Genomic DNA, 57,671 nt, shown 5'->3' with positions numbered 1-57,671 from the left:
CCCGCATAGGGAAAGAAATCGTAGGTCGTCCCAGGGAATCCGGCCGCAACGCCGAGTACGCCGCCGCCCCCGGGAGGCGGCCCGGGCGGCACGCGCTCCGGCCGCGGTTCGTTCTCGACCGTGATGGCGACGACATTTGTCCTGTCCCAGGCGAGTTGTTCCGTGATCTCGACCGCGAAGGGCAGGTTGCCGCCGTGGTGCTCCGTCACGACCGTGCCGTTGACCCACACCTTGGCGGCATAGGTAGCCGAGCCCACGCGCAGGATCACCCGCCGGCCGCGCCAACCCGAGGGCAGCCACACCTCGGTTCGGTACCAGGCGAGCCCGAGATAAGTGTGGGCATCGTCGAACAGGTCGTTCCAACTGCACGGCACGGGGATCATCCGTGGGGCGGGTAGCTTCCGGAACCAGCGCTGCGCCTCGCCTTCCCCCTGCGGGTCCATCTGGAACTGCCACAATCCGGAGAGATCGATCAGGTCGCGGGTCTCGTTCCGCTGCGGATAGAGCAGGCCTTGCCCAGGAGACGTTGAATTACGTGGCTGAGGGGAATCGGATCGGCCTTGAGCGGCCACGGAAGTGCCTGCCATCGACATGGTTCCGGCTATGGCCGAGGCCCACAAGAGGTCTCGTCGGCTTATTGAGATAGGACGAGAAGCCATCCGCTGCGGATCGCCGCCACTGCTCATGATGGTTCCTGCACAACACGATCCTCACGCAGACCATCGCTGCTGGTGCGCTTGTGAGAGACACCTGAGCGATGATGACGGTCGCTCGTGTTGCAACAACTTCTCTTCCAGGCAAATGATCCGAGACGGGGAGCAAATCGACCTCTGCGGGACCCGGCCACGGAACATCCGAAAGGGCCGGCTGCTCAGGACAGCCGCCTGACAATGGAGCCGGTCCGGTGCTGCTGCGGATCTTCGCATGCACGACAGGCCAACCCGCGTCGCGCAAGTCGGCGGCGCCTTTTCACGCACGCACTCAAGAGAGCAGCATGCGGACGGAGGTGATCGCCAGGAACACCGCGAATGCGATCTTGAGGTTGCGCGGCTTGAGCGCATGCGCCATCTGCGCGCCGACAGGGGCCATAAGATAGCTGATCGGTGCAATGATCGCCACGGCGGGAAGGCTGACGAAGCCTAGGCTGAGCGGAGGCAAGCGGGCTGTATCGAGCCCCGCGTAGACGAAGCCTGCCACTCCGGGGATCGCGATCAGCAAGCCAAGCGCAGCCGCCGTACCCACCGCCCGGTGGACCGGGAAGGAGAAGGCGGAGAGGGTTGGAACGGAAAGCGTGCCCCCGCCGATCCCCATCAGCGACGAGATCACACCAATCACCAAAGCGATCGAGCGGTTCGTCCAGGTTTTCTTCGGCAAATGGCCGGAGATCACAAGCGTCTTCGGCATCGCCATATTGATCGCGACCAGAATGGCGACGACGCCGAAGACAAGGCGCAGCCCGTCGCCCGAGATAAAATTGGCTAGCCCTCCGCCGATCAGCGCGCCGATGAAGATCGCCGGCCCCCACAGTTTCAGCAGAGCATGATCGACATTGCCGCGCCGGCCGTGAGCGCGCATCGAGGAGATGGAGGTCGGGATGATGGTCGCGAGCGACGTGCCTACAGCGAGATGGCTGGCGAAATCCGGCGAAATCTCGAACGCATGGAGGAGCCAGAACAGCACCGGGACGACGACGATGCCGCCGCCGACACCGAGCAGACCGGCCAGGATGCCGCCGGCGATTCCGGTGATAGCGAGACCGACGGCAAGCGTGACGAGGGTCACCGCGTGGTAGGCCGACGCGTCGAAAGACAGTTCCAAGGTTATGTCCTCAAGAGGTCGCAAAAAATACGGCCGGGCGCATATCGCCCGGCCGTTGTCCAAGCTGGCACTGTGCGTCAGTGACGTACCATGCCGGCATCCACGTTCAGCGTCTGGCCCGTGATCCAGCGCGCGTCGTCGGAGGCAAGGAAGGCGACGACGTCGGCAATGTGCTCCGGCTGGCCCTTGCCCTTCACCGCCTGCAGCATCTCGACAAAGCCGAAAGCCTCGTTGTGCGGGCTCGCCTTCACGCCGTCGCTCTCGATGAGACCGGGCGTCACCGCGTTCACGGTGATGTTATGCTGGCCGAGTTCGGTCGCGAGCGCACGGGTGAGGCCGATCACCCCGCCCTTCGCAGCGACGTAAGCCGCCATGTTCGGCGTTCCGGCAAAGAAGGTGTTGGACGAGATCGAGATGACCCGCCCGGGCTTCTTGTTGGCGCGCATCTGGTCGGTCGCCGCGCGGGTGACGAGGAAGGCTCCGGTCAGGTTCACGGAAATGATCTTCTGCCAATGGGCAAGATCCACGTCGTCCCAGGCAATGAAAGGCACGATGCTGGCATTGTTGACGAGGATGTCGACACCACCGGTCTTGGCCTCGATCTCCTTGAAGAGCGCCTTCACGGACGCCTCGTCCGAAACGTCCGCAGCAAGGGCAAGCGCCTTGCCGCCGATCGCCTTGGCGGCGGCCGCGCCGCCTGCTGCGTTGACATCGCTGATGATCACCGTCGCACCGTCAGCCGCGAGCCGTGCGGCGATTGCCCTGCCGATACCCTGAGCAGCTCCCGTTACGAGTGCCGTCTTTCCGGCCAGTCGATCCGTCATGATAGTCCCCTCTTGCGTGATGATGGTTCAGGCGGCGGCGTCGATGACCGCCAGCGCAGCATCGATGCCCCTGCCGACCTCGACGCGATGGCCGAGCGACCCGAGTGCGCCGCCGAGGGCCGCGATCGCAGCCAGCGCGTAGATCGGCTGCGCGGTCGGTCCCATATGGCCGATCCGGGTTAGCCTGCCGTGCGTCTCGCCGCGGCCCGACGAGAAGACGACGCCGTAGCGCTCGCGCGCGGCACGCCGCAGGGCGGTTTCATCGATCCCTTCCGGCGTGCGAACCGCTGTCGTCGTCGGCGAGGCAATGGCCTCGCTTGCGGCCCACAATTCGAGGCCCATGGCCCGAACACCTGCCCGGGTCGCCTTCGCGGTCAGGGCATGGCGGGCCCACACGGCCTCCGGGCCTTCGCCGAGATAGAGATCGAGCGCTACGTCGAGCCCGTTGATCTCCGCCACGGAAGGCGTGAACGGAAACGGCTTTTCGCGCGACCAGGCGTCTTTCCAGTCGAGGATGCTGAGCATGGAGGCGCGCGGCGCGGCCTCGTTGGCCTTCATCTTCGCCCAGGCCCGGTCGCTGACACCGAGCAGCGTCAGACCCGGGGGGCAGCCAAGGCACTTGTTCGGTCCGGTGACGTAGATGTCGGCCTTGCAGTCTTCCGGATGGGTGTTCATGCCGCCGAAAGACGAGACTGCGTCCACGATCAGATAGGCGTCATGAGCGGCGACGAGCGCACCGATTTCGTTGATCGGATTGATCGTGCCCGAAGGCGTGTCGTGATGGCAGACGGAAACGATGCTGATCTCGGGATGCTTCTTCAGCATGTCGGCGACCGATTGCGGATCGATCGCTTCATTGTAGGGCACCTCGATTTCGAGCAGGTTCGGCGAATAGCGCTTGGCCCAGTAGCCGAATCCCTTCCCGTAGACGCCGGAGGCAAGGTTCAGCACCGTGTCGCGCGGGGTGATCAGCGAGGCCGCGGCCGCTTCGAGGCCGAGCACCGGCTCGCCATGGAGGATCACCGGCCGCGTCGACAGGCGCATCGCAGTCTGCGCCTTTGCGACGACCTTCTCGTAAAAGGCCTGGAATGCCGGATCGTAGTCATAGAGGACGGTGCGTCCAAGACCGCGCAGGACATCGGGATAGGCATCGACCGGCCCCGATGTCAGCGTGATCACCGGCGCGGCAGTATCTGAATAGCGCATCTTCTTGCTCCTCCTCTCAAGCGTCCCGTTCAGCCGTAGAACCGTGTGCCGGTCTGATAGGTGAGGAAGTTCTCCATGTCGTGCGAGTAGAAGAGCTCGGCGTCATGGTCCTCCGCCAGCTTCTTCACACGCCGCATCGAGTTTACGCCTGCCACCGGGTCGACGTGGAACGAGGCCTGGCAGAGGGTCTCGAGGCTCTTCTGCGTGTAGGCGGCGTCGATGGTGAAGAGGATTGGCCGACGCTTCGCAAATTCCACCATCAGGCTGTAGTGGCCGATCGAGTGACCGGGTGTCGCGATCAGCTTCACACCGCGCGCGAGTTCGACATTGCCCTCGACGCCCTCGAAGGTCGAGTTGGCGCGGGTGGTACCTTCCAGCAACTGCGCCGTCGCTCCCCGCGCTTCGGCCGCCTCGGCGGAAAAGCTCAGGTCGGAATAGCCGAGATGCTCGAAAGGTTCTGGGTTGCAGGCCTGCGGCACTTCGGACTTGTGGCAGATCTTCTTGGCGTGCGGGAAATATTTGTTGCCGCCGCAATGATCGAAATGGAAGTGGGAGTTGAACACCACGTCGATGTCCTTGGGCTCGAGGCCAAGCAGCGCCAGCGCACCCGGAATGGTCTGGTCCTTGCTCTGGATCGGCTTCTCGAAGGGCAGCACCTTCATCACGTGGTCGTAGTCGTAACCGGTATCGATCAGGAACCGGCCCTCGGCATGCTCGATCAGGATCGAATAGACGGGGAAGCGGACCTCGCCGCCCGGCCCGCGATTCCAGAACACGTGGAAGCCGTCGAGGACCAGGGAGCCTCCATCCAGCAGGTAGACCTTGGTATCGGACATGTCGTTCTCCTCTCTCCTCGTGCCGGCTTCCCTCTGATTCACCGGCCTGTTCTGATTGTTGGTCAGCGCGCGCCGCGCACGTAAGGTATGCCGAGCGCGGCAGGCAGTTGCGAACGGCGCCCAAAGATCACCAGCATCGCCATCACGGCGAGGAAGGGGATCATCTGGATCACGTCGGTCGGGATGTTGATGCCGGCGACCTGCAGCGCCGTTGTCAGCGACAGGCACAGCCCGAAGACCAGCGCGCCGAGCAGGACCCAGAGCGGCCGCCCGCGGGCCAGCATGGCGAGCACGATCCCCAGAAAGCCGGCCCCATTGGTGATGAACGGCACGAAGATGCCCGCCCCCACATCGGCGAGATAGGCGCCGCCGAGGCCCGCCAGCACGCCCGTGCTCAGCACCGCGACCGTGCGGGTACGCACGACGTCGACCCCCGCCACATCGAGTGCGGCTGGCTTGTCGCCCGCGGCCTGCAGGTTGAGGCCGAGTTGGGTTCGGCGATAGACGTAGACCATGACGCCCACGAGCAGCACGGCGAGATAGACGAGAAGGTGATGGCGGAAGAAGGCTGGCCCAATCACCGGTATGTCTGAGAGGAGCGGAATTGCCGTGATCTCGGCGGCGGCGAGACGCGGATAGGTCCGCGAGAACTGGAAGTGGTGCAGGAGGGCCGTCAGTCCGTCAAAGCCAAGTGTCAGCCCGATGCCGATGACGATCTGGTTCAGCCCGATGCGCACGCAGAGCAGCACCATGATCGACGCCACGACCGCGCCACCCAGAGCACCCGTCAGGAATCCGAACCAGAGGGACCCCGAGTAATAGGCGCCGACGAAGCCGGTATAGGCGCCGAAGATCATCATGCCTTCGATGCCGATGTTGAGAACCCCCGCCTTCTCGGAGATCTGCTCGCCGAGGCCGGCTAGCAGGAGCGGCACGGCGGCGGTCATAGCGCCGAACAGGAGCGCGCCCAAGAACAGTTCGCTGAAGAGGTCAGACATCGCCTTACGCCTTCCGCGACTGGATGAAACGGTGGTCGATGTATTCGGCGATCGCCAGCACGATCAGGACGATCGCTACGAGCACCAGCGTGAAATGGTTCGGCACGCCAAGCCTTCGGGCGGCGCTCTCGCCGCCGATCGACAGGACTGACAGGAGCAGCACGAAAGCGATTGCCGCGAAGCCGTTGAAACGCGCAAGGAAGACCATCGGGATGACCGCAAAACCGTAGGCCGGGTTCCAGTCGGCACGGACATTGCCCTGCACTCCGAGGATGTCGACTGCACCCGCCGCACCCGCAAGACCCGCCGACAGGGCGAAGACGGCCAGCGTGAGACGCGGAACCGCAAGGCCGGAATGGACAGCCGCCCGCGGATTGGCGCCGACGATCCGCAGGCGGAGACCGAAGGATGTCCGCGTCATCACGAGATGAACCGCAACGATGGCAATGAGGCCAAGCACCAGGCCGCTGCTGATCGTCGTGTCGAAGAGACGCGGCAACCGGTCCTCGACCGGCAGGGTACGCGTCTGCGGCACGGTAGTGCCCGGATCGAGGAAGACGAGCTTGACGAGGACATTGGCGAGCGACGTGCCGAGGAATGTCATCATCAGCGTGGTGATGATCTCGTTCACGCCCTGGTAGGCGCGCAGCAGGGCAGGCACGAACGACCACGCCATGGCGACCAGCACGCTCATGAGAAACGCCAGCACCACCGCCAACCACGCCGGCATGATCGCTGCGAAATAGGGGCCTGCGGCAGCGGCCGTTACGGCGGCAAGCAGGAACTGCCCGTCGGCACCCAGATTCCAGATCCCGGCCCGGAAGGCGACGATCAGACCCGAGGCGAGGAACAGCAACGGCGCCATGCGCGTAAGCGTCTGCTGGATTCCGGAGGGCGAAAGCAGTCCGCGGTTGATCACGTATCCGTAGTAGGCGAGCGGATCGACGCCAAGCGCCAAAAGCAGCAGGCCGGCCAGCGCTAGCGCGGCGAGGACCGGGCCTACCGTAAGCACCAGGCGATGCACGACTTTCCTCATGCCCGGGCTCCTGGCAACGATGCTTCGCTCGGTCATCTCGACCGGTGCCGTGTCGACGCTCATGCGGCCAATCCGATCATCAGGCTGCCGACTTCACTCGCAGCATGAGGCCCGTTGGCGACCGTCCCGACCAGCCTGCCGCCGGACATGACGGCGATCCGGTCGCAGAGCTGCAGCAGTTCCTCGAGGTCCGTCGAGATGACCAGGGTACCCTTCCCGCTCGCCGCTGCGTCGAGGATGCGCTGGCGGGTGACCAGGGTGTTGGCGAGATCGAGGCCGTAGGTCGGCTTGTTGAAGATGACCGCCTTGGCGCCGGTCGACAGCTCGCGGGCGAGCAGCACTTTCTGGATGTTGCCGCCGGAAAGCCGGCCGATCGGCGTGCGTATGCTCGGCGTGCGCACATCGTAGTCCCGCACGAGTTCAGCGGCGCGCCTGTCGATCTCGCCGCCCTGCTCGATGCCCGCCTTCCAGAACGGAGACCGGCCGACCTGCTTCAGGAAGAAGTTGATGGAGACGGGGAAGGCTCCGACGGTACCCTCGCCCAGCCGGTCGTCGGTGAGATAGCGCAGGCCAGCATCGCGCCGCGCGCCGACGGACATTGCGTCAACGGGCCGGCCCTCCAGAAGGATCGCCCCGCTGTCGGCCGCGATCTGCCCGGCCAGCACCTCGGCAAGCTGCTTCTGTCCGTTGCCGTCTATTCCGGCGATTCCAAGCACCTCGCCGGCACGGAGCTCAAAGCTGATCTTCGAAAGCCCGGGCGAGGTCGCGCTGGGAGCGAGGCATAGGTCCCGAACCGCCAGCAGCGGCTGAGCGTCGGCGGGGAACTGCGTACCGACCCGGGTCGTGGCATCGGGATCGCTGCGGCGATTGCCGAACATGGTCTCGACGATCTCGGCCGTCAGATCGTCCTCGGAGAGCGCCGAGAAGCGCTCCGGCGCGATCTCACCGACCTTGCGACCCAGCTTCAGAATGGAGATGCGGTCGCCGAAGGCTGTGGCCTCGCGCAGCTTGTGGGTGATGAAGACGATCGCAAGCCCCCGCTTCACCAGACGGCGCATCAGGGCGCCCAGTTCGTCGATGCCGGACGGGGTCAGCATCGAGGTCGATTCGTCCAGGATCAGGACCCGGCTATTGCGCAGCAGCGCGCGGAGGATCTCGACCTGTTGCTGCTCCCCGAGCGAAAGTTCGGCGGCGGTCGCGTCGAGGTCGATGCGGATCCCGAGGGAGGAAGCGAGTTCCTCGACCTCAGCGCGCAGCGAGTCCTTGCGCGGCCGGCGCCACCAGGCGGCGCCCAGCAGAAGGTTTTCTGCGACGGTCAGAGTGGGCACCAGCATCGCGTGCTGGAAGACGGTGCCAACGCCGAGCGAGAGCGCATGGCGGGGCGAAGTTATGGCGACCGGCTGTCCGTCGATCAGGATCCGGCCCTCATCGGGCTGCTGCAGACCGGACAGCATGCCGATCAGCGTCGACTTGCCGGCTCCGTTCTCTCCGAGAAGCACGTGCACTTCGCCGGCCCGGATCGCCAGCGATACTGAGTCATTCGCCACTACCCCGGGGAAACGCTTTGTCACGCGCTCCAGAGCAATGACCGGGTGGCCGCCGGCCTCAATTGAATTGTCGACGTGCTTCACGATGTGCCCGCTAGCTGAAAAAGGGGAGGATCGGAGTGCGGCCCTCCCCTTTCGATGCTTATTCCTTCACGTCGCTCATCAGCGCGCGAACGGCGGTCGCTTCGAACACCGGCTCGACCTTGATCTTGCCGGAGATGATGTCCTCGCGGATCTTCTGAACGTCCCCCCAGACATCGTCCGGGATCTGCGGGGTCTTCAGAAGTTTGACCGAGTCGTCCTTGAGGCCGATCGCATAGCTCTTCGTGCCGAACGTGTCGGCCTTCAGGTCGGCGATCATCGCGGCGTAGACCGGCTCGATGTTCCAGACGACGGAAGACAGGAGGAATCCCTTGTCGATGGGGCTCTTGTCGCCGATGACGTCGATGAACAGCACCTTGCCGCCGTCGGCAGCCTTGGTGGTTTCGACGGCCTGGAGCATACCGAAGCTGGAGCCGTTGCCCTGGCCGAAGATGATGTCGGCGCCGGCGGCAATGACGCTTTCGGTGACGCGCTTGCCGCCCGCGGCGTCGCTGTAGGCAGCCGGCCCGATCACGGCATAGATGACTTTTACGTCGCCGTTCTCTTCCTTCACGCCCTTTGCGAATGCGGACGACTGCGAGTTCCAGGACGGAGGCTCGCCAGACACGACGATGCCGACGGTCTTGGAGCGACTCATCTTCGCCGCCAGGCGGCCGGCAAGATAGGCGCCCTCATGGCCCGACAGCGTGTAGTCGGCGATCAGGCCCTTGCTGAGCGCGCTCGGCGTATCGACGATCGCAACCGGAACATTCAGTTCCTTGGCGATCTCGGGCGCCGCGGTGTTGTAGCCGCTGGCGTGCGCGATCAGCAGGCTCGCGCCCTCTTCGGCCAGCTCGCGCAGGGTCGGACGCACATCGCCGTAACCGAGGCCCTGGGCGACGACGACCTCGACGCCAGCCGCCTTGGCTGCGGCCTTGGCCGCATCCACGCCCTGCTGGTTCCAGCCATAGTCCGTGCCTTCCTCCGGCGTCAGTATCGCGATTGATTTGACCTCCGCGGCTGACGCAGCCCCGAACATCGTTCCCGCCAGAAGAATTGCAGACAGTGCAGACAACAATTGCTTTTTCAATTCACCCTCCATTTTTCCTGTTTGTTACAGGTCCCTTACTATGATAGCTCCCCACCAGCTATTTATCGTTGTTATTGGTGGGCATGCACGTGAAAAGTCTATCCTCTCACCTCGCTGCTTTGACACTCATCTGTTGCACAGCCGCAGATGCGGTCGAGTTGCGGCACATCACCGTCGAGACGGGGACGAAAGGACTGGTCAGTACTCCGGTGTCGGTCATCAACGCCGCAGGCGAGGACCTCGTCTGCAACGCGGACTTGGCGCACTGGTACTCCGCAGAGGTTGGCCGCGCTCCAATCGGCGGCGCGGCCAAGCTGGACCTCTGGTTCAAGCCGGATTCCGGCGCGTACTTCGTGCTCAATGACAAGCAGGAGAACATGCCGGTCGAAGCTCTCTGGTGCGGCATCGCCGGACGCGCATACGAGACGCGTTTCCTGCTCCCGCTGGCCCGCCACAAGGGGGCGGAAGCCGCCGCGCGCGCGATCACCTGCACCGATGCGCAGGGCGTGCTGGCTTGTGGGTAGCAGGCCATCGCGCCGCTACTTCGCGGCCTTGGCGTCGACCAGCGCCTTCAGCTTGTCGTACTCCACCTTGACGCTCGGATCGGCGGCGACCAGGGTCGCGGAAAGGTCGGCGAAATCCTTCTCCATCTTGGCCTGCTCCTCGGCAGACAGCTGGTTCACGACGCCGCCGTTGTCGGTCCAGACCTTGTAGGTCTTCTCGACATTCGCGATGCCCCAGGGGTAGACGGCTTCTTCCGCCGCCCGGCCGGCCTCCGAGATTGCCTTCTGCACGTCCTCGGGCTGCGACTGGTACCAGTCCTCATTGACCACCGTTACCGAGACGATCTCGGCGAAGCGCAGGTCGGTGATGTTCTTGCCGATGTCGTAGTACTTGAACGACGTCAGGATCGGCATGCCGACGAGAAGACCGTCCAGGCCGCCGTTCTGAAGCGCGGGGATGACCTCGGTCAGCGCCAGCGGCAGCGGCGCGGCGCCGAGAAGCTCCATCGGCTTCACCTGCATAGGCGAGGCGAAAGTTCGGATCTTCAGGCCCTTCATCTCTTCCAGCTTGGTCACCGGCTTCATGGTGAAGACGACGGTGGGGCTGTTGTAGAGGGCGCCGATGACGCGCAGTCCCTTGTCCAGGAACATCGTCTCCATATAGGCCCGGTACTCCGGGTCATGGACCGCGTTGTGGATGTCCTGCGGGCTCTTGAACAGCCCCGGAACGTCGAAGGCCTGGAACCGCGGATCGACGTTGGTCATGAAGGAGGTCGGGGTGGTGAACGCCTCGATGGTCCCCAGCAGCACGCCTTCGGCCATGCGCGGGATCGGGCCCAACTGGCTGGCGGGGTAGATCTCGGTCTTGACCTTGTCGCCGATACGCTTCTCCAGTTCGGCGGCGAATACCTTCTGCCATTCGTGCTGGACATCGTTGATTGTCGCCGAAGCGAGCTTCATCGTCGCCTGGGCCTGCGCCGCACCGGTTACCGCGAACATCGGCAAGAGGCCGAGCGCGGTGCCGATGGCGACTGCACGAAGCATGGATCGAAACATATTGATTCCCCCCTCTTATTCTCAGAATGTCTCGCCGAACATGAGCGACAAGGCCGGCACGTAGGTGATGATCATTAGCGCTATGAGCTGAACCACAACGAAGGGCAGCACGCCGCGGTAGAGCGCATGCGCCGGCAGTCCGGTGACAGACTGCGCCACGAAGATGTTGAGGCCGAACGGAGGCGTGAACATGCCGATCGCGAGGTTCACCGTCATGACAATGCCGAAGTGGATCGGGTCGACGCCCACCGCCACGGCGATAGGCACAAGCAGCGGCGCCAGCACGAGGATCGCCGAGGTCGGATCAAGAAAGCAGCCGATAACCAGCAGGACGATGTTGACGACGAGCAGGAAGGTGAAGGCGTTCATGTCGAGCGACTGCATCCAGCCCACGATCGCCTGGGGGACGCCCTGCGTGGTCAGGAGCCAGGTCACGAGGCCGGCCGTCGCCACGATGATCAGGATTTGTGCCGAGAGCATCGCGGAGTTCGCGGCTGCACGCACGATCTGCGACCACGTCATCGAGTGATAGACGTATCGCGCCACGATCATGGCATAGAGACAGGCGAATCCACCGGCCTCGGTCGGCGAGAACCAGCCATTGTAGATCCCGCCAAGCACCATGACTGGCATCAGCAATGCCCAGACTGCATCCTTGGTCGTCGTCCAGGCCAATGCGGGATCGAAGCGGTCAGCCTTGGGAAGCTTCAGCCAAATGGCGACGCCGACGATGAACAGAGCCATCAGCAGAGCCATGAGAAGACCGGGAAGCACGCCGGCCACGAAGAGGCGCGGAATGGATTGCTCGGCCGCCAGTCCGTAGAGGATCATGGCGATCGACGGCGGTATGACGATATCGATCGCCCCGGCCGAGGCGAGCAGACCAGCCGACCGCTCCTTGCCGTAGCCGGAGCTTTCCAGCTTCGGGTAAAGCGTCTTGCCGAGCGCGGCGACCGCAGCGACGCTCGCCCCGGAAATCGCGCCGATGACTGCGGAAGCTCCCACCGTCGCGACCCCAAGGCTGCCGGGAATGCGCCCGGTCAGAGCCAGCACCCAGTTGATCAGCCGTGCAGCGATGCCGCTCGTTCCCATCAGTTCGCCGGCGAAGATGAAGAAGGGAACGGCCAGCAGAGCATAGTTGTCGAGCCCGCCGAACAGGACCTGATGCATGGCAACGGAGGGCATCGGCAGCACAAAGAATAAGGTAAGCGCGGCAGCCGCCAGGAACACCAGGAAGACCGGTGTCCCCAGGAACAGGAGGCCGATCGGCAGAATGGCCAGTGTGCCGATCATCCTGCCATCTCCGCCTGTGCGGTGGCTTCCTCGATTGTCGGATCGTCGGCGACCAAGGCGCGAATGTCGCGAACAAGGACAAACAGGGCGACCACCGCCATGGCCCCAAAGCCCAGCAGGATGGCGGCATGGGGGATGATCATCGGAATCCCGAGCGTCATGCTCGTCGTGCCAAGCCGGGCGATGCGCGCAACGAACAGCCAAGACGCGTAAACGGCGAAGAGAGAGGCACCGAGCGCGACCAGGTCGTGGATCGCGTAAAGCGCATGACGCGCCCTCCCGCGTGCGTAGGAGGGCAGCAGGTTGATGTTGATATGCTTGCGCTGGGCAAGGCTGAGGACGGCACCGCCCATGACGACATAGATCATGACGAAGACCATCACCTCGTCAGCGCCGGTGAATGCGTAGGAGAGGAGATAGCGCCCGGTTGCGTTCACGATGTTGATCGCGACAACGGCAATCAGCAGGAGGCCCAGCGCACGCTCGAGCGCAGTGGCGACGCCGGCGCGCGGGGCCGGCGCTGCTGAAACGTTCTTTGCCATTCCCCCTCCCCTCCCCATCGCGTCACTCGCGCCCTTCGAGAATACGACGAATTGCGACGAGCTTGCCCGCACGCTCGCCCTGCAGGCTCGCGATCCGTTCGGGCGTATAGGCATAAATCCCCTCGCCCGACTTGATGCCGAGCTTCGATGCCGAGGTTCTTTCCTCCACCAGAGACGCGACGTCGCCGCGATTGCAGAGGTCGGCGTTGAGGAAGGAGGACACCGAGCGGTAGATGTCGAGGCCCGCCATATCGAGGAGCGCCATCGGCCCGATCACGGCGATCTTGTAGCCGATGCCCCAGGAGACGCAGGTGTCGATGTCCTCGGGTTCGATCACACCGCGCTCGACGAGGTCGACGACCTCGCGCAGCAGCGCATAGAGCACGCGGTTCTCGACGAAGCCGGGCACGTCCTTCTTCAAAACGACCGGCAGCAGGCCGAGCGAGCGGATGAAGTCGCGGATCGTCGCCACGGTCTCGGGCGCGGTCTGCTCGCCGCCGATCACTTCGATCATCGGGATGATGTGCGGCGGATTGGACCAGTGCATCCCGACGAAGCGTCCGGGATGAGAGATGTGCGCCTGCAGACCGGTAATCGGAATGCCGGAGGTGTCGGTCGCCACGATGACGTCGGAGCCGATCAGCGGATCGATCGCGCGATAGGTGGATGCCTTGATCTCGGCATTCTCCGGCACGTTCTCGATCACCAGGCCGACCCCGTCCGCCGCCTCTTCGAGACTGTGGACGAAGCGGATCTTGCCCTCGTCGGAATCGGGGCCTTCGATCCCCAGCCGGTCGAGCACCCCGCCGGCGGTCGCCAGCATCCCCTGAGCGCGCTCGATCGCCGCCGGGGCGGTGTCATAGGCCGTCACATCGATTCCGCCCCGGGCCAGCCGGGCGGCGATGCCAGGCCCCATGGTCCCGAGGCCGATGAGGGCGACCTTGCGGATCATCAGGCTGACTTGTTCGCAGGAGCAGCGCCGGTCGCCTTCTGGAAGGCGGGGCGGGTGGACAGCGAGGCGACCCAGCGTTCGAGATTGGGCAGCGCCGGCCGGTCGATCTTGAAATCGACGCAGCGCTTGAGGACCGGGCCGCAGGCAATGTCGGCGATGGTGAGCTTGCCGAGCGCAAGGAAGTCCTTGCCGGCAAGGTGATCGTCGATGATCTTCAGCTGCGCGACGAGATCCTTGATCTGATCCTTGTAGTCGGGAGCCTGCTCCTCCGGCGTCAGCTTCGCGCCCTTGAAGGCGGCGAGATAGCCCGGATTGACCGCTGCCAGGAGGAAATCCATCCAGCGCTCGACCTGCGACTTCTCTGCGGGGAGCGAGCCGGTCAGATGGGCTGCACCGGAGCGCGCGAGATAGCGCAGGATGCTGTTCGACTCCCAGATGACGGTGTCGCCGTCGACGAGCGTCGGCACCTTGGAGGTCGGATTCAGCGCCTTGTATTCGGCGGTCTGCGTGTTCTCGAACTGCCGGCCGTAGTCCTGGCGCTCATAGGCGGCGCCCATCTCCTCCAGCATGAACAGGACTTTTTGGACATTGCCGGAGGTCTGCCGGCCGAGAAGCTTGTACATGGTCGATCTCCCTAACGTGCCTCAGCCCTTCACTTCCGAGAGCGGCTTGTAGACGATGGCATCCATTTCGATCTTGGTATTGATGACGGCCCGCGCCTCCACCGTCGTGCGGGCGAGCACCGCATCGCCGATGCCCTCGAGGAAGGCCTTGTTGTAGCGGCCGAAGTCGCGGGTATCCTGCAGGTAGGTCGTGATGCGAACGACGTCGGAGAGCGCGGCGCCTTCGTGCGCGATGACGCGCTCGATCGTCTTCAAGGTGGCCAGCGTCTCCTCCTCGATCGTGCCGTCGATCATGTTGTTGTTCTCGTCTTTCGGCACCTGTCCGGAGACGAAGATGTAGTCGCCGGCGCGCACGGCCGGATGAAACGGCAGGTTCGGATTCTTCTTGCCGATCGCATAGTGCCTGTCGGACTTCCGGGTGCTGTCAGCCATCCTTGTTCCTCAGAAGACGCTGGTTTCGATGATGTCGACGCCACGGATGCGGTCGATGAGATAGAGAATGCCGCGGTCGTCGATGGTGACGTCGTTCGAAGAGGACCGCTCGGCTCCCGCAGGCGCATCGGGGACATAATGGCCGACTTCCTTGGGCGCGAAGGGATCCGCGATGTCGACGAGACGCAAGCCCTGCGCGAACCACGCAAAGGGGATAATGCTCCCCTTGAAGCGCTCCGACGGCTGATGACAGCCCGTCATCTGCGGCTGGGGCGATCCGTCCAGGTCGATACCCGGCACCTGGAATGTCGAGATCGGCAGAGGGTTCGTCTCGTCGGTGATGTCGTAGATCCAGGTGAAAGCCGGAGCATGCGGGCGTAGCTTCGCCACGTCCTCATCCGCCACGACCATGATGTCACGCCCCTTCAGCTTCTGCGGAATGGGCAAACACGTGTGGGTGGGATGCGGAAAGGCCGGGCTCGAATTGACGTGGGCGATAGCGCGCGGGCGGCTCATGTCGGAGATGTCCAGGATGAACAGCCCGTGATGCCAATAGCTGACGTAAAGACGGTCGCCCATCCGCAGCGGATGGTGGCAGCGCGGCGTGACGTAGTCGTGCCAGGGATATTCCTCGCCGCCGCCGGTCCACTGGCCAGGAATCCACCAGCGTCCAACCTCGACCGGGTTCACAGGGTCGATGAGGTCGAGGATCATCACGATATTGCCGACATAGCCGTCGGCGGTCGGAGAGATGTAGGCATAGCGACCGTCGTAATCGTAACGGTGCACGCCCTTGCCGCCGGTCAGCCATTTCGAGATCAGCTTCGGCTCGGCCGGCTTGCTCGTATCGTAGATGGCCAGTCCACCGCCGAACTCGGCCGGCCCCTCGCTGCCGAACCGCTCGTGGTTGATGATCATCAGCCCGTCCTTGGCGCGCACCTTGTGCGAATGCCAACCCGGCGGGACATCGATGGTGGTGATCTTCCTGGGGTTGCGCGGGTCCGAGATGTCGACCAAGGTCGTGCCGCTCGGCGGACGCATGTGGCCGATGTAGAGGATGTTCCCATCCACCCAGACCTGACCGCCACCTGGGCAGTCGACATGGCCGAGAAGCTTTGTATTCGATGCTGAAACCAAGGGACCTGGACCTTGCGGCTGGAAAAATTCGGCGGCGTCCCATCCAGAGGACGGGACGCGCTAATCGCGCTTAGGCGAGGCGCAGGAGATCGCCGGCCTGGTTACGGCCCCAGCGCTTGTACAGGAGCAGCGCCCGCTGGGTCGGCGCATCAGTGGCGCCGAAGAAGATGACCGGCTCGGTCGAGGAGCCGTTCACATGCTCCACCCAGCAGCCGCCCGGCACGGCCAGTGTATCGAACTGATCCCAGTCGTAGCGCTTGCCGTCGATGATGGAGTGCCCCTTGCCCCGGAACGGCGCCAGCAGCAGGCTTGCCGTCTCGCGCTGCGGCAGCGTCTTCTCGCCAGGACGAAGCATCTGGACGTAGAAATTGATGGTGTGGAACACGGGACCGCCGGTCGTCGGATCGATGTAGTCGACCACGATGCCCTCATGGGGATCGCCGTCCCAGTCCTTGTGGGCGTCGAGTACCGCCTCCATCCGCTCCCAACGGTAGACATACATGGGCGACGACAAGCCGCCGCCGCGCTTGTGATTGACGAACCGCGGCATCAGGCCACCCTCGCCATAGATACGCTGGGAGTAGTCGGTCGGATAGCGCGCCGTCTGGACCTTCTTCTCGACTTCCTTCCCGTTCTCGATCTCGGTGTATTTGTGATCGAAGTGGACGGCGTGCAGCATCTCGACCAAGGGCAGATCGAGAACCGACAGGTTGACGGCCTGCTCGCCGCCAACGGTACCGTGGTTGTGCCAGGCGTCGTTCGGGGTCAGCACCATGTCGCCCGGGCCGAACGTCACATCCTCACCTTCGACGCCGGTGAAGTTGCCCTGCCCCGTCAGGCCGAAGCGGATTGCGCTGGGCGAATGCTTGTGCGGCGGCATGATCTCATCGGGATCGTTGAGACGATATGCCGTGTACATCGTCGAAACGGATGCGCGCTTCGGCGCCAGCCCGGGGTTGACCAGAATGAGCGAGCGCCGCTCGCTATCGTCCATTGTCACCAACTGGGCGGCTCGCTGAAGCATCGGCTCGATGTCCGTATACTTCCAGACAAAGGGGATCGCCTTCGAGGTCGCCATCAACTGCTTGATTTCGTCGTTATCGACACTGTCGGAGGTCGCCCAGAACGGAAACATGTTGCCCCGGGCGATGTCGCTGTAGAGGTCAGCGAGAGCCGCCTTCTTGTTGCTCATGCTGTTCTTCGTGGATTCCGCCACCGACATCTCAACCACCTCCCGTTAACGGATAGAACTCGTAACCAGATCCAACCGTATCAGATTGGTTCTAGCCGGCAACCGGAAAGTGCATCATCCCACCGCATTTTTTGGTTGGGCCAGAGAAAGTGCGCCATCCACTTTGCGGATATAGGAACAAGTATTTGACATTGCTTGATTATATTAGAACCGGCTTTCGCAACCCGGGTCGCGTGCTGACGTCCCAACACCGGTCAGGAGAGGGCAACCTGGATTCAACCAAAGACGTATATGGTTGACCCGACCTAGGCTGCGACCAGCACGCTCTGGCGTTCGCCAACAAGATCCGCGGCCTTCTCGGCGATCATGATGACGGCAGCATTGATGTTGCCGCAAGTCAGATCAGGCATCACCGAGGCGTCAACCACGCGCAGCGCATCGACACCGCGCACGCGCAACTGCGGATCCACCACCGAATCGGCGGCAACGCCCATCGCGCAGGTCCCGGCCGGATGGTGCACGGTGATCGACGTATTGCGGATGTGCTCGCCGATCTCCGCATCGGTGTCGCATTTGGGGCCCGGGAAGAACTCGCCACCGACAAAGGGCTGCATCGACTCCTGGGCGGCAAGGGTGCGGGCGATGCGGAAGCCGGCGCGCAGCGACTCCCAATCCTTTTCCGAAGACAGGAAGTTCTGGTGAATGAGCGGCGCAGCCATAGGATCGGACGACGCCAGAGCGATATGGCCGCGGCTTTCAGGCTGTATGGCGACGATCCGAGTCGCGAATCCGTCAGCAAAGGGCTGCTTGAACGGACGGAAATAGGGCCAGGCGGCAAGCGGCGCCGCAGTGAACAGCAGTTGAACGTCGGGCAGCGGGCGGTCGGGGCTGCTCTTCAGGAAAGCCGTGACGCCACCCGGGACATCCCCGGAAAAGCCCTTTCCTGTCAGGTAGGTACGCATGAAGTCGATACCGATCCGGTCGGCCCGCATCATGTGCAGGAAGGGACCCGGCGTCTTGCGGCGATACATCACGATGACCGAAACATGGTCCTGGAGATTGCGGCCCACTTTCGGCGCATGAACCCTGGTCTCAATGCCCATCGCCGAGAGCGCGGTTCCGTCGCCGATACCTGACAGCATCAGCAGTTGCGGCGTGTTGATGACGCCGCCGGAGAGGATGACCTCGCGCCGAGCCCGGACGGAGCCGGGGGTGCCGTCGCGGCTGAATTCGATACCTGTGGCGCGTCCACCTTCCATTTGGATGCGGGTCGCCATCGCGCGGGTGATGACCTTGAGGTTGGGGCGGCGAAGCGCCGGCCGAAGGTAAGCTCTGGCGGTTGAGTAGCGCCTGCCGTCTGCGATGGTCATCTGCAGCCGGCCAAAGCCTTCCTGCGTCTCGCCGTTATAGTCCGTCGTCTGCTGGAATCCCGCCTGGCGGCTGGCCTCCGCAAATGCCTCGATGAGCGGATCCTCATAGCGGCAGAACTGGGTACGCAGCGGGCCGTCGCCGCCGCGATAAGCGTTGGCTCCGCCCTCCCAGCGCTCCATCTTCTTGAAGTAGGGCAAGACCCTGTCATAGGACCAGTCGGTGAGGCCCGCAGCCGCCCAGCGATCGTAGTCGCCACGGTTGCCGCGCACATAGGCCATGGCGTTCGTCGACGAGCAGCCGCCCACCACCTTGCCGCGTGCGCATTCGACCCTGCGGCCGCCGACATTGGCCTCCGGCTCGCAGAAATACATCCAGTCGTGCCGGCGCTCGGTGAGGATTTTTCCCCACCCGAGCGGTATATGAATCATGGGATCCTTGTCCCAGTCGCCTGCCTCGATAAGTAGGACGGTGACACTGGGATCGGCGCTCAGCCTATTGGCGAGCACACATCCTGCGGAGCCAGCGCCGACGATCACATAGTCAAAGGTTTCGGCGGGCGTCATCTGGGCACCTAGGGCTGATCTGCACGCAGGTCGTGAGCCGCGTGACTGAACTGAAATCAACCATCGCTCGACCCATGTTGTCAACCACACTAGAACCAGATAAGTTGGTTGAGTATGTGCGAGACGCATGGTCCAGGCCGGGTTATCGCAGGCGGTGGTGGATACACGCAGACGACGAGAAGGACATCTCAATGGAATCCATCGACGCGCCTTCGAGCTTGGATGAGATCATCGAAGCCGTAAGGCAGTTTCAGGCCCGCTCGCCCCGGCTCCCCTCCGAACGCGAACTGGCCGGTGTCCTCCAGGTCAAGCGGCATCAACTCCGCAAAGCGTTGGATGCGCTGCGCAAGGCCGGCGACCTTGAGCCGGCGCGGCCCAAGCGTTCCGCACAGCCGCGCTTCGGCGAGGACCTGGTGCGGATGACCAACCCTCTTGAAGTGATGGAACTGCGCCTGCTGATGGAGCCGGGCCTTGCCCGCCTCGCCTCGCTGCGCGCGTCGGCGCTGGAAATCCAGCATATTCTCGATGCCGCCACCACGCCGGACCATGCCGAATCGGGCGAGGTCGACCTTGCCTTCCACCTCGCAATCGTCGGCGCAGCGCGAAATCATTTAGCGGGCGAGTTCTACAAGATGCTGCGGCAGGTAGGCGTCGATGCCCGCGTTCGGGTCGCCCGGGCGACGCCGCCGACGTGCCCCAGCCGCATCCAGCAGCGCGACACCGAACACCGCCGGATCGCCGATGCCATCGCGGCGCGTGATCCGGAAGCAGCGGAATCGGCCATGCGCTCGCACCTGCTTGCCGTGCAGCGCCAGATCATCGAGCGCAGCAACGCAGGCGCCTTCGCCGCCTGACCCCTTTCGCTCCGGAGTTCTCCCCTGAAACTGCACTTCGACGACCTGATCATCGGCGCCGGGAGCGCTGGTTGCGTACTCGCACGTCGCCTCAGCGAGGACGGCAGCCGCCGCGTGGGGCTCGTGGAAGCGGGTCATTGGCCGGGTGACCCGGACATCGCTGACCCGCTCAAGTGGCCGGCGTTGCAGAACCGGCCCTATGACTGGGCCTACCGTACGGTTCCACAGCCTTTCACGGCCAACCGGATCCACGGATGGTCGCGCGGCTGCATCGTCGGCGGTTCGAGTTGCCTCCACGCCATGGCGCATGTGCGCGGGCATCCCACGGATTTCGACGCCTGGCGTGAGGCGGGCGGCGAGTCATGGTCCTACGAGGCGCTTCTGCCAGCCTTCAGAAGGAGCGAGAGCTTCTCGGCCTTCACGCATTCCTGGCATGGCGCGGATGGGCCGCTGCCCGTCCATCTGCCCGACGAGGAGGTCAGCCCTGTCGTGCGCGCCTATATCGCGGCCGGCCAGGCGCTCGGCGCCCCTGCCCTGCCCGACCACAACAGCGGCGACCTCGCCGGCACGACCCCGAACTCGCTCACAATCCGTAATGGCCGGCGCGTGAGCCTCGCCGATGCGTATCTCACGCCGGACATTCTCGATCGCGAGAACCTGACTATCGTGACTGGTTGCGAGACCGAACGACTGGTGATCGAAGGCGGGCGCGTCACCGCAGTTTTGGCCGTTCTCGATGGCGAAACTGCCCACATCGAAGCAAACCGGATCATCCTCTCGGCCGGAGCGATCGGTTCGCCGCTGCTTCTCATGCGTTCAGGCATCGGCCCGCAAGAGGCGTTGAAACGCGCCGGCATCGCCTGCCGGATCGAAAGCTCCGAAGTCGGCGAAAATCTGCAGGACCATCTGCTCGGGTTGGGCAACGTCTACCGTGCGCGGCAGCCCGTCCCGGTATCGCAGTTGCAGCACTCGGAGTCGCTGATGTACCTGAACAGCGACGATTTTGGGCGCGCGGATGGGAGCCCGGACATCGTTCTGGCCTGCGTGGTCGCGCCGTCGATCGCAGATGGACTGCAGGCGCCGCCCTTTGGCTCGGCCTTCACCATCCTGTTCGGGGTGACGCATCCGCGAAGCCGCGGACGCCTGGTACCGACCGGGCCGGGGCGCAATGACCCGATCATCATCGACCCCCGCTATCTCGAGCACGAGTACGACCGCGCGACTTTTCGCAAGGCATTCCGCGCGGCCCGCGCAGTCGGGCATCACCCGGCTCTCGATGCCTGGCGTGCGGAAGAGGTTCAGCCGGGAAGTGCGGTCCAGAGTGAACGCGATATCGACGACTTCATCGCGCGGGTTGCCAGCACCCATCACCATCCCTGCGGGACCTGCCGCATGGGTTCAGATGGCGCGTCGGTGGTCGACCCGGACCTGCGCGTGCGCGGACTCGACAACGCCTATGTCGTCGATGCCTCGATCATCCCACGGATTCCGAGTGGTCCGATCAACGCTGCCGTCGTGGCGATAGCCGAACACTGGTCAGCATCGCTTCGATAGACGTTCCGACTGGAGGTACGACGGCCGGGTCGCAATGACACTGCCAATTGCTCGCCGGCAACGGCTCGGGAAATGGGCCGTCGCTTGCATCGAATTGTTCCATCGAACAATTCCTTCCGTGTCTCCGACTTTGTCGGCGTCCTCCGTGAGGGCCTTCACCCCCTCGGCAGTACGAGTCAGCGCTTCTCGAACGGGAAGATCACCTTCCAGTCATGTTTCATGTCGACCACGGCCCACCGATCCAGCACGGCGGCATCGAGCGCCTTGTCGAGGCGTCCGACCTTCGAGTCGCGGTCATAGGCGTATTCGCGCTCCGCATCGGTGTGGCGCACCACGACACCGAGACGTCGCTTACCTGCCTCGGTCGTCCATTGCAGCATTTCGAGATCGCCATCGGAGTTGCCGAAGGCTGCGACGGGACGGAGGCCGATGTGCTGGTTGATTCCGACGGGCTTGCCGGGCCCGTCATCCACGAAGTTCACCTTGGGCAGCCGGAACAGGTCCGGCAAGCCGTCGCGTCGCTCGAATGTCGTGACGATGCTGGAGCCCACGATCTGCTCGGGCGGAATCCCGTATTGCTCCGGCGCAAATGCCCGCATGAACTCAATGCCACCTCCTGAGACGATGTAGGTCGCAAATCCATTGGCGCGCATGTAGGACAGGACTTCCAGCATCGGCTGATAGAGGAGTTCGACGTAGCGCCGCTGGAAGCGCGGATGCTCGGCCGTCGCCAGCCAATTCTTGACGATCTGCAGGAACTGGTCTGGCGTCATGCCGGCGTGGGTCGTGGCGACGATTTCGACTGCCGCATGCTCCCCGAGACCCGCCAGGGCCTCCATTTTACCTTCAAGCACGTCCTTGAAAGGTTGCGTTCGACTCCATTCCGGGTGCTGCGGCGCCAGTTCCCGGACCCTATCGAGAGCGAAGGCGAACTGGACATAGATCGGCTGCTCGATCCAGAGCGTTCCGTCATTGTCGAAGGTGGCGATCCGCTGAGCCACTGGGAGAAAATCCGGAGAGCCTTCGCGCGTTACGTCCGTCACGAAGCCAATGATCGCCTGTTTCGTCGGCCCGTCGCTCCAGGAGGGCAGCGGATCGGTCTGGGCGGCGGCCGCAGATGCCCATACCGCCATTAGGGCAATCATCGCGAGCCACTTGAAATGCATACCCATCGATGCCGCCCTTCCTGATGTCTGTGCCTCGGACGCTAGGCCTCCCGTCTCAGGCCAAACCCACGCACCGACGCGAAGCGTCTAGTCGCTTGCATGATTGGCGTTTGCCTTCTTGACCTGCTCGATGATGCCGCTGAGATTGTAGCTCGCGGGCGCCTGCAGCGGCGGGAACTTCTCGTAGGACAGAAGGTGCTGCAGCCACAATTGCTGGCCGATCGGCAGCATGTTCCAGTCATATTGGAACGCAGTTGCGGGCGCGCCCAGCGCGCCGCCCATGCTCATGGCCGACTTCTGCTGGAGTCCGACCGCCTGCTCGAACGGATCACGCTTGATGTTCTGCACCAACGTGAAATGGAACGGCACAAGTGGCAGGATCCACCCCTCCGGCCCGGCCTGCGACATGGTGTAGTACATCTTCCAATTCTTGTAGCGCACCGCCGACGGCGTCGCGCCCGAGTAATAGAAGAAGAAATCGCGAGCCGACTTTGCCGATTTGCCTTCGAGCAGATCGCGCTGGTCGAAGCCATCGAGCGTTGTCTTGACGATGCCCGGATACTGCCCAGCTTCGATCTGCTGCTTCAGCCCGTCGCCTTTCGGTCCGCCGGCGATGTCGACCAATGTGGGCAGCCAGTCGAGAGCGGCGAACAGTTGGTTGTTCACTGTATCGGGCTTGATGACGCCCGGCCAGCGGACGACCATCGGCGCGCGATAGCCGCCTTCCCAGGCCTCGCCCTTCTGCCCCTTGAACGGCGTCACGCCGCCGTCCGGAAAGCTGATCGCCTCGGCGCCGTTGTCGGTGGTGAACACGACGATGGTGTTGTTGGCCTGGCCCATGTCGTCGAGTTTCTTGAGCACGACGCCGATGTTGTCGTCGAGTTGCTTCATGCCGGCTTCGTTGACGCCCCAGTCCTTGCCGCCGCGCTCGCCCACCATGGCCTGATACTTTGGCGGCAGCACGGTCACGACATGCATGCGGGCGGGGTTGTACCAGACGAAGAACGGCTTGTTGGTCTTCTTCGGATCGTTGCGGTCGAGGAAGTCGACCACCTTATCCGAGACTTCCTCGTCGACCGTCTCCGAGCGTTCCAACGTCAGGGGACCCTCGTCGCTGCAGGTCTGGTTTGCCTCGGCGCCATTGTTGGACTTGCAGGACAGGATGTTCCGCGGGGGCGTCAGACAGACCGTCGTCTTCGGATCCACGGAACCCGCCACTTCGGGAATGCCGGGAATCGGCGTGTTCTTGCAAGGCGGCGCGACCGTCTGCTGCGTCACAGTCTTGTTGATGTCCGGGAAGCTCACCTGCTGCATCGCATCGAGGTGGTAAAGATAGCCCCAATACTCCTGGAAGCCGTGCGCGGTCGGCAGGGCGGCCGTGTGGTCGCCGAGGTGGTTCTTGCCGAACTCGCCGGTGGTGTAGCCGAGATCAAACAGGAACTTGGCGAGCGCCGGCGTGCCCGGCTGCAGGTAGGACGGGCTGCCGGGTAGCTGCGGCGGGATCATGCCGGTGCGCAGCGGGTACATGCCGGTGAAGAACGCGTTGCGGCCCGAGGTGCAACTCTGCATGGCGACATAGTCCGTGAACATAGCGCCTTCGTGGCCGATACGGTCGACGTTGGGGGTCTCGCCGACCATCAAGCCGCGATGGTAGATGCTCGGCTGCATCCAGCCGATGTCGTCGCCCATGATGAACAGGATGTTGGGCTTCTGCTGTTGCGGCGGCTGCTGCTGTGGCGTCTGGGCGAGCGCCGGGAGGGCCATCGCCGCCGAGATCAGAGCCGTGGCCCCGATCAGGGCCGCTCTGAGACGGCTTGCACAGTGAGGGCTGTCACCTGTGGTCGGCGAAGACCCACGATCCTGGCTCATAGGGTGCTCCTCTTTCTGATGATGCAGCGGAAGCCGACATGGCTCATCGAACTGTCGATCGGCTGAGGGTGGCGGGCGGCCGGCCGATAGCGGCGGCAGTAGTTGGGCGCGCAGAGATGCGATCCGCCTTTGACGACCTTGCGTGGAATCCGGATCTCCGGCTGGCATGGATCGTAGCTCGCCTCCTCCCGCCCGCCGCGCGGGTTCTCGGGAATGCAGCAGGGCTTGGCTGCGCCCGCCGGATGCTTCTGGGAGTAGAAATCACTCGTCCACTCCCAGACATTGCCGATCATGTCATAGAGGCCGTAGCCGTTCGGCTGGTATGTTCGGACGGGCGACGTTCGCTCGAACCCATCCTCGCGGGAGTTCTGAAACGGAAATGCTCCCTGCCAGGTATTGGCCATGTGCCGTCCTGCCGGCGTGAACTCGTCTCCCCAGGCGAATTCGGCGCCGTCCAGCCCGCCGCGTGCCGCGAACTCCCATTCCGCCTCGGTCGGCAGTTCCTTGCCGGCCCAGCGCGCAAAAGCCTCCGCATCGGCATAGGCGACGTGCACCACCGGGTGGTCCTCAAAACCCTTGATCGAGGAGCCGGGACCGTAGGGTCGTCGCCAGTGGGCCCCGAAAACATATGCCCACCACTGTCCCCAGTCGCGAAGGTCCACGGGATGATCCGGCGGGCTGAAGACTAGCGAGCCGGGCTTCAGCATGTGGGGTAGCGCTTTGGGATAATCCTTTGGATCGGGCGGGATTTCCGCAACGGTGACATATCCGGTGGACCGGACGAACTCGCGGAACTGACGGTTTGTCACCGGCGTCCGATCCATCCAGAAGGGGTCGACCCGGACCCGGTGAACCGGCGCTTCCTCCGAATAATGCCGGTCGGAACCCATATGGAACATGCCGCCGGGAATTGGGGCCATGCCGTCCGGAATCTGTGGCCCCGTTCGCGGCAGTTCGGTCTTGGAGCGCACGGAAACGGTCATGGTGGACAATGTCCTTCCGTCCGGGCGGCGCCGAGAATGTAGCGTCGATCGAAAACAGTAACCGAATGGCTCCGGCACTACAAACAACCACCCGCGCCAATCTTGTTGAGCGATGGGCGCGATGGCGTCGCACTACAACATTGTTCAACCTGCGGTGTTTACCTCCTCGCTCACAATTGATGGCCTAATAATGAAGGAGATATCCGCGCATTAGTCGTACATCTTCACCATGCGCTATAGGTTTCTTGCTCCTGCCGGAGCTCGGATGGGCCGCCGCCATCACGATCGAGTAAAGGGTGCGTGACCCCGTGGAATAGCAGAATCAGCTGCCCGCGTGATCCAGCGCTCGCCGCGCGGAAGCCCGCATCGCTGGATGCGAAGGCCTGATGGACCTCCCGCAATGTATTGTCTGGCGGCGGGTCTGATCATGTCCAACGCCTTGGCCAATGCAGAACCCATTTTTGGAATTTGATCTATACTATCGAGCCTTTGACCGCCTACGCATGTACATCGAAAGACGCAGGTCTGGATATATGCGGTAGTGTCTAATGACACGATATCCGCTTCTCACTTACAGTACATTTGATGCGTCTCTTTCCATCGCTCGGGGGAGGTCCTTGGTGAGATTTCCGGCATGTTCCTCTTTGGCGTGCATTGCTGTTTTGGTGCTCGGGCATCAAGCGAATGCTGCTGACATCCTGCTCCCGGTCACTCCGAGCATAGATCAGGTCAAGACCGAAAATGGCTGGACATTTGAGATCGTCCCCTATGCCTGGGCAGCGGGCCTGACTGGGTCGGTAGGACAATTCGGGCTTCCGCCGGTGCACGTTGATCTACCGTTCTGGGAGGTCTTTGACCATCTGGACTTCGCCGGCATGGCCGTCGGGGAAGCCCGCTACGACCGCTATAGCCTGATCGGTGACGTCATCTATGTGAAGCTGTCCGGACAAAAAGGCACGCCTAGAGGCGTAGTCGCAAATGACGTCTCGGTAGACTCGAAGACTTTCACAGGCTTCCTTGGAGGCAGCTATTATTTTCTCGACACCAACTCGGCACAACTCGGCGTGATGGCTGGGGCCAGGGTCTGGTCGGTCGATACCAGGATCTCGTTCAGCGGCGGGGTGCTCGACGGCGTTTCACGCAGCGACGGCGAGACATGGGTGGACGCGACGGCCGGACTTCGCGGCAGCTACTCGCTCACGCCCCAGATCTATCTGACCGGATGGGGAGTCGTCGGCGCCGGCCAAGCCGATCTCGACTGGGATGTCGCGGGCGGGATCGGCTATCGGTTCAATGACAAGTTCGAAGCTGTAGCTGGATATCGAGCATTGGGCGTCGACTTCCAGGACGGCGGCTTCCTGTTCGACGTCGTCATGCATGGCCCGATCCTCGGGCTGGTCGCGCGGTTCTAGTGGAGGCCTGCAAAAGGTCCCCCTGGCGTCGTCGCTGAGCGGTCACCTTATCGCGCCGTTCGCCAGCACGTCGCTCGCTACAGGCAGGCGACGAGCCTGGCGTCGAACTGCACAAGATCGTCTTCTGGAAGCGCCGGCCTAGTGAGCAGCCAAGATCTCCTAGGTTTCTCCGGAACTTCAGCGCCCCTCTGCAGACCTTCTCACGCGAGGAGATCCGGGTGCGCCGATAGCATCCGGCGCACCAACAACACCGACGTGGCGCGGGCATCAAGTGCGCGAGGCACCCTCGACCACTTCGAAGCCCTCGAACTGCGGGTGGCCGCTATAGAGAGGCCGGTTCCCGCCCGCATTGCTATGGGCAGCCCGGAAGTTCTCCGACTTGGTCCAGGCGACGAAGTCGTCCCGGTTTTCCCATTCCGTATGCGAAACGAACAGAGTGCAGCCCTCCTCCTCGTTTTCCGGGCCGCGAAGCAGGTGGAAGGTGCGGAAGCCCCTCATTTCCGCGAGCGAGGAATCGCGCTCCCTCCAGACCTTCTCGAAGGCCTCCTCGGAGCCCTTCTTCACCTTGAAGCGGTTCATTGCAAAGTACATGTCTTCATCCTCGGTTGGTTAAATCGGGGGCGGCGGACGCCTGCCCCGGTATTCCTCGCTGGCCCGGTCAGCCGCCGAAGCGGACCGTTGCACCCAGTTTCAGGCTCAGTCCCGGCTCGTAGACCACACTCGTCGTCGTCGCATTGAGCGGGTTCGCATAGCGAACGTCGAAGATATTGTCCGCACGGAAGTCGAACCGGAAATTGTCGCTAACCTGATAGTTCGCGAACGCATTGACGAGCGTGAAGTTCTCCGAGAACGCCGCCCCCGCCGGCGGACTGTTGTACTGCACCTCGCCTCCGAGCGTCAGGCGGTCCTCCAGCATGCGGAAGCCGAGCAGGCCGGTTACCTGCGACGACGGGATGGTGACGAGATCCTCCCGCTTTCCGTTGGCGATCCGGTAGCCGTCGATGATCGAGATATTCAGGCCCCCGAAGACATCGCCGGCGTCATAGAAGGCCTCGAGTTCGAAACCGTTGATCCTGGCTTCCGCGAAGTTCTGATACTGGAAGCAGATCGGGATGTAGCTCGGATTGCCGAACAGGTCCGGCCGCAGCGGACATCCGCTCGTCGGATCGAATGCGGAGAGTGTCTGCCCGTCGATGAAGTCCTCGACATCGTTGTTGAAGTAAGCCGCCTTGAGCCGCAAGCTGTCACCGCCCCTGAAAAGGTCGTCGCGGCCGTAGTTGATGCCCGCCTCCCATGTCCTGCCGGTCTCAGGCTTCAGGTCCGGGTTGGGCAGGAAGGGGAAAACGACCCCGTTCGGGTGCAACCCCGTCACCAACGTCTCACTGAGCGTGGGCGAACGGTAGCCTTCCGCATAGGTGCCATAGAATTGCAGGCCGCTCAGCGCCTCTCCGGTGAAGGGAGACACGCCCACGGTCAGGCGCGGCGACAGCCGCGAGCCCGAACTGTCGGTGTCATCGCCGCTCAGGCTGTAGCTGTCGTAGCGCAGCGCTCCGATGATCTCGAGCCAGTCGAAGGTCATCTTGTCCTGGACATAGGCACCCCAGACCGTGCGCTCGCCTGAAGGCGTGTAGAAGTCGCTGCCGCCGATCGGACTTTCGGTGACCACGTCATCCGTCAGCCAGTCACCTCCGTAGGTGAGTTCGTGGGAGAACGCGCCCGTCTCGAAACGCGAGGTGTTCCAGATGTCGATCCCGTAAGTGCTCAGATCATATGAGGTCAGCGATCCGCGAGGAATGATGACGGGCCTGCCTGTCGTCGGATCGAACTGCCGCACGTCCGTCAGATAGGTCTGGTCGAGGTTCGCCCTGTTCAGGGCGACACTGACGGTGAGGTCGAGCCAGCTCTGGTCGGGATCGGTGACTTGATAGCGGCCGGTCAGGGTGTTCTGGGTCAGGTCCAAGTCCGAAGTGCCCGTGCCTTCGCTCCATCCGTCCTTCGTTCCAACCCACCCCAGCTTGAGCTCGCTGTTTTCGCTCGGGCGAACGGTGGCCTTCACGAGCCCGCTCAGTACATCGAAGGCGCTCCCCGGTACCGGATCGCCGGCGCCATCTTCATACTGGCCGTAGTCGCGCCAGACGATGTTGCCGATGATGTCGGTGGCGTCGTTGAACCTGTAGGCGCCGACCGCGCTTGCGGTCTTCTCGTCGCCATTGCTCTCGTAGCGGCTCGTGAGCGCGCCGGCCCAGGTCTCCTCCGGCTTCAGGAAGTCGGAGGCATCCTTCGTCTCGAAATAGACCACGCCGCCGATCGCTCCGGAACCGTAGGTGTTCGCCACCGGCCCGCGCACCACGTCCACCTGCTGAACCAGCAGCGGATCGATCCAGAAGACGCTCTGAGTGCCGTGACCCGAGCGCTGGAAATTTTGACGCGCGCCATCGACGATCACTGCGACCCGACCGAAATCCTGCAGGCCGCGGATGTTGACCGACGATGCGGACCGATTGGCGTCCACCTGCACCGCAACGCCGGGGACACCGCTCAGCATTCCCTGCGGCGTCGTCGCCATCCGGCGCTCGAGCTGCCCCTCGCCTACATGGCTTACCGAGCCCAGCGTGTCGATCGCGCTCTCGCCGGTGCGGCTCACCACCGTGATGGTATCCAGGACGGTTACGCCTGCAGCCGCTTCTTCACTCTGAGCCTGCTGGTCAGTTTGCTGGTCCGCGGCCTCCTGGGCCGATGCAGACCCGCATAGGGCCAGGCCCGCCAATCCTATGAGAAGTGCCCCGCGGCCCGCAGGCAAGCGTCCGCTGTTACGTCTCGTGCTGCCGGAAATCTGTCCAGCCATATGCCCCACCCTTGTCAAGCATGAAATGCGTCCGGCTGGCTTCGGGCTGGCTGGATCAAATGGTTGCGCCGAACTCCTGCCGTCAGGGTTCAGCTGTTGCGCTGCCTATAAAACATGATAATTGGAGTCAAGTTTATAGATGATGACGTCGAGCGACATTCTACGGGATGCCGCCGGGGCAAAAACGCACAAGGACGCTTCCCATCACCCCGCTCGCTGATCTCCGCCGAGCAACGCTTTGGCTCTGCGTCTTGCTGACCTATCCCGCGCTGGCCGGCCAACCGTCGAAACTCAGCAGCGACGCCGCGTTCGCAAGCGACGCCCGCCTCGTGGCAATCGGCGGCTCCATCACCGAGATCGTCTATGCCCTTGGCGAGCAGAACCGATTGGTTGCGCGCGATTCGACCAGCGTCTATCCCGCTGATGCGATGCGGCTGCCGGATATCGGCTATATGCGGCAGCTTTCGCCGGAAGGCGTGCTGTCCGTTGGTCCGGAGGGGATCATCGCGTTGGAGGGCAGCGGTCCGCCCGAGGCTATCCAGGTGCTCAAGCGCTCCAGCGTTGCATTAGTGACGATTCCGGAAAGATTCGACCGCGAGGGGATTCTCGACAAGATCAGGAGGGTCGGCAGATCCCTCGGCGTCGAGGAGAAGGCCAGCGCCCTTGCTACCGAGGTCGTAACGGATCTGGACCAGGCTGTCGCATTCGCCCGCAATGCAGGCGAGCCAAAGCGCGTCCTCTTCATCCTGTCCATGCAGGACGGAAAGATCCTTGCCTCCGGCACCGGCACCGCGGCCGACGGCATGAGTCGGCTGGCCGGCGGGACCAACGCGATCGAGGGTTATGCCGGCTACAAGCCGCTGACGCAGGAGGCCATCATCGAGGCTCGGCCCGACGCGGTCCTGATGATGGATCGCGGCGGCGAACATGCCCCGGACCCCGACACGGTGTTCGCCAACCCGGCCTTGGCTGCCACGCCAGCAGGCGCATCGCGGAAACTGATCAGGATGGACGGTGCCTATCTGCTCGGCTTCGGTCCGCGCACCGCGAAGGCCGTGCGCGACCTGGCAAGCGCGCTTCATGGCCCGCAATCGTCGAACTAAACGGCGATCTTGAGATGACAGCAATCGAGCGGACAACTGCCAGGACGGGAAGCCGGCCGAAGGTTCGCGCGGGCGATCGATCCGCATTGGCGAAGGGGGCGATCCCTGCCTCGGAGTGCTTCTGGCCGTCGTCTTCCTGCTCAGCCTGACGGCTGGCGCCTCGGACGCGTCGGCGCTCGCCGTGATTCACGATCTCCTTTTCCGTGAGGTCGATGGCCTTGCCGCCTACGAGCGAATAGTGATCCTCGAGATCCGATTGCCGCGGGCAGTGCTCGGGATGCTGATCGGTGCTGCGCTGGCCATATCCGGGGCCGTGATGCAGGGGCTCTTCCGCAATCCGCTTGCCGATCCGGGGCTGGTCGGGGTCTCCAGTGGCGCGGCGCTCGGAGCTGTCTCAGTCATCGTGCTCGGCGGTGGGGTCCTGGCGTCGGCGGTTGAGTTTCTCGGAACCCACGCGCTGCCCCTTGCCGCCCTTCTCGGCGGGCTGGCGACCACCTTGATGCTCTATCGCGTCGCGACGCGTCGCGGCGAGACCTCGATCGCCACCATGTTGCTCGCGGGCATCGCGCTCGGCGCCTTGGCTATGGCGATCAGCGGCGTCCTCATCTTCGTCGCCGACGACCAGCAACTCCGCGACCTCACCTTCTGGCAACTCGGCTCGCTGGCCGGTGCCAGTTGGGTCAAGATCGGCGCGGCCGGCCCGATCATCGCGGCGGCTCTGATCGCCTGCCCTTTCCTGGCAAGGTCGCTCAATGCCATGGCACTCGGAGAGGCGGCTGCCCACCATCTCGGAATTCCCTTGCAGAGAATGAAGGTGATCGCGATCGTGGTCGTGGCCGCCGCCACTGGCGCCTCGGTGGCGGTCAGCGGCGGCATCGGCTTCGTGGGGATCATCGTCCCGCACCTGCTCAGGCTTCTGATCGGGCCCGACAACCGCTACCTGCTGCCCGCCTCGGGGCTGTTGGGGGCGATCGTACTTCTGCTCGCCGACGCGGCGAGCCGCATCCTGGTCGCACCGGCGGAATTTCCGATCGGCATCGTCACCGCAGCCGTCGGGGCACCGTTCTTCCTCTGGATCCTGCTGAAGCGCCGCGGCGTGCTCGACCTGTGAGGATGAAATGATTCAAACGGGGAATCTCTCGGCAAGATTGGGCGGGCGTCGTGTCCTGGAGAACGTGTCATTCCAAGCCGAGTCTGGGCAACTCACGGCCATCATCGGCCCGAACGGCTCCGGCAAGACTACCCTGCTGCGGGCATTGTCAGGCGAAATCCCATGCTCCGGTGACCTCACCATCAACGGCATGGATAGCCGGCGGCTGAAGCCCTGGCGGCTTGCGAGCATGCGCGCGGTGCTGCCGCAGAAGACATCGCTGTCGTTTCCCTTCACAGTCCGCGAGGTGGTTGCCCTCGGCCTGACCGGCGGCCGCTCCGGAGTAAGCGGTGGCGAAGTGGTGGCTTTGCCGGACAGGGCATTGCGTTGCGTCGATCTCGACGGCTACGCGGGCCGATTCTACCAGGAGCTTTCCGGTGGCGAACAGCAGCGAGTCCAACTCGCCCGGGCGCTGTGCCAGGTGTGGGAACCCGTCCTGGACGGCGTGCCTCGATGGCTACTTCTGGACGAGCCAGTGTCGAGCCTCGACATACATCACCAGTTGGCGATCATGCGTCTCGCATCGGAGTTCGCCCGGGCCGGTGGCGGCGTTATCGCCGTTCTCCACGACCTGAACCTGACCTGCATGTTCGCCGATCGGATCCTGATGATGCGCTCCGGGCGCCTGCATGCCTGCGGCCGCACTCCGGAGGTGATGACGGATTCGCTGCTTGCGGAGGTGTTCGGGTGCTCGTTGCGGGTGGGAATGGCTCCCGGCGCGGGCCAGCCCTTTGTGCTGCCACAATCGGTTCACGCATCCTGAGTATCGGCCTCTATCAGAGGGCCAGAACGCCCTCGGCGGACTGTGGTCGCCGGTTCCGGTAATCGAGCTCGGGCGCGTTACGGTTCAGCATCTCGACCACATGCGCTGCTGAGTCGTCTCAACTACCGTATTGTTCAAGGATCCGACTGACTTGAAACCGCTCAGAGCAGCTTGTCTGGCGTGACGGGCAGTTCGCGGATGCGCTTGCCGGTGGCGTGGTAGATCGCGTTCGTAATCGCCGGAGCGACGCCCACCATCGCGATCTCGCCGACCCCCTTCACGCCGAGCGGGTTCACGTGCGGGTCCTCCTCCTCCACCAGGATCACATCCATGACCGGCGGCGCGTCGGCGTGGACCGGCACTGCATACTCGGCAAGGTTGCCGTTCGGAACGCGGCCGTTGCGCGGATCAACGACCGCATGCTCCATCAGCGCCATACCGATGCCACCGATCATCCCGCCGATGCACTGGCTGCGGGTGGTCTTCGGGTTGACGATGCGGCCGGCTCCATAGGCGCCGACGATACGCCGCACGCGCGTTTCGCCGAGGTCCGGATCGACCGCCACCTCCGCGAACACGGCGCCGAAGGCATGCATGGAGAATCGCTTGCCGGCGCCCCCCGGCTTCACGTTGGCCGAGGCCTCGAGGGGCTGGCCGACGCGCTGCATGGCCTCGGCGAGGTCATTCGCGCCGCCGCGTGCCAGCGCCTCGTCCCGCACCTTGAGGCAGGCCGCCTGCACGGCGCTGCCGACGCTCGCCATCGTCATTGAGCCGCCATGGGGCGGCGTCTTCGGAAACCGGCTGTCGCCGAGCGTGAACTTCACGCGCTCCATCGGCAGGCCGAGAGCATCGGCCGCAACCTGGGTCATCGACGTCCACGTCCCCGGCCCCATGTCGCTCGCCGCGCTCATCACTTCAGCAGTGCCGTCGGGCAGCAGGCGCGCCATGGCCGCGGCGGGTGCGAAGTTCATCGGATAGGTCGCGGTGGCCATCCCCCAGCCGATCAGGAGCCGATCGTCGCGCATCGAACCCGGTTCGGGGGTGCGCCTGCTCCAGCCGAAGCGCTCGGCGGCGGCGCGGTAGCACTCCCGCGTCGAGCGGCTGGAGAACGGCAAGTTCTTGAACTCGTCCCGCTCCGGCTCGTTGCGCAGGCGCAATTCCACCGGATCCATTTCGAGCGCTGCCGCCAACTCGTCCATCGCGGATTCGAGCGCGAAGATGTTGCTCACCTCCCCCGGCGCGCGCATGTAGGTCGGCGTGTGCACGTTCATCGGCGCGATGCGATGGCGCGTGTAGACGTTGGGGCAGGAATGGAGGAAGCGCGTCGCGTTGGTGAGCGCCTCCGAGTATTCTTCGTAGGCCGACGTCTCCTGATAGGCGTCCTGAATGGTCGCGGTGAGACGGCCGTCGCGCGCGGCCCCCAGCGCGACCCGCTGGACCGTGTGCGGCCGGTAGCCGGTGCCATAGTACATCTCGCGACGCGACAGCATCACCTTGACGGGCCGTCCCGCCACCTGAGCACCAAGTGCCGCGAGGGTGACATGCGGCCAGGTCCGCAGCCCCGAGCCGAAGGCGCCGCCGACGAAGGGCGAGATCACCTGGACGTTCTCTGCCGGGATGCCGAAAACGGAAGCGATCTCCTCGGCAACGTTGCTCACCCACTGGGACTTGTCCCAAAGCGTCAGCTGGTCGCCGTTCCAGGCTGCGATCGTCGCATGCATCTCGATCGGGTTGTGGTTCTCGCGCGGGATCACATAGGTGCGATCGATCCGGACCTCGGCGGCGGCGAGTGCGTCCTGGGCATCGCCCCGTCTGGTCTCTGGCGACCGCCGCTCGCCTTGGTCGGTCTTCTGCATGGTCGGCCTGACCGGATCGACGCGGCCGACGTCGACGATCGCGGGTTCGGCGGCATAGGTGACATCGACCAGGTTAGCAGCATGCACCGCCTGTTCCAGCGTCTCGGCGATCACGAGCCCAATAGGCTGGCCCTGGTGATTGATCCGGTCGTCCTGGAGCACGTGCAGGCGCTCGCCGATATCGGGATCGGTAAAACCCTTGTGGGGGCGGTAGGGCAGCTTCGGCGCGTTGAGATGCGTCAGGACGGCGATCACACCGGGTGTCGCTTCGGCCTTGGTGCTGTCGATGGAGCCGATGCGCCCCTTCGGCACCGTGCTCCTGACGATGACGCCATGCGCCTGACCCGGCGCGCTGAACTCAGCGGCGTAGGTGGCGCGGCCGGTGACTTTCGCGCGGCCATCGACGCGGCTGATGGGTTGTCCAATGACCGCGATGTTCATGTGCGTGCTCCCGCAATTTCGACCGCACGTACGATCGCGCGCTGCATGAGCTCGATCTTGAAGTCGTTATGCCCTTGTCCCTGCGCGCCCTCGGCAGCGAGCGCTGCCGCTTGCCGGAGCCTTGCCGGCTCCAGGCTAGCCCCGGCCATAGCCGTCTCGACCTGAGGGACGCGCCAGGGCTTGGTCCCGACCCCGCCAAGCGCGATGCGCGCCCGGCGAATGCCGCTGCCGTCCATGTCGAGCGCCACCGCCGCGGACACGACGGCAAACTCGAACGAGGCACGATCACGGACCTTCAGGTAATGGGAGCGGAGCCCTGCCGCATCGGCCGGGACGGTGATTGCAGTGATCACCTCGCCCGCCTCCAGCACGGTTTCCATGTGCGGCGTGTCCCCAGGCAACCGGTGGAAGTCGGCCAGCGGTATCGAGCGATCGCCTCCGGGCCCACCAACCTCCACGACCGCGTCGAGCGCGACCAGCGCGACCGCAAGGTCGGAAGGATTGACGGCGATGCAGTTCTCGCTCGTGCCGAGCACGGCGTTCCAGCGGTTCTCACCGCCTATCGCCGAGCAGCCCGAGCCCGGCACGCGTTTGTTGCAGGACACATAGCCGACATCGCGGAAATAGGGGCAGCGGGTGCGCTGCAGGAGATTGCCGCCCATCGTCGCCTGGTTGCGGACCTGCGGGCTCGCAGAGTTCAGCAAGGCTTGCGCGATGATCGGAAACCGCTCGACCACTTCGGCATGGGCCGCCACTTCCGCCATCGTCGCAGCAGCGCCTAGCCTCAGCCCCTGCGGTCCGACCTCGATTCGATCATCCAGCAGGCCGGCGAGGCTGACCAGTTTCTCAGGGCGGCGTACGTTCTCCTGCAGGAGTTGCACCATGTCCGTGCCGCCGGCGATATATTCGACAGGCGCGTCATTGCGGCCGGCCTGCGCACGCAAGGCCAGTGCGGCATTGAGATCGCGCGGGCGTTCAAGGGCGAAGGGATACATCGCTCAGCCTCCCCGCGTCGATCCGGTGACTGCGGCCGCGTCCCGGATGGCCGCGACGATGTGGTCGTAGGCTCCACAGCGGCACAGATTCCCGCTCATCCACTCGCGGATTTCTTCCGGCGAGTTGGCATGACCTTCGTTGATGCATGCGACGCCGGCCATGATCTGCCCCGACGTGCAATAGCCGCACTGGAAGGCATCTCTTTCGATAAACGCGGCTTGGAGCGGGTGGAGTTGGTCGCCCTGAGCGAGGCCTTCGATCGTCGTGATCTCGCGCCCCTCCACGAGGGCAGCGAGATTGAGGCAGGATTTGACGCGCTTGCCGTCCATTAGCACCGTACAGGCACCGCACTGGCCAAGGCCGCAGCCCTTCTTGGAGCCCGTGAGGTGCAAGTGTTCGCGCAAGGCGTCGAGCAACGTGGTGCGCGCGTCCAGCGCCAGCCGGTGCTCGGCTCCATTGACGCGGAGCACGACGTCAAGCGGAGCGGGCGCCGACCGATAACCTTGCGCCGCGGCTGGCGAACTGGCTCCGGGCATGAGTTGTCCTCCTACAAGAGCGCCGCCGGTCACCGCAGCGATTTCCAGCAGCTGTCGTCGGGTCACATCGGAGCGGGGCATCGTCCTGCCTCTTGGTCTCGGCAACTCGGGCAGACTATGGGTCGAGGCACGCTGATTGGGCAGGGACCATCGACCTTGCCTTGATTGGTCGCCATGGCGAAGGCCCAACGCGCCGGTGTCTCCGATGATCTAAGGCACGCATCGGCCGCGACTAGTCGTCAAATCGCACGAGTTTTCTTCCGAGGCCAAATGCAGCGGCCAACTCGATGACCTCTGCCGCAGTCGCGCGATAGGCTTTCGACCGCAGTATGGCGGTCCGGAGAGTGCTGCCTCTCCGGGACTGAACGCCTAGCCGGAAGCCGTTCCTACGGCCAAAGCAGTCGGGCGATCCGGAAGGGAAGGTGCAGGCGGGAGTGTCGTCACCTCGAGAATCTCTTTCTCGTCGAGCGATTCCTGCTTCATCAGGGCGGCGACCAGCAGATCGAGTTCTCTTCGGTGTTGCCGCAGAAGGAGTTTGGCCTCTTCGTGGCAATCGTTGATGATCCGCGCGACTTCGGCGTCGATCAGGCGGGCGGTCTCGTCGCTGTAGGGCTTTGATGTGCCGAAGCCGCCGGAACCCACCCAGTTGTTCTGGCGAGGCCCAAGCTGGACCATGCCCAGGGCGTCGCTCATACCCCAGCGGGTGACCATCTGCCGGGCGATGGCGGTCGCCTGTTCTATGTCGCTTTCTGCGCCGGTGGTTCGGGTGCCGTAGACGATCTCCTCAGCCGCGCGGCCGCCCAGCATTCCGATGATCTTCGCGCGCAGATAGGCTTCGGGATAGTTGTATCGGTCGGTCTGCGGCCTTTGGTAGGTGACGCCGAGCGCCTGGCCGCGGGGCACGATGGTGACGCGGTGAACCGGGTCGGCGCCGGGGACGACCAGACCAAGGATGGCGTGCCCGCCTTCGTGATAGGCGACCCGTTCGCGATCGGCATCGCTCAGGATGATCGGCCGTTCCGGCCCGAGCACGATCTTCTCCAGCGCATCGAGAAAGTCCTTTTGGTGGACCTTGTCCTGTTCCCTGCGTGCCGCGAGCAGCGCCGCCTCGTTGACCAGGTTCTTGATGTCCGCGCCGGAGACGCCAGGCGTGGTCTGCGCGATGTCGGCAAGGTCGACGTCGTCGGCAAGCGGCACCTTGCGCGTATGCACCTTGAGGATCGCTTCGCGTCCGTTCTTGTCGGGTAGGTTGACCACCACGCGCCGATCGAAGCGGCCAGGTCTGAGCAAGGCCTTGTCCAGAACGTCGGGCTGGTTGGTGGCGGCCAGGACGATGACACCTTCACGGCTGGAAAATCCGTCCATCTCCGTGAGGATCTGGTTGAGAGTCTGTTCCTGCTCGCTCGCTCCGCCGATCGCGGCCCGGCCCCTGGCCCGTCCTATCGAGTCGATCTCGTCGATGAAAATGATTGCCGGTGCATGCTTACGCGCTTCCGAAAACAGATCCCTGACCCGCGCGGCACCGACACCGACGATCATTTCCACGAACTCGGCGCCGCTCATCGAGAAGAACGGTACTTCGGCCTCGCCGGCGACGGCCCTTGCAAGGAGAGTCTTTCCTGTTCCCGGCGCGCCGACCAGCAGCACGCCTTTCGGAGCCGTCCCGCCGAGCCTCGTGTACTTTTCGGGGTTCTTGAGAAAATCGACGATCTCGACCAGTTCGTTCTCCGCCTCGTCGATGCCGGCGACATCCGCGAAGGTGACCTTCGTCTCCGTTTCCTTGTCGAAGCGTCGTGCCCTGCTTTTGCCGATGCCGCCCAATCCGCCGAACATCCCGCCGCCCTGCTTCGCCGCCCTGCGGAACAGCCAGACATAGAGGGCGATGATCAGGATCGTCGGCCCGAAGCTCCACAGCAGCAGGCTGAGTGTGCTGGTTCCGGACTGAAGCGGGGTCGCCCTTATGTCGACCTTGCGCTGGATCAGCTCGGATTCCAGGCCGGGATCGACGAAGACGGGCAAATTGGTGGTGAAATTCACCACCTTCCGGGTCTCGGTCTGCGCCGGCTGCCCCTGCTCCCGCGGCGGCGTCCAGTCGACCGGCGACTTGAACCGGCCCTCGATCGCCTGACCCTCGCTATGGATGGCTTCTATGTTGTCCTTCGCGAGTTCGGTCCTGAACAGGGTGTAGGAGATGGAAACCGGGGCCTCCGGGCCGGGAAAAAGAAGGTTTGCAAGGAGGTAGTTGGCGAAGAGCAGGACCAGAAACAACAGCCAGGTCCGGCCGGGCGGAATTGCGGCCTTGCCTCCAGTTCTATCGCCGGGCGGGACACCTGCGGGTTTCGTCGTGTGACTCTTGAGCGCCACGGCTTCTCTCCCTCGATCGGCTTTGGAAGATAGCGCAGCGACGGGGACCGCCCACCGGGCGGCTCGGCCCTTGCAGTGGGTGGAGAGAAAGTGGTCTCGAGCTCGACGAGCGTTTGGCTCGCCTGGCTTTCGTTTTCACAGTTCAAACGAGGGTTAGCGGTTCAACAGCGTCGGACAGCCGAGCCATGCTTCGACGCGAGGAACGGGATCAGAACTGGTATCCGAAGTTGGCGAAGTCGCGCCGCCAGATCTCTTCCACCAGTTTGCGCTCGGTCTCGCCGTAGTACTCCCGATAATGCCCACGCTTGCTGGCGTTCTTGCGCGTCAATTCCGGCGCATCGGACAGGTCCAGCCGCTCGACGATGTCGCGATAGGCCTCCTCCATCGCCTCGAACCGGTAGATCTTGTCGACCAGCGGAGCGCCGTTCCAGCCATAGAGCTTGGAGGTCTGATCGTCCCTTAGGAGCCGCCGCTTCTCCGAACGAAGGAATTCGCCAAAGCTCTGGCCCGCAGTTCTCTCGTGACGATGGTGGTCCTTTTCGGTTTTGATGAAAGCGTAGCGTGAAACGGCCAGGTCATATGGATTTCGGACCAGGCCGAACTTGAATGCGGCGTCGAAGAAGTCGGCTGGGAGCTTCAGCTTCGCCCATTGCGCGGAAGCATGCGGCCCGAATTTGGCGTTCATTCCTCCCGGAATGGGAAGGTGGGAGAGTAGCCGCCGCCACTGTCCCCCAGGCCTCTTGGTCGAGTAGGGCCGCAGGGCCTTCTTGATCGCCTGGCCGCCCGTCTTGGGGACATGTACAAAGATGAAGTTCTTATCGGTGGAAATCAGCATCCTGCGGCAGAACTAATCCGGGTGCCGGATCATCGTCAACATGCCATGCAATCTCCCTGCACCGTACCCTGGCCGCTTCCCGACAGCCATGACCCTGCGATCCTATGCGATCACTCGACATTTTGCGGAGCGACATGCGGCTCCGGCTGCGCGGTTGAATGCGAGCGGCTGATATCTTGGCTCGCACGGGGAAGATTGTGGCACGCCCATCTCGATCGGGTCCGCGCCCGGAAACGCACGTCCCCTCACCGTCAAATAGAGGCCCCGTCAGGTCTTGCCGAGCAGCCAGTTCGGGTTGAACCAGCGATCCGCCGGCCCGTCATAGGGCAGGCGTGTGATGTCCCAGTGGCTGACGAACCGCGCATAGGCGTCCCAGACGGGCGGACCGCCGCCGATGAACACGATACGACCGGCGAAGCGGCTGAGCGTTTCCTCGGGGTCCATGCTGGAGCGGACGACCACGAGTTCCCGATCGGTCCGGGCATAGTCTGGCACGCTGGCAATCGTCTTCGGGCCGGCCAGCAGAACGTGGCCTCGGGTCAGTTCAAAAAAACGCGCAACGTCGGCGCGGTAAATGGGGGCGCGGTTGCCTTCCCATGGAAGCCCGCCATCCAGCCCCAATTGGCCGGATTGGCCGATGGCACACATGACCCGGACGACGGTATGTTTCATGTCATTGCTCTCCAGCGTCCTGTGCCGTCTTCCTAAGCCCCTAACCCCGGCCGATCAATTTCGTTTGACCCTCCTCGGCGCGTTCGAAAGAATGCAGGGCGGCCGCCCTTCCCCCTCAGTCGTCGTTGCGCAGCAATTCGCGCCTTAGCACAGAAAGCAGGATGTCGACCTCCTCCGGGGTGTTGTAGTGGGCAAGCCCGATGCGAAGCACGCCGCCGAGATCGTAGAGGCCGAGGCTGCGGATGGCTTCCACCGCATAATTGTGGCCGTTCCAGACGAAGATGTTCTCGTCCGCCAGCCGCTTCGCCAGCTTCGCGGGATTGCGGCCTTCGATCTTCACCGAGACGGTCGGCACCCGGCGATCCATCGCCTCGTCGGCGGTCAGTCCGCACACCGTCACGGCCGGCATCGACTTGAGGCCCGCGATGAGGCGCTGCGTCAGCGTCTTTTCATAGGCGAAGAGCCCATCCATCGCGGCACTCATCGCCGCCTGGCGGGGCGAACCGGCCTGCGCCGGCTTCAGATCCGGGAACATCGTGTCTCCCACCCAAGCCAGATAGTCGAAGGCGCCGAGCAGGCCGGCGATCGCCTCGTGCGACAGCGTTCCTGTCTCGAACCGTTCGGCGCCGTGGTTGGAGGCCGGTCGAACCTTGTAGGCGTCGAGCTTCTCGACGATCTCGCGCCGGCCCCAGAGCACGCCGAGATGCGGGCCAAAAACCTTGTAGGCGGAGAATGCCAGGAAGTCGCAGCCGATCGCCTGGACGTCGATGGCGCCATGCGGGGCGAACTGGACCGCATCGACATAGCTCATTGCGCCGACGGCCCGTGCCGCCGAGCAGATCCGCTGCACATCGTTGATCGTGCCCAGAGCATTGCTCGCATAGTTCACCGCCACCAGCCTCGTCCTGGGCGTGAGCAGCGTTTCGAGGCAATCCAGATTGTATTCGAAGGTCTCCGGATCGAAGGCCAGCCACTTGACCGTCAGGCCGAGATCCTCGGCCACGAGCAGCCACGGCGAGACGTTCGCCTCGTGGTCCATACGGGTCACGATCAGTTCGTCACCGGGCTTGAGCAGCTTGGCGATGGAGCGGGAGACGTTCAGCGTCAACGTGGTCATGTTCTGGCCGAAGGCGATCTCCTCCCGGCCGGCTGCGTTGACGAACTCCGCCGCGGCAAGATGGGCGTCGGCCAGGATAGCATCGGTCGCGACCGTCGTGGCGAAATAGCCGCCGGAGTTGGCGTTATGGCGGGTGAAGTACTCGACCGTGCGGTCGATCACCTGCCGAGGCACCTGGGTTCCGCCCGGATTGTCGAAGTAGATCCTCGGCCGCCCGCCGTCGGCGATCGCGAGCGAAGGGAACTGCGAGCGAATCGCCTGTATGTCGAAGGTCATGCACCTCTCCGGAACTCTCGGCGGGTCCGCGCAGTGGCACGGAAACCCACACACTGCCTAGCCCGGAGGCGATGTCCTGCTCAAGACGCTTCAGAAATTGGGCATTGGCCCAGGCGTGATCCGGCCGAGCAAACCAAAAAGCGCGAGCCGGCACGATGGTCCCGTGACCTCGCGACCCCTACTCCGCCGCCGCGCGCCGCTGCTCTAGTTCGACCAGGGTCTCCGGCCGCTCGCTGACGACCGCCGCTGCCGGCGGCGTCTCCTCCTTGCGCCTCGGCCACAGGCCGACGAGCCAATCCGAGAGCCCCTCCATGTACAGGTAAATGACGGGCGTGATGTAGAGCGTCAGCGCCTGCGAGGCGAGCAGTCCGCCGACCACTGCGACGCCGAGGGGCTGGCGCAGTTCAGCGCCCGCCCCGGTGCCGAGCGCGATCGGCAGGGTACCCATCAGGGCCGCCAGCGTCGTCATCATGATCGGACGGAAGCGCATCAGGCTGGCGCGGTGGATCGCCTGTATCGGCGTCATCCCCTCGCGCCGCAGCACCAGCGCCACGTCGATCATCATGATGCCGTTCTTCTTGACCACGCCGATCAGCATCAACAGGCCGATGATGGCGATGATCGAAACGTCCATGCCCGCAAGGCGCAGCGCGACCAGCGCGCCGACGACGGCCGAGGGCAGGCCGGTCAGAATGGTGAATGGATGCACGAAGCTCTCATAGAGCATGCCGAGGATGATGTAGATCGTCAGGATGGCGCCGGCGATCAGCAGGCCCTGGTTGGCAAGCGAGTCCTCGAAAACCTTCGCCGTGCCGGCATAGGTGGTCGAGACCGTGTTCGGTAGCCCGATCTGCTCCTTGAGCGCGTTGACGCGCGCCACACTCTGGCCGAGCGCTACACCCTGCGGCAGGTTGTAGGAGATCGTCACGGCCGGCAGTTGTCCAAGCTGGCTCACGGTGAGCGGGCCTGCGGTGCGCTCGACCCGCGCGAATGCGCCGAGCGGTACCACGCCGCCGTTTGCGGTTCTCACCCGCAACGACAGCATGTCGTCCGCCGACCACTGCAACCTCGGATCCAGTTCGAAAATGACCTCGTAGCTGTCCACCGAGCCATAGATCGTCGAGACCTGGTCGGTGCCGAAGCCGGAATAGAGCGTCGAGCGCAAGGTCTCGGCGTCCACGCCGAGGGTTGCCGCCCTGTCGCGGTCGACCACTAGGGTCGCCTGCAGGGCATTGTCGCTGAGATCGGTGGTCACGTCCGTAAACGTGTGATCCTTGCTCATCGCGTCCGCGAGCTTCGTCGCCCACTGGTTCGTCTCGCCCAGGTCAAGGCTCTGGACGACGAGTTGGTACTGGCTCTTGGACGCGCGCGCGCCAATGCTGAGGTTCTGGATCGGCACCATGTAGGTGCTGATGCCTGGAACTCTGGCGAGATCGCGTCTCAGGTCGGCCAGCACCTTCTCGAGATTTGGACGCTGGTCCTTCGGCTTGAGCTGAACAAACATGCGGCCATTGTTGAGCGCGCTTGAACTATACGAACTGCCGCCGACCGAATGCGCCACATGCGCCACGTAGGGTGATTTCGAGAAGACCTCCGCCACTTGCGTCTGCAGCTTGGCCATTGCGTCGAAGGACACGTCCTGCCTGGCCTCGGTCGTCACCTGCAACTGGCCGATATCCTCCTGCGGAAAGAACCCCTTCGGCGAAATCTGCAGCAGCCACACTGAAAGCACGGACGAGGCGAAGAACACCATCAGCACCGAAAACCGGTGCTTGAGGCAGAAGCTCAACGTGCGGTCGTAGCCACGAAGGAAGAAGCCCCTGCCCTCATCATTGGCCGCGCGCCCACCTGCCCGCATCTTCGGGCGCCTCAGCACCCGCGAGCAGAGCATCGGCGTCAGCGTCAATGACACGAACATGGAGGCAAGGATCGCGACGGTGACAACCACGGCGAACTCGTTGAAGACCCGCCCGACCACGCCGCCCATCAGCAGCACGGGAATGAAGACGGCCACCAGTGAGACCGAGATGGAGATGATGGTGAATCCGATTTCGCGCGAACCCTGGAGCGCCGCCTCAAAGGCCGATACCCCGTGCTCCTCCATGTGCCGGAAGATGTTCTCGAGCATGACGATCGCGTCGTCGACCACGAGGCCGACCGCCAAGGTCAGGCCCATTAGCGAGATGTTGTCGATGGAGAAGCCGAAGACATACATCACCCCAAGCGTGGCGATCAGTGAGATCGGCACGGCGACCGCAGGAATGATCGTCGCGGTGACGCGCCTCAGGAACAGAAAGATCACCAGCACCACCAGGGCAATGGTGAGTCCAAGCGTGACCTGGACATCGTGCACGGCGGCACGGATCGGGACCGACCGGTCATTGAGCAGCTTGATGCTGGCCGTGGGTGGAAGCTGACTGTCGAAGGACGGCAGCATCGACTTGACCCGATCAACCACGGCGACCGTGTTGGCGTTCGGCTGGCGCTGCACCCCCATGAGGATTGCCCGCGAGCCGTCGTACCAACTCGCATTGGTGGTTACCTCGACCGAATCGATCACGCGCGTGACGTCGCCGAGGCGTACGGGATGGCCGTTACGGTAGGCTACCACGAGATTCGAGAAGGCGGCCGCGTCGTTGAGCTGGGTGTCCGCCGTGATCGTGAGCTGCTGCTGCCGGTTTTGCAGCGTACCGACCGGCGTGTTGCTGTTGGCCGCCGCTACGGCGGTCCGAAGCTGGTCGACCGATATGCCGCGCGAGGCCAGCGCATTGGGGTCGATCTGGATGCGGACGGCATATTTCTGGCTGCCGAAGATCGAAACCTGCGCGACGCCGTCGATCGTGGAAAGCGAGGGCGAGATCACGTTCTCGGCGAAGGCATCGAGATCGCTGAGCTTCACCACGTCGCTCGTAAGCCCCAGGATCAGGATGGGCGCATCCGCCGGATTGACCTTACGGTAGCTCGGTGGGCTCGGCATCTGCGGCGGCAGCGTGCGCAGTGTGCGGGCGATCGCCGCGTTCACGTCGGCCGCTGCCGCATCGATGTTGCGGTTCAGGTCGAACTGGATGGCGATCGAGGTCTGGCCGAGCGAGTTTGTAGTGGAGATGGAGTCGATGCCGGCGATCGTCTCGAACTGCTTGATGAGAGGCGTCGCCACGGCAGTCGCCATGGTCTGCGGAGAGGCACCGGGCAGTTGGGCCGAGACATTGATGACGGGGAAGTCGGCGCTGGGCAGCGCGGCGACGGGCAGGAACTTGTAGGCGAACATGCCTCCGAGCACGAGCGCGAACGACATCAGCAGAGTCGCGACCGGCCGACGGATACAGAATTCGGAAATCATCAGCTCTTACCGCGTGGCTGATCGTCCTGGGCGATGTTGGGCGGGCTCGCAGCCCCGGGTGGAGACGTGCCGGATGGAACCGGGGGAGCACCCTCCTCCGCCGCCTCGCGCACAGGTGTGCCGTTGGCGAGCCGTGTCTGGCCCTCGATCACGACGCGCTCGCCGCACTTCAGGCCCTCGCCGACCGCGGTGCTATCACCTTCGGCGAGCGCCACCTTGATCGGGCGGATCTCGACCGTGTTGTCTGGCTTGACCACAAAGACGTAGGTGCCCTTCTGGCCGGACTGCACGGCGACCGTCGGGATGGAGGTCATCTGCGGCATCATACCCGCCTCCAGCACCACATCGACATACTCGCCGGGCCAAAGCGACAGATCCGGGTTCGGTAAGGTGGCCCTGGCGGTGATGGTGCCGGAGGCGGTATCCACGCTCGAATCCAGGAAATCGAGCGTACCCTGCCCGATCACCTGCGCATCGCCGGGCTTTTGGAGGATCACGGCGCCGGGCCGGGCCTCCGCCAGCGCCTTCTGGAGCAGCCGTAGATCGCTCTCCGGCAGGTTGAAGCTTACCCTGAGCGGATCGACCTGGGTGATGGTTACCAGCGGCACCGCGGTGACGGCACCCATGGCGGGACCCACGACGTCACCGACCGAGACCCGGACAGCGCCGAGCCGCCCCGCGATCGGAGCCGTGATCGTGGCGTAGCTGAGTTGCACCAGATCGGCGTCGAGTTGCGCCTGGTCGCCGGCGGCCGTGGCCTGCGTCACTTTCTGATTGGCAACGGCCTGGTCGTATGCCTGCCTGGTGCCCGCCTGCTTTTCCAGCAGTTGCTTGGCACGGCTCAGGTCTAGCTCGTTCACGGCCAGCGTCGCCTGGTCCTTGGCGAGCGCGGCCCTGTCGCGTTCGACCTGTGCCTTCAGCGAGCGGTTATCGAGCTGAAACAGGAGGTCTCCCGCCTTGACCATCTGCCCGTCCTGCACCGCGATCGATACGAGTTGGCTCGAGATCCGGGCGGCGACGGAGACCACGGCTGGCGAGGAGATCGCCCCGATGGCCGTGCGGCGGATGGGGAAATCGGCCGTGGAGGCGGTGGCGGTCACGACGGACACCGCGCGCGGAGCCGGCGCCGTATGCCTCTTCACCTCGCCATTACTCCGCAACAGAGCCCAGGCCGGGTCCAGGCTTCCTGTATTGCCGAACCAATAGAACGAAGCCGCGGCTGCAATGCATAGTACAGCCAACGTCGAGGAGATAATCCTTCTGCGCATGGCAGCGGACCTTTCCGAACCAGATTACTCGGTTCGTTCGTGCACTCCAATAGGAGCACGAATGCAGTCCTAAGATAGTGCTGCAGCGCGGTAGAAGACCAGTCGGCGGATGATTAAGAATGTGTAATCGAGTGGGGCGCCTGAGCGAACACGTCCGTTCGCGATTTGGGAGGGCGTCAAAGCAGGATCTCGAGACGGATCTCAGGTCCCGGTCTGCTTGTGCGGGGCGTTGACCGGCTTGGATTCGGGCGAGCCGCGGAAGCGCAGGAATATCGAGAGCACGACCAGCACCGCGGTCGACAGGAATTCGGACTGCCAGTTCTGGAACGACTCGAACCAGAAGCGGGGCTCGGCGATGTAGGCGGCGACGCTCTTCACTTCGCCCCCGTGGAGGAGCGCCTCCTCGTTCGCGGCGTCGAGGCTGCCGCTGAGATGCAAGCCGAAGGAGAACACGAACAGTAGGGCAAGAGCGATGCCGAGCGAATAGGCATAAAGGAACCGGCCAACGCTGCTCATCCCGGGTGCCTTGAGCGGCCGCCGGCGTTCTTCCTCCTCATCGCCGCCATCCGGATCCCGCGACTCCGCCGAGCCGCGCTGAAAGAGATAGGCCGTCAGGATCACATAGGCCGCCATCTGCAGGAACTCGCTCTCCCAGTTCTCGAAGAGCGCGGAAATAAAGTCGCCGCTGCCGAGATAGGCGAGGAGGCCGATGCCGGCACGGCCGTGTTCGGCAAGCTCCTCGTTATATGCGCTCCAGCCGGAGACGGCCATGCCGATCAGGGTGAGAAGGAAGGCGAGCGTCAGGGCGATCGTCAGCCCGTTGTCGCGAAGGAATTTCATCAGCCTTTTCCCTCATGCTATTGAGCTGATTGCTCAATACGCTTGAAGCTTCTTTGTTCCTTTCCGGGACATACAGCAGGACGTTCTCAGTCCGCTTGCTCCTGAATAGCTCGCGAAAGGTCGCCTCGGCGTCATCCGGCTCGCGCGTCACTACGCTCGCCCGGCCGAATAACGAAACACCGCTAGGCGCTCCCGCGCTAGGCCCCGTACTATCCGCCAAGGACGGTCCGGCTACTCCGCAAGGTGCGGCCTGTGCGCCGTGTCCGGGATCGGATCGGCGTCGATCGAGACGAGCCGCTCGTCGAAGGCGCCGTGATCTGCGATCGCCGATGCCACCGGGTTCGGGGTCTCGTAGGCCCACATGACGTTGCGGGCGCCGTCGCCGACGGCGCTGACGTCCCAATAGCTCGCAGTCCCCTTGATCGGGCAGCGGGTCGAGTGGTTCGCCCGCTTCAGGAAGTCGAAATAGATGTCCTCGAAAGGTATATAGAGGACCGGCTCCCTGCCGGGCTCCTGCAATATCCTCGCGCGCCGCGTCGAAGCGATTACCGCGTCTGAAAACCTGACCGTCACGGTGCCGTCGAAAGGCTCGATGGAAAGCTCCTCTGCGTGGGAGCCGGCGGCTTCGGGTGACATCTCGACCTCCTGCTTGGCGTTTGGTGTCAAACGCTTCGGTGCAGAGGCCGTTCCTTCGGCGTGTCGTGGCGGTCTCGCTCGAGCGGCCGCTCCACCTTCAAAGAGGCACAACGTGCCCTTCAGCCAAGGTGACGCGCCGGTCCATACGCTGCGCGAGCTCGTGATTGTGCGTGGCGATCAGCGCCGCCAGCCCGGACTGCCTTACCAGTGCCGAGAGCGCATCGAACACATAGGACGCGGTGGCCGGATCGAGATTGCCGGTCGGCTCGTCGGCCAGGAGCACCAGCGGCGCATTGGCAACGGCGCGTGCGATCGCCACCCGCTGCTGCTCACCTCCGGAGAGTTCGGCGGGCCGGTGATCGGCGCGCTTTGCAATCTGCATGTAGTCGAGCAGTTGCATGGCGCGGCTGTGCGCCTCCTTGACCGGGAGGCCCTTCACCAGTTGCGGCATCATCACGTTCTCCACGGCCGAGAACTCCGGCAGCAGGTGATGGAATTGATAGACGAAGCCGATGTCGTTGCGGCGGATGGCCGTGCGCTCGTCATCGGAGAGCCGCCCGCACGCCCGGCCGGAGAGGATGACATCGCCCGCATCCGGCCGCTCCAGCAGGCCTGCCGTGTGCAGAAGCGTCGACTTGCCCGTGCCGGAAGGCGCCACCAGCGCCACCATCTCGCCGCGGGTCAGCACGAATTCGGCCCCGTTCAGGATCGTCAGCTTGCGCTGGCCCTGCACGTAGTGGCGCTCGACCGCCTTCAATTCGAGAACGATGTTGTCGGCCATCTATTCGTATCGCAGCGCTTCGACGGGATCGAGGCGCGCGGCGCGCCATGCCGGAAAGATCGTGGCGAGGAAGGAAAGCACTAGGGCCATTGCCACAACCGAGGCGGTCTCTCCCAGATCCATCTGCGCCGGCAGCCTGCTGAGGAAATAGAGCTCCGGATTGAACAGCACGGTGCCGGAAATCCAGGAGAAGAACTGCCGGATGCTCTCGACATTCAGGCACACGACAATACCGAGCACCACGCCGGCAATGGTGCCGGTCACCCCGATCGCAGCACCCGTCATCAGGAAGATGCGCATGATCGCGCCGCGCGTCGCCCCCATCGTACGCAGGATGGCGATGTCGTGCCCCTTGTCCTTCACCAGCATGACGAGGCCAGAGATGATGTTGAGCGCGGCCACCAGCACTATCAGCGTCAGGATCATGAACATGACGTTTCGCTCGACCTGCAGCGCCGAGAAGAAGGTCTGGTTGCGTTGTCGCCAGTCGGTCAGGTAGATCGGCCGCCCGGCCGCCTCCTCGACCTTGAGCTTCAGCGCGTCCACGCCGTCAGGATTGTCGACGAACACCTCGATCGATTGCGCCTGGCCCTCCATATTGAAATAGAGCTGCGCTTCGCTGAGCGGCATGAAGACGATCGACGAGTCGTATTCGGACATGCCGACCTCGAAGATGGCCGTGACCGGATAGGCTTTTACGCGAGGCGACGTGCCAAAAGGCGTCGCATCGCCCTCCGGCGCAACGAGCGTGATGGTCTCGCCCAAAACCAGCCCGAGATTGTCGGCCATCCTGCGTCCGATGGCGACGCCCTCGCTCGTGTCGAACCCCGTCAGCGAACCTTCCCTGATATTGCCCGACACCAGGCTGACTTTGGCAAGGTCCTCACCCCGGATACCGCGCACGAGAGCGCCATTGCCCGGGCCGGCAAGGCCCGTGGCGAGCACCTGCCCCTCGATCAGGGGAATGGCGTATCGCACGCCCGGAACGCCATTGATGCGGGTTGCAAGCGCTTCGTAGTCGTCGAGCGGCAGGTCGACCGGGGTCACGACCAGATGGCCGTTGATGCCGAGAATCCGCGACAGCAGCTCGGCGCGGAAGCCGTTCATGACAGCCATGACGATGATCAGCGTCGCGACGCCCAGCATGATGCCGATGAAGGAGATCGAGGCGATCACCGAGATCACAGTCTCCTTGCGGCGCGAGCGCAGATAGCGCCACGCGACCATGCGCTCGAAGGTCGAGAAGGCGCCTGCTCCGGCCGGCTTCGCCGCGGCCTTTTCCGTCATGCCGAGAGGTCCGAAAGCCGCCGCGCCACCTCGGCGAGCGGTGCCGTAAAGCGCTCGCCGGACCTACGCCGCTTGATCTCGGCCTCCCCCACAGCAACACCCCGCGGGCCGATGATGACCTGCCACGGAAGTCCGATCAGGTCGGCGGAGGCGAATTTGCCGCCGGGCCGCTGGTCAGTGTCGTCGTAGAGCACATCGTGTCCGGCGGCCGACAGTTCACGGTAGAGCTCGTCGCAGGCGCGGTCGCACTCCGCGTCCCCTGCCTTCATGTTGATGAGGGCCACGTCGAACGGCGCCACCGCCTCCGGCCAGATGATGCCGTTCTCGTCATGGCTCGCCTCGATGATCGCCGCGATCAGCCGACTCGGCCCGATGCCATATGAGCCCATCGAGACGAAGTGATCCTTGCCGTCCGGTCCCGCCACCTTGGCGCCCATTGGCTTGGAATACTTCTCGCCGAAATGGAAGATGTGGCCGACCTCGATGCCCCGCGCGGAAAGCCTCTCGGCCTCGGGAAGCGCTCCCCAGGCCGCCTCGTCGTGCATCTCCTCGGTCGCGGCGTAAGGCGTCGTCCACTGCTTCACGATGCCGCCGATCTCGGCATCGTTGGCGAAGTCGGTGTCCTCACCGGGAACCGAAAGCTCGAGGAACTCGCGGTCGCAGAAGACCTGGCTCTCGCCGGTGTCGGCGAGGATGATGAACTCGTGGCTCAGATCGCCGCCGATCGGCCCCGTATCGGCGCGCATCGGGATCGCCTTCAGTCCCATGCGGGTGAATGTGCGCAGATACGAGACGAACATCCGGTTGTAAGCCGCCTTCGCGCCTTCATAGTCGAGGTCGAAGGAATAGGCGTCCTTCATCAGGAACTCGCGGCTGCGCATCACGCCAAAGCGCGGGCGCACCTCGTCGCGGAACTTCCATTGGATGTGATAGAGATTGAGCGGCAGATCCTTGTAGGACTTCACGTAGGACCGGAAGATCTCGGTCACCATCTCCTCGTTAGTCGGCCCGAACAGCATGTCGCGCTCGTGCCGGTCCTTGATGCGCAGCATCTCCTTGCCATAGTCGTCGTAGCGGCCGCTCTCGCGCCAGAGATCAGCGGACTGGATGGTCGGCATCAGGATCTCGAGCGCGCCAGCCCTGTTCTGCTCCTCGCGGACGATCTGGCAGACCTTGTCGAGAACGCGCTTGCCGAGCGGCAGCCAGGAGAAGCTTCCTGCTCCCTGCTGGCGGATCATGCCGGCGCGCAGCATCAGGCGATGCGATACGATTTCGGCCTCGCGGGGAGTCTCCTTGAGGATCGGCAGGAAGTAGCGCGACAGCCGCATGTCAGAACAACCGTTAATGCAGGGAACAGCACCGGAATCGGCGGCAGGAGCGACTGTCCTGCAGGCGCTTCATAGCGATTTCATGACGGGATGGAAACCCGCGCAACCCACGATCGAACCTCGCTTATCCCTGTCGCATTTTAAGGCAGGCGCCGCCTCACCGTTGTGCACCGCAGCACATCAAAGCTCCTTTCCGGACAAAATTTTCCGTGACAATTTGTCCTTCCTTGGTCTAAGGTGTTTTCGCATAACGAGAGGACGACGAAAAATCGTTCTCCTACGCGGTCAAGTCTTGGGAGGATGCGATCTAGGCGCGATACTCGCTGCCGCCGGCTACCGGAAAGCAGATCGGACGCGTTAAAAATTGCAAGGCCTCTGGCCTTGCATTTTTTTTGTGCAGATTTCTGACGGCGGCGCGAGGCACACGCCTATCTGAATTCCGGAAGTACGCGCGGAATGTCGTCGAAGCCCAGCCCGTAGTAGCGGGTCACAAGAACAAGCAAGCCGAAGATCATGAGGGAGACGATGGTCGTCCAGATCACCGCCCTCAGCATATGCGGCCCCTGCGGCGCACTGGAGACAGTGCCCATTACGCGCTCCCCGTCGTCATCTTGTGTCTTCAGCCCGAACGGGAGCACCGCGAAGAGCACCACCCACCAGATGATAAAGAAGACCGCCAGTGCGGAAACATACGGCATGTCAGGCCTGCTCGAGTTCGAGGAGCGTCCCGCAGAAATCCTTCGGATGCAGGAACAGGACGGGTTTGCCGTGGGCGCCGATCCTGGGCTCGCCATCGCCTAGGACGCGAGCACCCGCCGCCCTCAGGCGATCACGGGCGGAAACGATGTCATCAACCTCATGGCAGACATGGTGCATCCCGCCAGCCGGGTTCTTCTCCAGGAAAGTGGCGATCGGCGAGGAATCGCCCAAGGGCTCGAGGAGTTCCACCTTGGTGTTGCCCACGTCGACGAAAACCACGGTGACCCCATGCTCGGGGAGAGGTTGCAGATCGCTCACCGTCGCGCCCAGCATGTCGCGATAGATCGCCGTCGCCTTCTCCAGATCAGGAACGGCAATGGCGATATGGTTCAGACGTCCGAGCATTTTGATCCCAATCGTGCTTGGGACGCACAACTACCTCGTAACAAACACCGTCACCAGTGGCTTCTTGCCCCAGGCATCGTTTGCCGCGGCACGCACGGCGCGGCGTACCGCCTCCTGCACGAGGTCGAGGTCCTTCCTGCGGGCGCGAGGGATGGAGTCGACCGCTCCGACCGCCGATTCCAGCATCAGTTCCTCGAGATCCTCTCCATAGCCATCGACCTTGGCGACGCCGATCGCGACCAGGTCGGGGTCTCCGGCGAGTTCATAGCGGTCGTCGAACACCACGTTGACGGCGACGTGACCGACGAAGGAAAGCTTGCGCCGTTCGCGAAGCCCCGTCGCCTCGTCGTCTCCGACGATCTTGCCGTCCTTGTACATCCGGCCGAACGGCACCTGATCGATGATCTCGGCCTCTCCCGGCGCAAGGCGGATCATGTCGCCATTGCGGACCTGGGCGACTTCCGGAATGCCGGCCTCGGCCATCAGCGCACCATGCGCCACGAGATGCGCCGCCTCGCCATGGACGGGGATTCCGATCCGCGGCCTGGTCCACTCGTACATCCGGCGCAGTTCGTTGCGCCGCGGATGACCGGAGACATGAACCAACGCGCCATCGCCGTCCTCGATAATCCTGACCCCCTGGTCGATGAGCCCGTTCTTGATCTCCAGGATCGCCTTTTCGTTCCCTGGGATGGTCCGCGAGGAGAAGACGACCGTGTCGCCGGCCGAGAGCGCCACGGTCTTCATCTCGTTGCGCGCCAGCTTGGCCAGCGCCGCGCGCGCCTCGCCCTGGCTGCCGGTGCAGATCACGACGAGGTTCTCCCGAGGTATGTAGCCGTATTCCTCCTCGGTGATGAACTGCGGCAGCCCGTCCATGTATCCGAGTTCCGAGGCGACGTTGATCACCCGCTTCAGCGAGCGGCCGAGCACCAGGCACTGCCGCCCCGCGTCGCGCGCGGCCTCGGCAATGGAGCGGATGCGCCCTACGTTGGAGGAGAAGGTAGTGACTGCCACGCGCGCAGGCGCCCTTTCGATCACTTGGCGCAGGCCCCTGCCCACCGCCTGCTCGGAAGGGGATTCGCCCTCGCGAAGCGCGTTCGTGGAATCGCAGATCAGGGCCAGCACGCCCGCGTCTCCTGACGCGCGGAACCGCGGCTCGTCGGTGAGCGGACCGATCTCTGGCGCCGGGTCGATCTTCCAGTCGGCCGTATGGATGACGGTCCCGAGCGGGCTTGTGATGGCAAGCGACACCGGCTCGGGGATCGAGTGGGTGACCGGAATTGCCTCAATTTGGAACGGACCGACTGTGAAGCGCTCGCCAGGACGGAAGATGGTGATCGGCAGCTTCGGGCCGGCCTCGTCCGATCGCCGAGCCTCTAGAAGCCCCGCCGTGAACGGCGTCATCCAGACCGGCGCCTTCAGCCGCGGCCAGAGGTCGAGCAAGGCGCCATAGTGGTCCTCATGAGCGTGGGTGATCACGATCCCGCGCAGCCGGTCCGCCTGCTCCTCGATGAACCGTATGTCCGGCAGCACGAGGTCCACGCCCGGCAACCCGGCATCCGGAAAGGTCACTCCAACGTCTACGACCAGCCACTCCCGGGCGTCCGCCGGACCGAAGCCGTAGAGCGCGAAGTTCATTCCGATCTCGCCGACCCCTCCCAGGGGTGCGAAGACGAATTCGGGTCCTGAGTACTTTGCCATCTCTACTCCGCCTCGCAGGATCGCCTGGGGCCCCGCGCCATCTTCTCGTTCACACCGCACTAGCCGAAGCGACGGCGCCGAAATGGACGTCGCCGGCCGTGATCGCGATCGTGTCGCCATTGCTCTCCCGGATGACGAACCGGCATTCCTCGTCAATAGTGTCGAACGTGCCCCGCACGACCCTGCCGCCCGCGCGGACCGCGACCTCACTTCCCAGCCCCGCCGCGCGTTCCAGCCAGCGCCTGCGGACGCGATCCAGTCCCCTGCCCTCATCCCATTGCCTGAATGCAGTACACCAGGCATCCGACAGCGCGAAAAACAAGGATCCTGCATCGCAGCGGGCGCCAAGCGCCTTCAGCGAGGTTGCGGGATAGGGAACATCCTCCGGATGGGTCACGACATTGACACCGATCCCAATCGCCACTGCCGCCCGGCCATGGTCGAGCAGCGCCGATTCCAGCAGGATGCCGGCCATCTTGGCGCCGCCGGCCAGCACATCGTTCGGCCATTTCAGTTCAAAGCGGCCGCCGTTCTGCGCCGAGCCCCCGTCCGCTGCAACAGACACCGCAACACCGGGGGCGACGGCCTCGAGCGCGTCCGATAGCGCCAGGCCGGCGACAAAGCCCAGGGTCGCGGCGTGCTTCAGTTCGCCGTCTGAGATCAGCAGAAGCGTCGCTGCCAGGTTGCCCGCCGGCGTCGACCAGGCCCGCCCTCGCCTTCCGCGACCGCTCTCCTGCCGGTCGGAGACGACCCAGAGCTTTCCCGGATCGCCCGCTTGGCCATGCTCGATCGCCAGCGCGTTGGTGGAACCGACCGTCTCGTGAGGGTCCAGCCGGTAACCGTCGGTGATTGCGGTCGGAGCGAGGTTGAATTGCATCCCTTAGAAGAACGACTTGGCCGCGGCATCCGCAACGGAGGCGATCGGGCCGCCGACGAAGATGTAGAAGAGGATGAACGCTCCCGAGACGCCCAGCACCAGGCGCAGTTCGCTCGCCATCGGCAGGAAGCCGCCGACCGACTCGTCGAACCACATGACCTTGATGATGCGCAGGTAATAGTAAGCGCCCACCACCGAAGCCAACACGCCGATCACCGCCAGCGTGTAGAGTTCGGCGTTGATGGCCGCCAGGAACACGTACCACTTCGCCCAGAATCCCGCGAGCGGCGGGATGCCGGCCAGCGAGAACATCATGATGGTCATGATCGTCGCCATCACCGGGTTCGTGGTGGACAGGCCTGCGAGATCGCCGATTTGCTCGACATTGCCGTCCTTGCGGCGCATCGCGAGAATGAAGGCGAAGGTGCCGAGCGTCATCACCAGGTAGATCAGCATGTAGAGCAGCACGCCGGTGATGCCGGCCTGCGTATTGGCGGCAAGACCGACTAGGGCGAAGCCCACATGACCGATCGAGGAGTAAGCCATCAGGCGCTTGATATTCCTCTGCCCGATCGCCGCCACCGAACCCAGGACCATCGATGCGATGGCGATGAACACGATGATCTGCCGCCAGTCCGGAGCGATCGGTTCGAAGGCGCCGAGCGTCACACGGACCAGGAGTGCCATTGCCGCCATCTTGGGCGCGGCGGAGAAGAATGCGGTCACCGGAGTGGGCGCTCCTTCGTAGACGTCCGGCGTCCACATGTGGAAGGGCACTGCGGAGATCTTGAAGGCCAGGCCGGCGAGCACGAACACGAGGCCGAAGACCAGGCCGAGCTGCCGCTCGCCTTGGCCGAGCGCGGCCGCGATCTCGTCGAAGCCGGTGTTGCCGGTATAGCCATAGACCAGCGACACGCCATAGAGCAGCATGCCTGACGAGAGCGCGCCCAGCACGAAATACTTCAGGCCCGCTTCGGTTGAGCGCACGTTCTCGCGATTGATCGCAGCGACCACGTAGAGGGCCAGCGACTGCAGCTCGAGGCCGAGATAGAGCGAGATCATGCTGTTGGCCGAGATCATCAGCATCATGCCGAGCGTGGCTAGCATGATGAGGACCGGATACTCGAACTTGTCGAATTTCTCGGCCTTGGCGAAGCCGACCGACATGATCAGCGTCACGATCGAGCCGATCAGCGTAAGGACCTTCATGAAGCGGCCGAAGGCGTCGGTGACGAAGGCACCGCCGAACGCAGTGCCGTCGCCAGTGAACATCAGCATCCAGGCGCCGGCGCCGATCAGGATCGCTACGGCCAGCCCGGTCACCGTATTGTTGGCCCGTTCGCCCGAAAAGACGCCGACCATGAGCAGAACCATCGCGCCGAGCGCGATCATAAGCTCCGGTGTTGCGAGCGACAGGCTTTGATGGAGTTCCAGGCTCATACGGCTATCTCTCAGTGCGCGGCGGCGGTCTGCGCCGCTTCGAGCGAGGCGGTTACGGAGCTGACGAGCGACTGCACCGAGGCAGCGGTCACGTCCAGGATCGGCGCGGGATACACGCCGAAGAAGATGGTGAGCACCGCCAGCGGGTAGATGATCGCCTTCTCGCGGATCGACAGGTCGAGCAGGCCTTTCAGGCTGTCCTTGGTGAGTGCCCCGAAGATCACCTTGCGGTAGAGCCACAGCGCATAGGCCGCAGACAGGATCACGCCGGAGGTGGCGAACAGCGCCACCCAGGTGTTGACCTGGAAGATGCCGATCAACGTCAGGAACTCGCCGATGAAGCCGCTGGTGCCCGGCAGGCCGACATTGGCCATGGTAAAGATCAGGAACACCACCGCATATTTCGGCATGTTGTTCACTAGGCCGCCATAGGCCGCGATCTCACGGGTGTGCATCCGATCGTAGACGACGCCGACGCACAGGAACAGAGCGCCGGATACCAGCCCGTGCGACAGCATCTGGAAGAGCGCGCCCTGGATGCCGGTCTGGTTCATCGCGAAGATGCCCATCGTGACGTAGCCCATATGCGCCACTGACGAATAGGCGATCAGCTTCTTCATGTCCTCCTGCATCAGCGCGACCAGCGAGGTGTAGATGATCGCCACCACGGACAGGGTGTAGATCAGCGGCGCGAAGTCGGCCGAGGCGATCGGGAACATCGGCAACGAGAAGCGCAGGAAGCCGTAGCCGCCCATCTTCAGGAGGATCGCTGCCAGCACGACGGACCCCGCCGTCGGCGCCTCGACGTGCGCGTCCGGCAGCCAGGTGTGGACCGGCCACATCGGCATCTTCACCGCGAACGAGGCGAAGAAGGCGAGCCATAGCCATGGCTGCATCGAGGCCGGGAAGTTGTGGGTGAGCAGCGTCGGGATGTCGGTCGTGCCCGCCTGCCAGTACATGGCCATGATGGCGAGCAGCATCAGCACCGAGCCGAGCAGCGTGTAGAGGAAGAACTTGAAGCTGGCATAGACGCGCCGCTTGCCGCCCCACACGCCGATGATGAGGAACATCGGGATGAGGCCTGCCTCGAAAAACACGTAGAACAGCACGATGTCGAGCGCGCAGAACACGCCGATCATCATCGTCTCGAGCAGCAGGAAGGCGATCATATACTCCT

49 protein-coding genes and 1 pseudogene (2 of these 50 only partly in view) are annotated in these 57,671 nt (G+C 63.9%); 7 read left to right on the top strand and 43 right to left on the bottom strand.

Features of this window, described 5'->3' with window-relative positions:
- From uidA to HUI96_RS11975, 9 genes are all read right to left on the bottom strand, one after another.
- A protein-coding gene (gene uidA, locus HUI96_RS12015) for a beta-glucuronidase (protein WP_210320128.1) crosses the window boundary here: on the bottom strand, positions 1 to 587 show its beginning. Its footprint begins 1,276 nt before the window's first position; only the first 587 of its 1,863 coding nucleotides appear in the window; its start codon is at positions 585 to 587; its stop codon lies beyond the left edge, outside the window.
- A gap of 394 nt (positions 588 to 981) precedes the next feature.
- Complete coding sequence (locus HUI96_RS12010; RefSeq protein ID WP_188254888.1) at positions 982 to 1,818, bottom strand: sulfite exporter TauE/SafE family protein; 837 nt, start codon at positions 1,816 to 1,818, stop codon at positions 982 to 984.
- Positions 1,819 to 1,895: 77 nt separating this feature from the next.
- A complete protein-coding gene (gene pldH / locus HUI96_RS12005) occupies positions 1,896 to 2,642 on the bottom strand; it encodes a pyridoxal 4-dehydrogenase, SDR-type (RefSeq protein WP_188254887.1) in 747 nt (248 codons plus the stop codon).
- Positions 2,643 to 2,669: 27 nt separating this feature from the next.
- Complete coding sequence (ppaT, locus tag HUI96_RS12000; RefSeq protein ID WP_188254886.1) at positions 2,670 to 3,848, bottom strand: pyridoxamine--pyruvate transaminase; 1,179 nt, start codon at positions 3,846 to 3,848, stop codon at positions 2,670 to 2,672.
- Positions 3,849 to 3,877: 29 nt separating this feature from the next.
- A complete protein-coding gene (pldA, locus tag HUI96_RS11995; RefSeq protein WP_188254885.1) occupies positions 3,878 to 4,684 on the bottom strand; it encodes a 4-pyridoxolactonase in 807 nt (268 codons plus the stop codon).
- Between the two features lie 62 nt (positions 4,685 to 4,746).
- Positions 4,747 to 5,682: a putative B6 ABC transporter permease subunit 1 gene (locus HUI96_RS11990; protein WP_188254884.1), complete on the bottom strand. Its 936-nt coding sequence runs from the start codon at positions 5,680 to 5,682 to the stop codon at positions 4,747 to 4,749.
- 4 nt (positions 5,683 to 5,686) lie between these two features.
- Positions 5,687 to 6,781 carry a putative B6 ABC transporter permease subunit 2 gene (locus tag HUI96_RS11985; protein ID WP_188254883.1) on the bottom strand — a complete coding sequence of 365 codons (1,095 nt, stop codon included), beginning with the start codon at positions 6,779 to 6,781 and terminating at the stop codon, positions 5,687 to 5,689.
- Positions 6,778 to 8,349 carry a putative B6 ABC transporter ATP-binding protein gene (locus HUI96_RS11980; RefSeq protein WP_337918259.1) on the bottom strand — a complete coding sequence of 524 codons (1,572 nt, stop codon included), beginning with the start codon at positions 8,347 to 8,349 and terminating at the stop codon, positions 6,778 to 6,780. The genes HUI96_RS11985 and HUI96_RS11980 overlap by 4 nt, the downstream gene beginning before the upstream one ends.
- A 58-nt stretch (positions 8,350 to 8,407) precedes the next feature.
- Complete coding sequence (locus HUI96_RS11975; protein ID WP_237684087.1) at positions 8,408 to 9,436, bottom strand: putative B6 ABC transporter substrate-binding protein; 1,029 nt, start codon at positions 9,434 to 9,436, stop codon at positions 8,408 to 8,410.
- Positions 9,437 to 9,594: 158 nt separating this feature from the next.
- On the opposite strand from HUI96_RS11975, the gene HUI96_RS11970 reads away from it, so the two are divergent.
- The gene (locus HUI96_RS11970; RefSeq protein ID WP_237684086.1) at positions 9,595 to 9,960 is read left to right on the top strand and encodes a hypothetical protein; all 366 of its coding nucleotides are present in this window, start codon (positions 9,595 to 9,597) and stop codon (positions 9,958 to 9,960) included.
- Between the two features lie 15 nt (positions 9,961 to 9,975).
- Here the strand turns inward: HUI96_RS11970 and HUI96_RS11965 are convergent, their stop codons facing one another.
- The 9 genes from HUI96_RS11965 to HUI96_RS11925 form a co-directional block, all read right to left on the bottom strand.
- Positions 9,976 to 10,983 carry a TRAP transporter substrate-binding protein gene (locus tag HUI96_RS11965; protein ID WP_237684085.1) on the bottom strand — a complete coding sequence of 336 codons (1,008 nt, stop codon included), beginning with the start codon at positions 10,981 to 10,983 and terminating at the stop codon, positions 9,976 to 9,978.
- Positions 10,984 to 11,016: 33 nt separating this feature from the next.
- Positions 11,017 to 12,288, bottom strand: coding sequence for a TRAP transporter large permease (locus tag HUI96_RS11960; RefSeq protein WP_188254879.1), 1,272 nt, complete (start codon positions 12,286 to 12,288; stop codon positions 11,017 to 11,019).
- Positions 12,285 to 12,830 carry a TRAP transporter small permease gene (locus HUI96_RS11955; protein ID WP_188254878.1) on the bottom strand — a complete coding sequence of 182 codons (546 nt, stop codon included), beginning with the start codon at positions 12,828 to 12,830 and terminating at the stop codon, positions 12,285 to 12,287. Before HUI96_RS11955 ends, HUI96_RS11960 begins: the two co-directional genes overlap by 4 nt.
- A 22-nt stretch (positions 12,831 to 12,852) precedes the next feature.
- Positions 12,853 to 13,782 carry a 5-formyl-3-hydroxy-2-methylpyridine 4-carboxylate 5-dehydrogenase gene (fhmpcd1, locus tag HUI96_RS11950; RefSeq protein WP_188254877.1) on the bottom strand — a complete coding sequence of 310 codons (930 nt, stop codon included), beginning with the start codon at positions 13,780 to 13,782 and terminating at the stop codon, positions 12,853 to 12,855.
- Positions 13,782 to 14,405 (bottom strand): glutathione S-transferase family protein, encoded by a 624-nt coding sequence (locus tag HUI96_RS11945; protein ID WP_188254876.1) that lies wholly within the window; start codon positions 14,403 to 14,405, stop codon positions 13,782 to 13,784. The genes fhmpcd1 and HUI96_RS11945 overlap by 1 nt, the downstream gene beginning before the upstream one ends.
- Positions 14,406 to 14,426: 21 nt before the next feature.
- Positions 14,427 to 14,837, bottom strand: coding sequence for a RidA family protein (locus HUI96_RS11940; RefSeq protein WP_188254875.1), 411 nt, complete (start codon positions 14,835 to 14,837; stop codon positions 14,427 to 14,429).
- A gap of 9 nt (positions 14,838 to 14,846) precedes the next feature.
- On the bottom strand, positions 14,847 to 15,974 hold the full coding sequence (locus HUI96_RS11935; RefSeq protein ID WP_188254874.1) for an LVIVD repeat-containing protein: 1,128 nt from the start codon (positions 15,972 to 15,974) through the stop codon (positions 14,847 to 14,849).
- A gap of 70 nt (positions 15,975 to 16,044) precedes the next feature.
- Entirely contained in the window at positions 16,045 to 17,166 is a 1,122-nt protein-coding gene (locus tag HUI96_RS11930) for a cupin domain-containing protein (protein ID WP_237684084.1), read from the bottom strand.
- A 305-nt stretch (positions 17,167 to 17,471) separates the two neighbouring features.
- Positions 17,472 to 19,100 (bottom strand): GMC family oxidoreductase, encoded by a 1,629-nt coding sequence (locus HUI96_RS11925; RefSeq protein ID WP_188254872.1) that lies wholly within the window; start codon positions 19,098 to 19,100, stop codon positions 17,472 to 17,474.
- Between the two features lie 191 nt (positions 19,101 to 19,291).
- Between HUI96_RS11925 and HUI96_RS11920 the strand changes: the two genes are divergently transcribed.
- On the top strand, positions 19,292 to 19,954 hold the full coding sequence (locus tag HUI96_RS11920; RefSeq protein WP_188254871.1) for a FadR/GntR family transcriptional regulator: 663 nt from the start codon (positions 19,292 to 19,294) through the stop codon (positions 19,952 to 19,954).
- A 24-nt stretch (positions 19,955 to 19,978) separates the two neighbouring features.
- A complete protein-coding gene (locus tag HUI96_RS11915) occupies positions 19,979 to 21,508 on the top strand; it encodes a GMC family oxidoreductase (RefSeq protein WP_188254938.1) in 1,530 nt (509 codons plus the stop codon).
- Positions 21,509 to 21,684: 176 nt separating this feature from the next.
- Here HUI96_RS11915 and HUI96_RS11910 read toward each other — a convergent pair whose 3' ends face one another.
- From HUI96_RS11910 to HUI96_RS11900, 3 genes are all read right to left on the bottom strand, one after another.
- Positions 21,685 to 22,674 carry an HAD family hydrolase gene (locus HUI96_RS11910; RefSeq protein WP_237684105.1) on the bottom strand — a complete coding sequence of 330 codons (990 nt, stop codon included), beginning with the start codon at positions 22,672 to 22,674 and terminating at the stop codon, positions 21,685 to 21,687.
- A gap of 87 nt (positions 22,675 to 22,761) precedes the next feature.
- A complete protein-coding gene (locus HUI96_RS11905; protein WP_188254937.1) occupies positions 22,762 to 24,438 on the bottom strand; it encodes an arylsulfatase in 1,677 nt (558 codons plus the stop codon).
- A 101-nt stretch (positions 24,439 to 24,539) separates the two neighbouring features.
- Positions 24,540 to 25,463: a formylglycine-generating enzyme family protein gene (locus HUI96_RS11900; RefSeq protein ID WP_237684104.1), complete on the bottom strand. Its 924-nt coding sequence runs from the start codon at positions 25,461 to 25,463 to the stop codon at positions 24,540 to 24,542.
- Between the two features lie 728 nt (positions 25,464 to 26,191).
- On the opposite strand from HUI96_RS11900, the gene HUI96_RS11895 reads away from it, so the two are divergent.
- Positions 26,192 to 26,938, top strand: a complete 747-nt coding sequence (locus HUI96_RS11895; protein ID WP_337918254.1) for a hypothetical protein — start codon at positions 26,192 to 26,194, stop codon at positions 26,936 to 26,938.
- A gap of 267 nt (positions 26,939 to 27,205) precedes the next feature.
- Here HUI96_RS11895 and HUI96_RS11890 read toward each other — a convergent pair whose 3' ends face one another.
- Positions 27,206 to 27,529: an antibiotic biosynthesis monooxygenase family protein gene (locus tag HUI96_RS11890; protein ID WP_188254867.1), complete on the bottom strand. Its 324-nt coding sequence runs from the start codon at positions 27,527 to 27,529 to the stop codon at positions 27,206 to 27,208.
- A gap of 67 nt (positions 27,530 to 27,596) precedes the next feature.
- Complete coding sequence (locus tag HUI96_RS11885) at positions 27,597 to 29,783, bottom strand: TonB-dependent receptor domain-containing protein (protein WP_188254866.1); 2,187 nt, start codon at positions 29,781 to 29,783, stop codon at positions 27,597 to 27,599.
- Positions 29,784 to 29,950: 167 nt separating this feature from the next.
- On the opposite strand from HUI96_RS11885, the gene HUI96_RS11880 reads away from it, so the two are divergent.
- The 3 genes and pseudogenes from HUI96_RS11880 (at position 29,951) to HUI96_RS11870 (ending at position 32,799) form a co-directional block, all read left to right on the top strand.
- Positions 29,951 to 30,886 carry a heme/hemin ABC transporter substrate-binding protein gene (locus HUI96_RS11880; RefSeq protein ID WP_188254865.1) on the top strand — a complete coding sequence of 312 codons (936 nt, stop codon included), beginning with the start codon at positions 29,951 to 29,953 and terminating at the stop codon, positions 30,884 to 30,886.
- 14 nt (positions 30,887 to 30,900) lie between these two features.
- Positions 30,901 to 31,997: pseudogene (locus tag HUI96_RS11875) on the top strand (FecCD family ABC transporter permease).
- Between the two features lie 7 nt (positions 31,998 to 32,004).
- Positions 32,005 to 32,799 carry a heme ABC transporter ATP-binding protein gene (locus HUI96_RS11870; RefSeq protein WP_188254864.1) on the top strand — a complete coding sequence of 265 codons (795 nt, stop codon included), beginning with the start codon at positions 32,005 to 32,007 and terminating at the stop codon, positions 32,797 to 32,799.
- A 161-nt stretch (positions 32,800 to 32,960) separates the two neighbouring features.
- Here HUI96_RS11870 and HUI96_RS11865 read toward each other — a convergent pair whose 3' ends face one another.
- The 20 genes from HUI96_RS11865 to HUI96_RS11770 form a co-directional block, all read right to left on the bottom strand.
- Entirely contained in the window at positions 32,961 to 35,096 is a 2,136-nt protein-coding gene (locus HUI96_RS11865; protein ID WP_188254863.1) for a xanthine dehydrogenase family protein molybdopterin-binding subunit, read from the bottom strand.
- On the bottom strand, positions 35,093 to 36,091 hold the full coding sequence (locus tag HUI96_RS11860; RefSeq protein ID WP_188254862.1) for an FAD binding domain-containing protein: 999 nt from the start codon (positions 36,089 to 36,091) through the stop codon (positions 35,093 to 35,095). Before HUI96_RS11860 ends, HUI96_RS11865 begins: the two co-directional genes overlap by 4 nt.
- Positions 36,092 to 36,094: 3 nt before the next feature.
- Positions 36,095 to 36,709, bottom strand: a complete 615-nt coding sequence (locus HUI96_RS11855; protein ID WP_188254861.1) for a (2Fe-2S)-binding protein — start codon at positions 36,707 to 36,709, stop codon at positions 36,095 to 36,097.
- 288 nt (positions 36,710 to 36,997) lie between these two features.
- Positions 36,998 to 38,992 (bottom strand): ATP-dependent zinc metalloprotease FtsH, encoded by a 1,995-nt coding sequence (ftsH, locus tag HUI96_RS11850; RefSeq protein ID WP_188254860.1) that lies wholly within the window; start codon positions 38,990 to 38,992, stop codon positions 36,998 to 37,000.
- 208 nt (positions 38,993 to 39,200) lie between these two features.
- Positions 39,201 to 39,827, bottom strand: coding sequence for a sulfotransferase family 2 domain-containing protein (locus tag HUI96_RS11845; RefSeq protein ID WP_188254859.1), 627 nt, complete (start codon positions 39,825 to 39,827; stop codon positions 39,201 to 39,203).
- A gap of 267 nt (positions 39,828 to 40,094) precedes the next feature.
- Positions 40,095 to 40,499, bottom strand: a complete 405-nt coding sequence (locus HUI96_RS11840; protein WP_188254858.1) for a dihydrofolate reductase — start codon at positions 40,497 to 40,499, stop codon at positions 40,095 to 40,097.
- A gap of 115 nt (positions 40,500 to 40,614) precedes the next feature.
- Positions 40,615 to 41,892, bottom strand: coding sequence for a cysteine desulfurase-like protein (locus HUI96_RS11835; protein ID WP_188254857.1), 1,278 nt, complete (start codon positions 41,890 to 41,892; stop codon positions 40,615 to 40,617).
- A gap of 178 nt (positions 41,893 to 42,070) precedes the next feature.
- Positions 42,071 to 45,232, bottom strand: coding sequence for an efflux RND transporter permease subunit (locus HUI96_RS11830; protein WP_188254856.1), 3,162 nt, complete (start codon positions 45,230 to 45,232; stop codon positions 42,071 to 42,073).
- A complete protein-coding gene (locus HUI96_RS11825) occupies positions 45,232 to 46,374 on the bottom strand; it encodes an efflux RND transporter periplasmic adaptor subunit (RefSeq protein ID WP_425299214.1) in 1,143 nt (380 codons plus the stop codon). Before HUI96_RS11825 ends, HUI96_RS11830 begins: the two co-directional genes overlap by 1 nt.
- Before the next feature lie 327 nt (positions 46,375 to 46,701).
- Complete coding sequence (locus HUI96_RS11820) at positions 46,702 to 47,340, bottom strand: DUF6766 family protein (RefSeq protein WP_188254854.1); 639 nt, start codon at positions 47,338 to 47,340, stop codon at positions 46,702 to 46,704.
- A gap of 231 nt (positions 47,341 to 47,571) precedes the next feature.
- Positions 47,572 to 47,976, bottom strand: coding sequence for a DUF427 domain-containing protein (locus HUI96_RS11815; RefSeq protein WP_188254853.1), 405 nt, complete (start codon positions 47,974 to 47,976; stop codon positions 47,572 to 47,574).
- A gap of 97 nt (positions 47,977 to 48,073) precedes the next feature.
- The gene (locus HUI96_RS11810; protein ID WP_188254852.1) at positions 48,074 to 48,757 is read right to left on the bottom strand and encodes an ABC transporter ATP-binding protein; all 684 of its coding nucleotides are present in this window, start codon (positions 48,755 to 48,757) and stop codon (positions 48,074 to 48,076) included.
- On the bottom strand, positions 48,758 to 50,044 hold the full coding sequence (locus HUI96_RS11805; RefSeq protein WP_188254851.1) for a lipoprotein-releasing ABC transporter permease subunit: 1,287 nt from the start codon (positions 50,042 to 50,044) through the stop codon (positions 48,758 to 48,760).
- On the bottom strand, positions 50,041 to 51,372 hold the full coding sequence (gene proS, locus HUI96_RS11800; protein ID WP_188254850.1) for a proline--tRNA ligase: 1,332 nt from the start codon (positions 51,370 to 51,372) through the stop codon (positions 50,041 to 50,043). Before proS ends, HUI96_RS11805 begins: the two co-directional genes overlap by 4 nt.
- Before the next feature lie 428 nt (positions 51,373 to 51,800).
- On the bottom strand, positions 51,801 to 52,070 hold the full coding sequence (locus HUI96_RS11795; protein ID WP_188254849.1) for a DUF1467 family protein: 270 nt from the start codon (positions 52,068 to 52,070) through the stop codon (positions 51,801 to 51,803).
- Between the two features lies 1 nt (position 52,071).
- Positions 52,072 to 52,476: a methylmalonyl-CoA epimerase gene (mce, locus tag HUI96_RS11790; RefSeq protein WP_188254848.1), complete on the bottom strand. Its 405-nt coding sequence runs from the start codon at positions 52,474 to 52,476 to the stop codon at positions 52,072 to 52,074.
- Positions 52,477 to 52,506: 30 nt separating this feature from the next.
- Complete coding sequence (locus HUI96_RS11785) at positions 52,507 to 54,177, bottom strand: ribonuclease J (RefSeq protein ID WP_188254847.1); 1,671 nt, start codon at positions 54,175 to 54,177, stop codon at positions 52,507 to 52,509.
- Between the two features lie 49 nt (positions 54,178 to 54,226).
- Positions 54,227 to 55,054 (bottom strand): biotin--[acetyl-CoA-carboxylase] ligase, encoded by an 828-nt coding sequence (locus tag HUI96_RS11780; RefSeq protein WP_188254846.1) that lies wholly within the window; start codon positions 55,052 to 55,054, stop codon positions 54,227 to 54,229.
- A 3-nt stretch (positions 55,055 to 55,057) separates the two neighbouring features.
- Positions 55,058 to 56,494: an NADH-quinone oxidoreductase subunit NuoN gene (gene nuoN / locus HUI96_RS11775; protein WP_188254845.1), complete on the bottom strand. Its 1,437-nt coding sequence runs from the start codon at positions 56,492 to 56,494 to the stop codon at positions 55,058 to 55,060.
- An 11-nt stretch (positions 56,495 to 56,505) separates the two neighbouring features.
- Positions 56,506 to 57,671 carry the 3' portion of an NADH-quinone oxidoreductase subunit M gene (locus HUI96_RS11770; RefSeq protein WP_188254844.1) on the bottom strand. 340 nt of this gene lie beyond the right edge of the window, so only the last 1,166 of its 1,506 coding nucleotides appear in the window; its start codon lies off the right edge, out of view — the gene reads right to left on this strand; the stop codon is at positions 56,506 to 56,508.

It is taken from the genome of Pseudaminobacter soli (ex Zhang et al. 2022) (assembly GCF_014595955.1).
Lineage (GTDB): Bacteria > Pseudomonadota > Alphaproteobacteria > Rhizobiales > Rhizobiaceae > Kumtagia > Kumtagia pseudosoli.
Note: the sequence above shows the minus strand (reverse complement) of the source record. Positions and strands in the feature narration are given on the sequence as shown.

Excerpts from the sequence above, each read along its gene's own strand:
- fhmpcd1 (WP_188254877.1), bottom strand. The coding sequence starts at position 13,782 with ATGATCCGCAAGGTCGCCCTCATCGGCCTCGGGACCATGGGGCCTGGC.
- HUI96_RS11900 (WP_237684104.1), bottom strand. The coding sequence starts at position 25,463 with ATGGCCCCAATTCCCGGCGGCATGTTCCATATGGGTTCCGACCGGCAT.
- HUI96_RS11955 (WP_188254878.1), bottom strand. The coding sequence starts at position 12,830 with ATGGCAAAGAACGTTTCAGCAGCGCCGGCCCCGCGCGCCGGCGTCGCC.
- HUI96_RS11880 (WP_188254865.1), top strand. The coding sequence starts at position 29,951 with ATGCCGCCGGGGCAAAAACGCACAAGGACGCTTCCCATCACCCCGCTC.
- HUI96_RS11810 (WP_188254852.1), bottom strand. The coding sequence starts at position 48,757 with ATGGCCGACAACATCGTTCTCGAATTGAAGGCGGTCGAGCGCCACTAC.
- HUI96_RS11870 (WP_188254864.1), top strand. The coding sequence starts at position 32,005 with ATGATTCAAACGGGGAATCTCTCGGCAAGATTGGGCGGGCGTCGTGTC.
- HUI96_RS11855 (WP_188254861.1), bottom strand. The coding sequence starts at position 36,709 with ATGCCCCGCTCCGATGTGACCCGACGACAGCTGCTGGAAATCGCTGCG.
- HUI96_RS11910 (WP_237684105.1), bottom strand. The coding sequence starts at position 22,674 with ATGCATTTCAAGTGGCTCGCGATGATTGCCCTAATGGCGGTATGGGCA.
- nuoN (WP_188254845.1), bottom strand. The coding sequence starts at position 56,494 with ATGAGCCTGGAACTCCATCAAAGCCTGTCGCTCGCAACACCGGAGCTT.
- HUI96_RS11925 (WP_188254872.1), bottom strand. The coding sequence starts at position 19,100 with ATGACGCCCGCCGAAACCTTTGACTATGTGATCGTCGGCGCTGGCTCC.
- pldA (WP_188254885.1), bottom strand. The coding sequence starts at position 4,684 with ATGTCCGATACCAAGGTCTACCTGCTGGATGGAGGCTCCCTGGTCCTC.
- HUI96_RS11905 (WP_188254937.1), bottom strand. The coding sequence starts at position 24,438 with ATGGCCCTCCCGGCGCTCGCCCAGACGCCACAGCAGCAGCCGCCGCAA.
- HUI96_RS11815 (WP_188254853.1), bottom strand. The coding sequence starts at position 47,976 with ATGTCACCCGAAGCCGCCGGCTCCCACGCAGAGGAGCTTTCCATCGAG.
- HUI96_RS11920 (WP_188254871.1), top strand. The coding sequence starts at position 19,292 with ATGGAATCCATCGACGCGCCTTCGAGCTTGGATGAGATCATCGAAGCC.
- HUI96_RS11865 (WP_188254863.1), bottom strand. The coding sequence starts at position 35,096 with ATGAACATCGCGGTCATTGGACAACCCATCAGCCGCGTCGATGGCCGC.
- HUI96_RS11805 (WP_188254851.1), bottom strand. The coding sequence starts at position 50,044 with ATGACGGAAAAGGCCGCGGCGAAGCCGGCCGGAGCAGGCGCCTTCTCG.
- HUI96_RS11795 (WP_188254849.1), bottom strand. The coding sequence starts at position 52,070 with ATGCCGTATGTTTCCGCACTGGCGGTCTTCTTTATCATCTGGTGGGTG.
- HUI96_RS11945 (WP_188254876.1), bottom strand. The coding sequence starts at position 14,405 with ATGTACAAGCTTCTCGGCCGGCAGACCTCCGGCAATGTCCAAAAAGTC.
- HUI96_RS11830 (WP_188254856.1), bottom strand. The coding sequence starts at position 45,232 with ATGATTTCCGAATTCTGTATCCGTCGGCCGGTCGCGACTCTGCTGATG.
- HUI96_RS11990 (WP_188254884.1), bottom strand. The coding sequence starts at position 5,682 with ATGTCTGACCTCTTCAGCGAACTGTTCTTGGGCGCGCTCCTGTTCGGC.
- HUI96_RS11890 (WP_188254867.1), bottom strand. The coding sequence starts at position 27,529 with ATGTACTTTGCAATGAACCGCTTCAAGGTGAAGAAGGGCTCCGAGGAG.
- HUI96_RS11885 (WP_188254866.1), bottom strand. The coding sequence starts at position 29,783 with ATGGCTGGACAGATTTCCGGCAGCACGAGACGTAACAGCGGACGCTTG.
- pldH (WP_188254887.1), bottom strand. The coding sequence starts at position 2,642 with ATGACGGATCGACTGGCCGGAAAGACGGCACTCGTAACGGGAGCTGCT.
- HUI96_RS11960 (WP_188254879.1), bottom strand. The coding sequence starts at position 12,288 with ATGATCGGCACACTGGCCATTCTGCCGATCGGCCTCCTGTTCCTGGGG.
- mce (WP_188254848.1), bottom strand. The coding sequence starts at position 52,476 with ATGCTCGGACGTCTGAACCATATCGCCATTGCCGTTCCTGATCTGGAG.
- ppaT (WP_188254886.1), bottom strand. The coding sequence starts at position 3,848 with ATGCGCTATTCAGATACTGCCGCGCCGGTGATCACGCTGACATCGGGG.
- HUI96_RS11780 (WP_188254846.1), bottom strand. The coding sequence starts at position 55,054 with ATGCAATTCAACCTCGCTCCGACCGCAATCACCGACGGTTACCGGCTG.
- HUI96_RS11820 (WP_188254854.1), bottom strand. The coding sequence starts at position 47,340 with ATGAAATTCCTTCGCGACAACGGGCTGACGATCGCCCTGACGCTCGCC.
- HUI96_RS11835 (WP_188254857.1), bottom strand. The coding sequence starts at position 41,892 with ATGACCTTCGACATACAGGCGATTCGCTCGCAGTTCCCTTCGCTCGCG.
- HUI96_RS11940 (WP_188254875.1), bottom strand. The coding sequence starts at position 14,837 with ATGGCTGACAGCACCCGGAAGTCCGACAGGCACTATGCGATCGGCAAG.
- HUI96_RS11860 (WP_188254862.1), bottom strand. The coding sequence starts at position 36,091 with ATGTATCCCTTCGCCCTTGAACGCCCGCGCGATCTCAATGCCGCACTG.
- HUI96_RS11985 (WP_188254883.1), bottom strand. The coding sequence starts at position 6,781 with ATGAGCGTCGACACGGCACCGGTCGAGATGACCGAGCGAAGCATCGTT.
- HUI96_RS11840 (WP_188254858.1), bottom strand. The coding sequence starts at position 40,499 with ATGAAACATACCGTCGTCCGGGTCATGTGTGCCATCGGCCAATCCGGC.
- HUI96_RS11930 (WP_237684084.1), bottom strand. The coding sequence starts at position 17,166 with ATGAGCAACAAGAAGGCGGCTCTCGCTGACCTCTACAGCGACATCGCC.
- HUI96_RS11785 (WP_188254847.1), bottom strand. The coding sequence starts at position 54,177 with ATGGCAAAGTACTCAGGACCCGAATTCGTCTTCGCACCCCTGGGAGGG.
- proS (WP_188254850.1), bottom strand. The coding sequence starts at position 51,372 with ATGCGGCTGTCGCGCTACTTCCTGCCGATCCTCAAGGAGACTCCCCGC.
- HUI96_RS11845 (WP_188254859.1), bottom strand. The coding sequence starts at position 39,827 with ATGCTGATTTCCACCGATAAGAACTTCATCTTTGTACATGTCCCCAAG.
- HUI96_RS11965 (WP_237684085.1), bottom strand. The coding sequence starts at position 10,983 with ATGCTTCGTGCAGTCGCCATCGGCACCGCGCTCGGCCTCTTGCCGATG.